This is a genomic window from Lutibacter sp. Hel_I_33_5, from assembly GCF_007827455.1.
Taxonomy (GTDB): domain Bacteria; phylum Bacteroidota; class Bacteroidia; order Flavobacteriales; family Flavobacteriaceae; genus Polaribacter.
Map to the genome: position 1 here is coordinate 2,900,344 of NZ_VISM01000001.1, position 57,671 is coordinate 2,958,014.

Sequence of the window (57,671 nt, forward strand, 5' to 3'; positions counted from 1 at the left end):
GATGCAACTAAGTTTTTCAAGGTGTCAATTATCGGTAAACCAGCACCAACATTAGTTTCAAATAGGAAAGGAGCATTGTATTTAGTAGAAATACTCTTTAAATTTTTATAATTATCTAAATTAGAAGCACAAGCGATTTTATTACAAGTTACTACAGCAATGCTTTGTAGTAAATATTTCTCATATACTTCAGAAACTTTTTGATTTGCAGTATTATCTATAAAGACAGAATTACGGAAATTCAACGATTTTGTTCTATCAAAAAAGGATTCTAACGTTGTTGGTTCGCCAGAATCTAATTGTTCTTTCCAGTTCGATAAATCGATTCCTTTTTCATTGAAAACCATTTTTCTAGAATTAGAAATTCCAATAACACGAATCTTTAATTTTAAATTTTTCTTAAGGTAAGAAGCTTGTTTTTGAACTACTTCTAAAAAACGTTCGCCAACATTTCCAACACCAGTAACAAAAAGGTTTAGTTGTTTTATTTTTTCTTCAAAAAACTGCTCATGCAAGGTGTTTAATGCTTTTTTTGCATCAGAACTATTAATTACAGCCGAAATGTTTTTTTCTGAGGCTCCTTGAGCAATCGCTCTTATATTTACGTTATTTCTACCTAAAGCGCTAAACATTTGACCACTTAAACCTTGATGATTTTTCATGTTGTCACCCACTAAAGCTATAATTGCTAAGTCACTTTCAATAGAAACTGGTTTTATCTTTTTACGCTGAATTTCATATTCAAAAACATCGTCTAATAAATCTTTTGCTTTTGTAGCATCTTGATCGTAAATACCTATACAAATAGAATGTTCTGAAGAGGCTTGAGTGATAAAAACAATGTTAATATTGTGTAAAGAAAGATTTTCGAACATTCGTTTAGAAAAACCAGGTACACCAACCATTCCGCTACCTTCCAAAGTAATTAAGCTTATGTTTTCTATATGTGAAATTCCTTTTACAGCTCTGTTATTTTTTGAATCTTTAGAGATTAATGTTCCTTCGTTTTCAGGGTCAAATGTATTTTTAATTCTGATTGGAATTTGTTTTTGTAAAACAGGTTGAATTGTTGGTGGATACAATACTTTTGCACCAAAGTGCGATAATTCCATTGCTTCTTGATATGAAATCTGAGTAATTGCAAATGCTTGTTTTACAACTCTTGGATTTGCGGTGTACATTCCACTAACATCTGTCCAAATCTGTAATTCGTTAGCGTCTAAAGCTGAAGCATAAATAGCTGCAGAGTAATCTGATCCTCCACGACCTAAAGTTGTTGTTTCGCCGTTTTTATTGCTAGAAATAAATCCGCCTAAAATGGTTACTTGTTTGTTATTTGAATTAAAAAAGTCTTCAATATTTTTATTAGTTGTATTAAAATCAACATGTGCATCTACATATACATCATTAGTAGAAATCAATTCTCTACTATCTTTATGTGTTGCATCAAGCTCATTTTTTGCAGCTTCAGCAATAATATAAGAAGATAATTGCTCACCAAAACTAGCAATAGTTCCTAATGCTTTTGGAGATAATTCTTTTAATAAATGAACACCATCATAAATAGAACTTAAACTTTCTAAAAGAGTATTAACTGTTTCTTTTACAGAGGTTTGATTTTCTTTATTGATTAAATCATCAATAACAGAAAAGTGTAATTCTTTTAATTCTGAGACTAATTTTTTAGCTTCAGAAATGTTTGTTAAAGCAGCATCAGCAGCAGCTAATAATTTATCGGTAGTTTTTCCAAAAGCAGAAACGACTACTATTGTTTTTTCTTTATTAGAAACTTGTTTTACAATTTGTAAAACTTGCTTTATGTTTATTTGATTGGCTACAGATGATCCGCCAAATTTTAAAACTTTCATTGTATTTTTATAAGAAATTAATATTGTTTTTTTGTTTAGTTATCTGTTTTTGTTCTTTCAAAAATATAACCTAACCTAGCTGATATGTATAGTTTAAACCCCTAAAGGGTAGTTGTTGTGTTTGTTGTAGATCCAAAAGAAATCGTTACAGCCGTTGTAGCTGTAGTAGAAGTAATTGTATTTCTTTTGTTAAAAATCATGCATCAAAAGTATATCTATTTTTTTTTTGATAAAATGTTTTTGTTGTTTTTTTTGTGAAAACTGGTAATTAATATCAATCTAATAATGAAAACTCTAATAAATTCGAAATTTTAATTATTTACCTCTTTTTTTTACTTTTTCTTTAATGATCTCTGCAATAGGTTTATTCTCTATCTTGCTCTCTAGCCAAGAAAGGATATCTAAATATAAAAAGGCTCTTTTCTCATAAGGATGATTTTCAAAAACCTTTAAACGAGTATGGATTTTTTTGAATTCCTTCTTTATTTCATGTGGAAAAACATCACTTAAAGATCTAATAGAAACAATAAATTCTTTTTGCACCTCTTGCAAATTTTCCATCTTAAGTAAAAACTTAAACGTATCTTTAAATTGCCTTTCTAGATGATAATCTAATCCACATTCATAATGTGCAATTAAATTTAAAACCCTAGCAAAACATTGTAAATCCTCACCAACATAGAGTTTTTTAGCATTAATTATTTTTGATAAATACTCGATACATTTTTTATTTTCTCCCATACCAAAATAGAGGCAGGCAATTTTATAGTTCAAAATAGTGGTATGATGTTTATCTAATCGATGACTGTATTCTTTTATTTTTTGATTGATTTCATCAACTAAATATTCACCTTCTGCAAAAGTTCCATTTAAAAAATGTTTATGTAACTGATTTGAATGATAATATTGAAAAATTAATAAATCTGTATTTCTGTTTTTAGGAATAAGGTCATTTTCTATTTCATATTCAAATTGTGTAAGTTCTTTATCAAACTCTTCATTTTTTTGGATAAAAAATAAAGCCTCTAATAAATAATTTTTCCCTTTTAAATAGAAAACTGGATGTACCGTTATGTTTTTAGGATTGTCTTTAAAAAGATATACCCATTTATGTGCATATTTATAACTCTGTAGAAAATCTTGCGTTAATAAACTTCTCCATAAATGCGCTTTATATAGCCAAAGTTTTTCACGAAAACCAAAGTTTTTAAATTCGTATGAAGGCAATCTTGCATCAAAATATTCATTGACTTTCGTAAACTCAACATCATTTTTCACATATCCGGTTTTTAATAAAATACCGTAGAGTTGTAATGATAAATTTGATAATTTACTAGTGATGACATTTTGCTGACTAAGTTCTTTTGCTTGTATTGTAAGCTCGTCTGCTCTTGTATCAATACTTCGTGTAATGTATTGACTTTCAATAACTTTTTCAAGCTCAACAATTTCGTATGCAATGTTTTTTTCTTCATTATCCAGCGCCATAGTTTTGGCTTTGTCTAATAATTTTAAACTTTGTTTATATAATCCTTTTTGATATAAAACCGTGGCAAAATCTAATTGTTCTCTAATCTGAATTCGTATATTTTTATGCGCCGGATTCATTCGTAAACTAATTAAAAGCTGCTTATATAAATGTGCTTTTAAGTTAGAAAGTTGCTGTTTACTAACAATTCCACTGCTAATAATGCTCTTTTCATCATAGGTTTTTTGCTTTTCTAAAAATTTAAAAAGCGAAAAGAATTTTGCATCTACATTTCCCTCTAACCGCCCTACATAAAGGTTAAATTGCCTCTTTTCAGATTTTGATAAAGATTTTATCAAAATAAAAAGAGAATCCTTTTGTTGGTTGGCTGCTGTAACGAATTTATTCATAAAAAATTGATTTACAGTTTTTTATATGGGTGATTAAAAGGTTTAATGTCGTAATACATAAGATTAAAAATACTCGTTTGGAAAGCCAATATATACATTTGTTTTAATAGAATAAAGCAAAAGTAGAATGAAGGATAACAAAGTCCAAATTTTTGATACCACACTTAGAGACGGAGAACAAGTTCCGGGGTGTAAATTAGATACAACAGAAAAACTAATTATCGCCGAACGATTAGACCTTTTAGGTGTTGATATTATAGAGGCTGGTTTTCCTGTTTCGAGTCCAGGAGATTTCAAATCTGTTGAAGAAATTGCTAAAATTGTAAAAAACGCAACAGTTTGTGGTTTAACCAGAGCCGTTAAAAAAGATATTGAAGTTGCTGCAGAAGCATTAAAACATGCTAGAATCCCTAGGATTCATACAGGTATTGGTACTAGTGATTCTCATATAAAATATAAATTCAAAACTTCTCAAGAAGAAGTTATTAGAAGAGGAAAAGAAGCGGTAGCATATGCAAAGAATTTTGTAGATGACGTAGAGTTTTACGCAGAAGACGCTGGTAGAACAGATAATGCTTTTTTAGCAAAAGTTTGTGAGGAAGTTATAAAGTCTGGTGCTACAGTTTTAAACATTCCTGATACTACAGGATATTGCTTGCCTGAAGAATATGGAGCGAAAATCAAGTATTTAAAAGATAACGTTAAAGGGATTGAGAATGTAATAATTTCTTGTCACTGTCATAATGATTTAGGATTAGCAACAGCCAATTCTATTGCAGGAGCAATTAACGGAGCACGTCAAATAGAATGTACAATAAATGGTATTGGTGAGCGTGCAGGAAATACAGCGTTAGAAGAAGTTGTAATGATCTTAAAACAACACCCATATTTAAATTTAGAAACAGACATTAATGCGAAGCTATTGTATGATACAAGTAGAATGGTAAGTGAGAAAATGGGTATGTTTGTTCAGCCAAACAAAGCTATTGTTGGTGCAAATGCGTTTGCGCATAGTTCTGGAATACATCAAGATGGAGTCATAAAAAATAGAGAAACCTATGAAATTATGGATCCAGAAGATGTAGGTGTTACAGAAAGTGCAATTGTACTTACGGCAAGAAGTGGTAGAGCTGCGCTAGCGTATAGAGCAAAAAAGATTGGGTACGAATTAACTAAAGTTCAGTTAGATTCTGCGTATCAATCATTTTTACAATATGCTGATAAACAAAAAGAAGTGATTGATAATGATCTTCATTTAATTATGAAAGAAGTCAATAAAACATCAAAAATTGCAATGGCTTAATTAATATAGTTATGAAATTTAATATTGCAGTAATCCCGGGAGATGGTATAGGACCAGAAGTAACAGCTCAAGCAAAAAAAGCGTTACAAGCTATTGGAGATCAGTATGATCATACTTTTATCTTCAAAGAAGCATTAATGGGTGCAATAGCAATTGATAAAACTGGGAATCCTTTACCTGATGAAACTATAGAGATTTGTAAAAATTCTGATGCGGTTTTATTTGGAGCAATAGGAGATCCAAAATATGATAATGATCCAGCAGCTAAAATTCGTCCAGAGCAAGGTTTACTTAAACTTCGTAAAGAATTAGGGTTATTCTGTAATGTTAGACCCGTAAAAGCGTATGAAAAGCTGTTAAAAAACTCTCCTTTAAAAGAAGAAGTGATTAAAGGAACAGATATTGTCATTTATAGAGAATTAACTGGAGGTATATACTTTGGTGAGAAAAAACTAAGTGAAGACGGTAAAAAAGCTTTTGATGGTTGTGTGTATTCAACAGAAGAAATTGAAAGAATTACTCATGTTGCATTTAAAGCTGCACAAAATAGAAAGAAAAAACTTACACTTGTAGATAAAGCTAATGTCTTAGAGACTTCTAGATTGTGGAGGAAAACAGTTACGGAAATCGCAAAAGAATATAAAGATGTAACGTTAGAATTTTTATTTGTTGATAATGCAGCAATGCAAATTATTCTAAACCCTAAACAGTTTGATGTAATTTTAACCGAGAATCTTTTTGGTGATATTATTTCTGATGAAGCAAGTGTTATAGGTGGATCTATAGGTTTATTAGCTTCAGCATCAATAGGGACAGAAAATGCTTTATTTGAACCCATTCATGGTTCTTTTCCGCAAGCAAAAGGAAAAGATATTGCAAATCCATTAGCATCAATTCTATCTGCGGCTATGTTATTAGAGCATTTAGGATTAGATGAAGAAGCTGATGCTATTGAAAGGGGAGTACAAAAATCGCTAAACCTAGGTATTACTACAGAAGATATAAAAGGAAAGAATTCTTATTCAGCTACAACATCTAAAGTTGGGCACTTTATTGCAGATTATATTCAAAATCAGGATGATAGTAATCTAAATTTCCAGAACATTCACATGGGGCAGAGTACTATTATTTAAGTAAAACTGACTTTCTTTATTGGTATTTTGAAATATTCTCAGTAAAATTGATTTTTCATTGAAAAATATTAATCATTTTGTCTTAAATCAATGAAAATAACTCAATAAAATGGTTGATTTCGATGTTTTTTTTAAATTATTTTCAATGAACTGTCATTTTTATGTCATTCGTAAATTATTCACATCATTTTATTGATATCATATTTTATTAATGTTCGTTTAAATTGATTTTATCAAATTTTAATTTTTACCCTATTTTTTTTGACACTCACTTCGTTTTCGAAATCGTTTTCGTAACGCTTAAGGCTTGCTGTTGTTTGGATTGAAAGACTTTTGTGTAGTAGTTTTGCTGCATATAAAAATTAAAAAACAAATCAATTATGTCAATTAAAAAAACACTTACATTATTACTTTTATCAACATTCAGTTTTACTGTATTAGCACAGGAAGAAAAAGAAGAAAAGGGTACTTTTTCACTTAGCGGTACTGTAGATACTTATTACAGTAGTAACTTTTCAAAAAACTCATTAGGTTCAGTTGGCGTATTAACGGATGTTCCAGCAAATGGTTTCGGATTAGGAATGGTAAATACTATTTTTTCTTATGAAAAAGGAAAAGCTGGTATTGTTGCAGATTTAGCGTACGGTCCAAGAGCAAATGCAGCAAATGCTTATACTGGTGCAATCAATCAATTATATGCGTATTATAAAGCTTCAGAAAGTGTTACAATAACTTTAGGACAATTTAATACGTTTTTAGGGTACGAAGTGATTTCCCCAACTGGAAACTTTAATTACTCAGTATCATATTTATTTAATGCTGGGCCATTTTCACATACTGGTATTAAATTAGATTATGCTTCTTCAGAAGATTTATCATTTATGTTTGCGTTTACAAATCCACATGCAATTACTGCAGGAGCAAACCCAACAGATGATTATCAATTAGGATTTCAAACAGGATATAAAGGTCAATACTTAAACTTAGTATATGGTGCAGTTGCACAGGGTGGACCAACAGATGTATTTTTTATTGATTATACTGGTGGATTTGATTTAACAGATACATTTTATTTCGGAATCAATGCTGCATACTCAAATTCTAGTAAAGCAGATGCAGGTTACCAAGGTTTAGCTTTATATTTACAGAACAAATTTTCAGAGAAATTTTCGTTAGGTTTAAGACCTGAGTTTTATACAACTACTTCTGGTGCTGGAGATGCAAATCAATCAGCTTTTACTTTAACAGGTAGTACAACATTAACAGATAGCTTGTCATTACTTACTGAGGTAAGATATGATACTTCTAATGATGTTACTTTCTTTGGGAAAAACAATGTTACTGGAGCAACGATAGCTGCGGTTTACAAATTTTAATAACATTTAAATTTTTATACCATGAAAAAAATTGAAGCAATTATTAGAAAATCAAAATTCAGTGCCGTTAAAGACGCATTGCACAAAGTAGGAGTGAATTTCTTCTCTTATTGGGATGTAACAGGTTTAGGCAATGAAAAAGAAGGGCATGTTTATAGAGGTGTTTCTTTTAGTACAAGTGATATTCAACGTAGGCATATAGCTATTGTAGTAAATGACGATTTTGAAGATATAGCTATTGATGCTATTATTAATTCGGCAGCAACTGGAGAAGTAGGAGATGGTAAAATCTTTGTTTCTGATATTAAAGATAGTTACCGTATTAGAACTGGCGAAAAAGGAGGAGATACATTAAATTAATTTAACCAAAATACAACAACACACACATGGAAATATTTACAACAAATAATGTATGGATGATGATCTGTACAGCCTTAGTTTTCTTTATGCATACAGGATTTGCATTTTTAGAAATAGGTTTAACAAGACAGAAAAACACAATAAATATTTTATTCAAAAACATATTTATTATCACCGTTGGATTGTTATTATATTACTTAATTGGATTTAATTTAATGTATCCTGGAGAATTTAATGGATTTATAGGTTCAATTGTTCCAGGAATTACACCACCAGAAAATGGTATGACACCTGAATATGCAGACGGAGGTTATACATGGTGGACAGATTTCTTATTTCAAGGGATGTTTGCAGCAACAGCAGCTACGATAGTTTCTGGAGCAGTAGCAGAACGTATGAAAATAGGTCCTTTTATGATTTTTACAGTTATTTATGTAGGTTTAATTTATCCAATTGCAGGTTCTTGGAAATGGGGTGGAGGATTCTTAGACGGGTTAGGTTTTTATGATTTTGCTGGTTCAACATTAGTACATTCAGTTGGTGGATGGGCTGCCTTAGTAGCAGTTTGGTTATTAGGTCCAAGAATTGGTAAATTTAAAGATGGAGTTTCAAAAGCTATTCCTGGACATAACATACCCTTAGCAACTGCTGGTGTTTTAATACTATGGTTAGGTTGGTTTGGATTTAATGGAGGCTCTGTACTTTCTGCTGATCCAACATTAACATCATTAACATTAGTAACAACATGTTTAGCAGCAGCAGCAGGTGGTGTTATAGCAGCATTAGTATCATTTATTAAATATAAGAACCTTGATTTAACCATGTTTTTAAATGGTATTTTAGGTGGTTTAGTTGGTATTACAGCTGGAGCAGATGTTATGACTCCAGAAAGCGCTATTATTATTGGAGGTATTGCAGGAGCAATTATTGTATTTGCAGTATCATTAATTGATAAATTAAGATTAGATGACCCAGTAGGTGCTATCGCAGTGCACTTAGTATGTGGTATTTGGGGTACTTTAGCTGTAGGTATATTTTCTACAAACCCAGAGCATACTTTTATAGCTCAATTAACTGGTGTAGCTTGTTATGCAGCTTTTTGTATAGTTACATCTTTCTTAATATTTTTTATACTTAAGAAAACTGTTGGAATTAGAGTTTCAGAAAAAGAAGAATTACAAGGTTTAGATAAGCATGAGCATGGAATGAATGCATACCCAGATTTTAGATTAAATGAGCATTAAAAGAATAGAAGAAGAATAGAATTGTTAGTTAATTGTTTTTTAAAAAAGTCTATAAAATTTATTTTATAGGCTTTTTTTTATTTACCCAGTTTATTAAATTATCATTTAAATTGGATTTAATTATCATTATTTAATTTTTTATATAGGTATTTTATTTTCATTATAAAAATCACATCATAAAAGCCAAAACACCTAATTATATTCAATAAAATAAGTAATTTAGCTGACTTAATTGAAGAATAATAATGGAGAAACAAGGACTTTATTTACCTGAATTTGAACATGAGAATTGTGGAGCTGGATTTATTTGTAATCTTAAAGGAGAGAAAACAAATCAAATTATTCATGATGCATTAGAGATTTTAGTAAAACTAGAACATAGAGGTGGTGTTAGTGCAGATGGAAAAACTGGTGATGGAGCTGGATTATTAATTGATATTCCTCATACATACTTTAAAAGAGTTTGTAATTTTGATATACCAGAGCAAAGAGATTATGCAGTAGGCTCGGTTTTCTTACCGAAAAACAAAAATCAATATAAATTCTGTAGAGATACTTTTGAAACAGAAATCAATAATCAAGGATTAAAAGTTCTTGGTTGGAGAGAAGTACCAGTTGATAACTCTAATTTAGGAGAAATTGCTTTAGCTTCAGAACCAAATATCGAACAACTCTTTATTGGAAAAACAGAAGAAATAACTGAAGCTGTTTTTAAAGCAAAACTATATGCTGCTCGTAAAATTACAGAGCATATTATTTCTGGGTCTAAAATGTCTCAGGTTTCTTATTTTTATGTGTCTAGTTTATCTACAACAACTTTAATTTATAAAGGGATTATAAGACCAGAAGATATTGGTCCTTTTTTTAAAGATCTTCAAGAAAGAGATTTAGTTACTCGTTTGGCATTAGTACATCAACGTTTTTCTACAAATACAATGCCTACTTGGGAGCTAGCGCAACCATTTAGATTTATGTGTCAGAATGGAGAAATTAACACGTTAAGAGGTAATGTTTCTAGAATGCGTGTGCGTGAAGAAATCATGAAAAGTGATGTTTTCGGACCACAAATCGATAAATTATTCCCAATTATTTTACCAGGAAAATCAGATTCAGCTTCTATGGATATGGTGGTAGAATTATTAACGCATACAGGTAGGTCGTTACCTGAAGTGATGATGATGATGATTCCTGAAGCTTGGGAAAAGCACAAAACAATGTCACCAGAACGTAAAGCTTTTTACGAATACAACGCGTGTATTATGGAGCCTTGGGATGGGCCAGCTTCTGTACCGTTTACAGATGGTGATTATATTGGTGCTTTATTAGATAGAAATGGTTTAAGACCTTCTAGATATACCGTTGCTAAAAGCGGAAAATTAATTATGTCTTCAGAAATTGGTGTGGTAGAAGTTGCGCCAGAAGACGTAGAAAGTCACGGTAGATTAGAACCAGGAAAAATGTTCTTGGTGGATATGAACGAAGGACGTATCATCAATGATGAAGAAATTAAAAGTAAGATTGTTTCAGAAAGACCATATCAAGAATGGTTAGATAAAACAAGATTGCATTTAAAAGATGTTCCTTATGAAGGAGAAACGTGTCCTATAGAAACCATCGATGTAAAAACTAGACAACGTTTATTTAACTATACGTTTGAAGATATTCAAGAAGTAATTACTCCAATGGCACAAGTTGGTAAAGAAGCTTTAGGATCTATGGGAATAGATACACCTTTAGCGGTTTTATCAGACAGACCACAGTTGATTTCAAACTACTTTAAGCAATTATTTGCACAAGTTACAAATCCACCATTGGATGGAATTCGTGAAGAAATTGTAACAGACATTAGTTTATCATTAGGAAAAGATAGAAACATTTTTAGCATTACAGAAAGACAGTGTAGAAAATTAAAAATTCAAAATCCTGTTATTTCTAATGCCGATTTAGAAAAAATTAGAAACATATCAATAGAAAGTTTTAAAGCAGAAACTATTGAAATGTTATATCCAAAAGCACAAGGTCTTAACGGATTAGAAGATGCTTTAGAAAATATTATCGTTCAGATTGAAAAAGCATTAGAGCGTAAAACAAATATTATTATTCTTTCGGATAGAGGTGTAAACAAAGAATTTGCTCCTATCCCTGCTTTATTAGCATGTTCTTTTGTAAATCATCAATTAAACCGTTTACGTAAGCGTTCTTATTTCGATATTATTATTGAATCTGCAGAACCGCGTGAACCACATCATTTCGCAACTTTATTTGGTTATGGCGCAAGTGCTATCAACCCATATATGGTGAATGAAATTATCAGAATGCAAGTTGCAGATGGTTTTATTACAGGAATGGATGAACAAAAAGCTGTTGATAATTTCAATAAAGCGATAGGAAAAGGGATTTTAAAAGTGATGAACAAAATTGGAATCTCAACGCTTCGTTCGTATAGAGGTTCTCAAATTTTTGAAATAGTTGGTTTCAACTCTCAATTTGTAGAAAAATACTTCCCATACACAGCTTCAAGAATTGAAGGTATTGGATTGTATGAAATTGAAAAAGAAATTGACCAGAGATACAAACAAGCGTATCCAGACAATCAGATTGATAAAAATTTAGGATTAAATATTGGAGGAGAATATAGATGGAGACGTAATGGTGAGCGACATATGTTTAATCCAACTACGGTTGCAAAATTACAGCAAGCTGTTCGTTTAAGTGATCAGAAAAGTTATGATGTATATGCTAAAGCGATCAATGAACAAGCTGAAAATTTAATGACCATTCGTGGTTTATTCGAGTTTGATAATTTTGACCCAATTCCTTTAGATGAAGTAGAACCTTGGACAGAAATTGTAAAACGTTTTAAAACGGGTGCCATGTCTTATGGATCTATTTCAAGAGAAGCACACGAAAATTTAGCGATTGCCATGAATAGAATTGGAGGAAAATCTAATTCTGGTGAAGGCGGAGAAGATAGAAAACGTTTTCAACCTGATGTAAATGGTGATAGTAGAAACTCTGCAATTAAGCAAGTGGCTTCAGGAAGATTTGGAGTGACTTCACATTACTTATCAAACGCAAAAGAGATTCAAATTAAAATGGCTCAAGGTGCAAAACCTGGAGAAGGCGGTCAATTACCTGGTGAAAAAGTATTACCATGGATTGCAGCTGCAAGAAATTCAACCCCTTTTGTAGGTTTGATTTCGCCACCACCACATCACGATATTTATTCCATTGAAGATTTAGCACAATTAATTTACGATTTGAAAAATGCGAATCGTGAAGCAAGAATTAATGTAAAATTAGTTTCAGAAGTTGGTGTAGGTACAATTGCCGCAGGTGTTGCAAAAGCAAAAGCAGATGTTGTATTAATTGCTGGTTATGATGGAGGAACAGGAGCATCACCTTTAACATCTTTAAAACATGCTGGTTTACCTTGGGAACTTGGTTTAGCCGAAGCACAACAAACGTTAGTATTAAATAACTTAAGAAGTAGAATTGTTGTAGAATGTGATGGCCAGTTAAAAACTGGACGTGATGTTGCAATTGCTACCTTATTAGGTGCAGAAGAATTTGGATTTGCAACAGCACCTTTAGTTGCTTCTGGTTGTATTATGATGCGTAAATGTCATTTAAATACATGTCCAGTAGGTATTGCAACTCAAGATAAAGAGTTACGTAAAAACTTTAAAGGAACACCAGAACACGTAATTAATTTCTTCTATTATATAGCCGAAGAATTAAGAGCAATTATGGCACAATTAGGATTCCGTACGATGGATGAAATGATTGGTCAGACTCATAAAATAAATGCAAATAAAGCAATCACACATTATAAAGCAAAAGGATTAGACTTATCATCAATCTTACATAGACCAGCGGTTTATAGCGAGATGGAAGTTAAGAATTCTGAAAAACAAGATCATGCTTTAGAAAATGTGATGGACTTTCAAATTTTGAAAGATTCGCATAGAGCATTATTCAGAAAAGAAAAAATGAATTTGAGTTACCCAATTAATAATACTGACAGAACTGTTGGTGCTATTGTAAGTAATGAAATTTCAAAAAAATATGGTCATTTAGGATTACCAGAAGATACTATTAATGTAAACTTCTCTGGTTCTGCAGGACAAAGTTTTGGAGCATTTGGAGCACATGGATTAACATTTACTCTAGAAGGAAATACTAATGATTATTTAGGAAAAGGTTTATCTGGAGCTAAATTAATTGTTAAGAAACCAGCTAAAGCAGACTTTATTGCCGAAAACAATATCATTGTTGGTAATGTATGTATGTTCGGAGCAGTTGATGGTCAAGCATACATCAACGGAATTGCAGGAGAGCGTTTTGCAGTAAGAAACTCTGGAGCAACAGCAGTTGTAGAAGGTGTTGGAGATCATTGCTGTGAATACATGACTGGAGGTAAAGTAGTTGTTCTTGGTAAAACAGGAAGAAATTTTGCAGCAGGTATGAGTGGCGGTATTGCGTATGTATATGATCCTGAAAATAAATTCACTAATGGTTTATGTAACACAGAGACTATTGAATTTGAAGATATTACAAAAGAGAATGCAGAAGAATTAAAAGCAATCATCAAAAAACATGTTTCTTACACCAAAAGTAATAGAGGAAAAGAAATTTTAGCAGATTGGGATAACAGCATTAATAATTTTGTTAGAGTGATGCCAACTGAATACAAACGAGCTTTAAAACGTTTAGAGACAGAAGAACAACAAGTAGAAGAATTAACAGCATAGAACGATGGGAAAAGTAACAGGTTTTAAAGAGTTCGAAAGAAAAGATGAAAAATACACGCCAGTAAAGGATCGTGTAAAAGATTATAAAGAATTTACTGTGCCTTTAAGTGATAAAGAAATCACAGAACAAGGTTCTCGTTGTATGGATTGTGGAATACCTTTTTGCCATAGTGGTTGTCCGCTTGGGAATTTAATTCCTGATTTTAACCATATGGTTCACCAAGGTGAATGGCAGAAGGCTTCGTGGGTATTACATGCTACTAATAATTTTCCTGAGTTTACAGGTCGTTTATGTCCCGCACCATGTGAACAAGCATGTGTACTAGGAATTATTGAAGATCCTGTTTCTATTGAAAATATTGAAAAAAATATAGTAGAACGTGCGTTTAAAGAAGGATGGATTAAGCCACAACCTCCAAAAGTTAGAACCGGAAAAACGATTGCTGTAGTGGGTTCTGGACCAGCAGGTTTAGCAACAGCACAGCAATTAAATAGAGCGGGGCATACCGTTACTGTTTTTGAACGTGATGATGCTATTGGTGGATTATTACGTTACGGAATTCCTAATTTCAAAATGGAAAAAGGAATCATTGACAGACGTATTGCAATTCTTGAAGCTGAAGGAATTACATTTAAAACCAATGTAAATGTTGGTGTAAATTATGATGTAAAAGATTTAAAAGCATTTGATGCGGTCGTTTTATGTGGAGGTGCTACCGAAAGAAGAAGTTTGCCAACACCTGGTATTGATGCAGATGGCGTAGTGCAAGCTATGGATTTCTTAACACAACAAACAAAAGTTGTTTTTGGTCAAAAAATTAAAGATCAAGTAATGGCAACTGATAAGGATGTGATTGTTATTGGTGGTGGAGATACTGGTTCAGATTGTATTGGAACATCGAATCGTCATGGAGCTAAATCAGTAGTAAATTTTGAGATAATGCCGAAGCCTCCTGGACATCGTTCAGCTACAACTCCTTGGCCTTTTTGGCCATTACAGTTAAAAACGTCTTCTTCACATAAAGAAGGTGTAGAGCGTAATTGGTTAATCAATACAAAAGAATTTATTAAAGATGAAGATGGAAAATTAACTGCTTTAAAAACGGTTAATGTTGAGTGGGAAATGATTCCTGGTGAAAGACCAAAATTAATAGAAATTGAAGGAACTGAAAAAACTTGGCCATGTGATTTAGCATTGTTAGCTCTAGGTTTTACAGGACCAGAAAGTACATTAGCAGATAAATTAGGATTAGAAAAAGATGGACGTTCTAATTACAAAGCGACATACGGAAAATATCAAACCAATGTTCCTAATATTTTTGCAGCAGGAGATATGCGTAGAGGACAATCGTTAATTGTTTGGGCTATTTCTGAAGGTAGAGAAGCTGCACGTCAAGTAGATATTTATTTAATGGGTAAATCTGATTTACCTTCTAAAAATGCTACTGGAGATTTGGTTGCTTTATAATTTTTATCGATGAAAGTGATTCGCATTAAAAATAAATTTTCATATTTGCACTTTATATGTATAAACAAGTATTAAATATCATTTTAGTTTCTGTCATTGTAATTCCATTACAACGATAGGAAGTCTATATTTAATATTTTATAAATATTTAAAAGCTTCCATAATTTGGAAGCTTTTTTTTATGTCTATAGATATCATATACTGAATATGTTAAAATATTGAAAATTAGGATTTTAAATGATTTTTAGGATTGGTGAAAATCATCAATAAAATAAAAAAAGAATAAAAAAATATAGAGAATAAAATACTTTCGATACTTGAAAAAGTATATAACACAACAGAATAGATAATGACTTTAAATAAACACAGTAGAAGATTAACTCAAGATGAGTCTCAGCCAGCATCACAAGCCATGTTATATGCAGTTGGTTTGACTGATGAAGATATGCAAAAAGCACAAGTTGGTATTGCAAGTACAGGGTACGATGGTAACCCTTGTAATATGCATTTAAACAATTTGGCTGGAGAAGTAAAAGTTGAGTGTAAAATTGCTGGTTTAGTTGGTTTAGGATTTAATACGATTGGTGTTTCTGATGGAATTTCTATGGGGACGTCGGGTATGAATTACTCATTAGCATCAAGAGATATTATTGCAGATTCTATAGAAACAGTTATGAATGCACAAAGTTATGATGCATTGATTTCTGTGGTTGGTTGTGATAAAAATATGCCAGGAGCTGTAATTTCTATGTTGCGTTTAAATCGTCCATCAATTATGATGTATGGTGGTACAATTGCTTCTGGAAATTATAAAGGAAGAAAATTAAATATTGTTTCTGCATTTGAAGCTTTAGGGCAAAAAGTTGCTGGAGAAATTGAAGAAGAAGAATATAGGGAAATTATAAAAAGAGCCATTCCTGGTGCTGGAGCATGTGGAGGAATGTATACCGCAAATACAATGGCGTCTGCTATTGAATGTATGGGGTTTGCTTTGCCGTATAATTCATCAATCCCAGCAGAAAATCCAAATAAATTATCGGAAGCAGAAAGAACGGCTTTGGCGATTAAAAATTTATTAGAATTAGATTTAAAGCCATTAGATATTATTTCTAAAAAATCAATTGAAAATGCGATTGCTTTGGTAAATGCATTAGGTGGATCAACCAATGCAGTATTACACTTTTTGGCGATTGCTCATGCAGCTGATATCGATTTTACTTTAGAAGATTTTCAAAAAGTAAGTGATAGAACTCCGTTAATTGCTGATTTAAAACCATCAGGAAAATACTTAATGGAAGACGTTCATGGTATTGGTGGTACGCCAGCAATTATGAAATATTTATTAGACAATGGATATTTACATGGAGAATGTTTAACGGTTACAGGGAAAACATTGGCTGAGAATTTAGCAGATGTAAAAGCGATGGAATTTGATGAGCAAGATGTTATTTATCCAAAAGATAAAGCATTAAAAACATCAGGAAACATCCAGATATTATATGGAAACTTAGCTTCGGAAGGAGCAGTTGCAAAAATCTCTGGAAACGAAGGGTTGTTATTTGAAGGGAAAGCAGTTGTATACGATGGTGAACAAGCTGCAAATACAGGTATTTCGAATGGAGAAGTCGAACGAGGAGATGTCGTCGTTATTCGTTATGTAGGTCCAAAAGGAGGTCCAGGAATGCCAGAAATGTTAAAACCAACTTCGTTAATTATGGGAGCAGGTTTAGGAAAATCGGTAGCATTAATTACCGATGGTCGTTTTTCTGGTGGAACACACGGATTTGTTGTGGGTCACATAACGCCAGAAGCACAATCGGGAGGAACAATCGGATTGTTGAAAACTGGAGATAAAATTAAAATTAGTGCTGAAGATAATTCAATTAATGTATTGCTTTCTGATGAAGAATTAGCAGAAAGAAAAGCAAATTGGGTTGAACCAGCATTAAAACACAAAAAAGGAATATTATATAAATATGCAAAAACTGTTGCATCAGCATCTAAAGGATGTGTAACAGACGCATTTTAAAATAAGAGAAAAGAACAAAGAGTTAAGAATCAAGAAAATGAGAATAAAAATATCTCTATTCTTTTTTCTCTTTTCTTTCATCTAAAAAGAAAAAAATATGGAAACACAAACCATAAAAAGTCAAAATAAAACATCAAAAACTACAGAACGTATTTCTGGTAGTGAGGCAATTGTTAGATCCTTAATTGAAGAAGGAGTAGATATTCTTTACGGATATCCTGGAGGAGCAATTATGCCAGTTTATGATGAATTATATAAGTATCAAGATAAAATTCATCACGTTTTAACACGTCATGAACAAGGAGCAACGCATTCTGCGCAAGGATATGCTAGAATTTCTAATAAAGTTGGTGTAGCAATTGCTACTTCTGGACCAGGAGCAACCAATTTAATTACGGGTATTGCAGATGCGCAAATAGATTCTACACCAATGGTGTGTATCACTGGGCAAGTACCTTCTCATTTATTAGGGAGTGATGCGTTTCAAGAAACAGATATTGTTGGAATTTCAACACCAGTAACAAAATGGAACTGTCAAGTAACAAAAGCATCTCAAATTCCAGAAGCAATTGCGAAAGCATTTTATATTGCTAAAAGTGGAAGACCAGGACCAGTTTTGGTTGATATTACCAAAGATGCTCAATTTGAAGAGTTTGATTTTTCGTATGAAAAATGTACAAAAGTTAGAAGCTATAATCCTGTTCCAAAAACTGATATTAATTCAGTTGAAGCTGCGGCAAAATTAATTAATGAAGCTAAAAAGCCATTAATTGTTTGGGGGCAAGGAGTTATTTTAAGTGAGGCAGAAGAGCAATTAAAAGCAGTTGTAGAAAAAGCAGGAATACCTGCTGCTTGGACTATTTTAGGAGCATCTGCAATTCCAACTTCACATCCATTAAATGTTGGTATGGTTGGTATGCATGGTAATTATGCGCCAAATATCTTAACCAACGAATGTGATGTGTTAATTGCGATCGGAATGCGATTTGATGATCGAGTTACTGGAAGTTTAAATACGTATGCTAAGCAAGCAAAAGTAATTCACTTTGAAATTGATCCAGCAGAAATTGATAAAAACGTAAAAACGGATGTTGCTGTTTTAGGTGATGCAAAAGTAAGTTTAGATTCTTTGTTGCCTTTATTAGATGAGAAGACTCATGCTGATTGGCATCAGAAGTTTAAAGATTTATATGCAATTGAATACGAAAAAGTAATCAAAAACGATTTATATCCTTCCAAAGAAGGCTTAACAATGGGTGAGGTTTTGAAAGAAATCAACATTCAAAGTAAAGGTGAAGCAGCAATTGTAACTGATGTAGGTCAGCACCAAATGGTAGCTTGTAGATATGCAGATTTTAATGTTACAAAAAGTAATATTACTTCTGGTGGATTAGGAACTATGGGCTTTGGTTTACCAGCTGCAATTGGCGCAAAAATGGCAGCTCCAGAACGTGAAGTTGTATCTATATCTGGTGATGGTGGTTATCAAATGACGATTCAAGAATTAGGAACAATTTTTCAGCAAAAAGCCGCTGTAAAAGTGGTAGTTTTAAATAATGATTTTTTAGGAATGGTACGTCAATGGCAGCAGTTATTTTTTGACAAGCGTTACGCATCAACAGAAATGGTAAACCCAAATTTTGTAAAAATTGCTGAAGGATATTATATAAAAGCAAGAAAAGTAACAAAACGTGAAGAATTAGCAGATGCTGTTGCAGAAATGATGCAGAGTAAAGAAGCTTATTTTTTAGAAGTTTGTGTAGAAAAAGAAGATAATGTATTTCCAATGATTCCTTCTGGTGCAAGTGTTTCAGATATAAGATTAGAATAAAATGAGTACAGAAAAACAACTATTCGCAGTATCGATTTATACTGAAAATAATATTGGATTGTTGAATCGAATTTCAGCAATTTTTCAAAGAAGACATATTAATATTGAAAGTTTAAATACATCACCATCAGAAATTGAAGGCGTATCTAAATTTATTATTGTTATCAATATGACTGAAGATAATGTTAAGAAAATTATCGGTCAGATAGAAAAGCAAATTGAAGTAATTAAAGCGTATTATCATGATATTGAGGATACAATTTATCAGATTTCAGGTTTGTTTAAAATTAAATCTGAATTATTGTTTGAAGAACGTCAGATTCAGAATATCATCAAAGAAAGTAATGCTAGAATTGTTACTGTAAATAAAGAGTTTTTTGTTCTTGAAAAATCAGGAAAAAAAGATGAAATCGTAGCATTATATAATCAATTAAACGTTTTTGGTATTATGCAATACACACGTTCTGGATTGATTGCAGTGACCAAAGAAGAAATGAAAATATCAACAATGTTAGAAACATTCAACAACTAAATAAATAAAAATGTCAAATTATTTTAATACGTTATCGTTAGGACAAAAATTAGATCAATTATCTAAATGTCGTTTTATGGACTCTTCAGAATTTGAAGATGGAGTAAATGCTTTAAAGGGAAAGAAAATTGTAATCGTTGGTTGTGGAGCTCAAGGGCTTAATCAAGGTTTAAATATGAGAGATTCTGGTTTAGATATTTCTTATACGTTAAGACAAGTTGCTATTGATCAGCAAAGAGAATCTTACAAAAATGCAACGTCAAATGGTTTTGCAGTGGGAACGTATGATGAGTTAATTCCTTCGGCAGATTTAGTTTTAAATTTAACGCCAGATAAGCAACATACAAATGTTGTAAATGCAGTAATGCCTTTAATGAAAAAAGGAGCAACATTATCGTATTCTCATGGATTTAATATTGTTGAAGAAGGGATGCAAATTCGTGAAGATTTAACAGTAATTATGGTCGCTCCAAAATCACCAGGATCAGAAGTTAGAGAAGAGTATAAAAGAGGTTTTGGTGTACCTACATTAATTGCTGTTCATGAAGAAAATAATCCAGAAGGAAAAGGTTGGGCGCAAGCAAAAGCATATGCAGTAGGAACAGGTGGAGATAGAGCAGGAGTGTTAGCTTCTTCTTTTGTTGCTGAGGTAAAATCAGATTTAATGGGTGAGCAAACAATTCTATGTGGATTGTTACAAACAGGTTCTATCTTAAGTTTTGATAAAATGGTAGAAAAAGGAATCGACCCTGGTTATGCTTCAAAATTAATTCAATATGGATGGGAAACTATCACAGAAGGATTAAAATATGGAGGTGTAACTAATATGATGGATCGTCTTTCTAATGTTGCAAAAATTAAAGCATTTGAATTATCAGAAGAATTAAAAGATATCATGAGACCGTTGTTTCAAAAACATATGGCAGATATTATGGAAGGACGTTTTTCTGAAGGAATGATGGCAGATTGGGCTAATGATGATAAAAACTTATTATCATGGAGAGCTGCAACAGGTGAAACTGCTTTTGAAAAAACGCCAGCTGGAGATGTAGAAATTTCTGAGCAAGAGTTTTACGATAATGGAGTATTAATGGTTGCAATGGTAAGAGCGGGTGTTGAATTAGCTTTTGAAGCGATGACCGAATCTGGTATTATTGATGAGTCTGCTTATTACGAATCGTTACACGAAACTCCGTTAATAGCAAATACAATTGCACGTAAAAAATTATTCGAAATGAATCGTGTAATTTCTGATACTGCAGAATATGGCTGTTATTTATTTGATCATGCTTGTAAGCCTTTATTAGCAGATTTTATGAAAACAATTGATACTGATGTTATCGGAAAACCATATGCGACTGATAACGGGCAAGGAGTAGATAATGCAAAATTAATTGAAGTAAATGCTGCGTTAAGAAATCATCCAGTAGAAAAAATTGGAACTTTCTTAAGAGCGTCTATGACTTCTATGAAAGCAATCGTTTAAGGAATACTATAGAGGAAAGAAATTTCTTATTTAGATATATAAACACCCGATACTATTTTTTAGTGTCGGTTGTTGTGTTTTTATATAGTTGTATTTACTGTTTTACTGATATTTTTGATGTAATTTTATACTATTAAAATTGAATAATTAATGAACATACCAGAAATATATAAAATCAAAGAACAAATTCAACAAGATACTTATTTAGTAAATGGAGAATTAAAAAAATGGAAAGGCGAAACTGCAGATGTTTTTTCTACAATTTCATCAACTAAAGAATACAAGCCAACATTATTAGGAACTGTTCCAAATTTGCAAAAAGAAGAAGCGTTAGAAGCATTGGATGCTGCTTATAATGCGTATGATAAAGGAAAAGGATTATGGCCAACGATGAAGGTTATAGACCGTATAGCCTGCATGGAAAAGTTTGCTGTGCAAATGAAAACCAAAAGAGACGAAGTTGTAAAATTATTGATGTGGGAAATTGGTAAAGACTTAAACTCTTCAAGAAAAGAATTTGACAGAACTATAGATTATATCTACGATACTATTGAAGAATATAAAAAGATTGATAGAGATAGTGCTAAGTTTGAAAAACATAGTGGAGTTTATGCACATATAAGACGTGGACCTTTAGGAGTAGTCTTGTGTTTAGGACCTTATAATTACCCTTTAAATGAAACTTTTGCGTTGTTGATTCCAGCTTTAATCATGGGAAATACTACAGTTTTTAAACCAGCAAAATATGGGGTCCTACTATTAAGCCCACTTTTAGAAGCATTTCAAAATAGTTTTCCAGCTGGTGTAGTAAATATTATATATGGTAGAGGTAGAGTATTGGTAACCCCAATTATGGAAACAGGTAAGATTGATGTATTAGCATTAATTGGGAATAGTAAATCTGCAAATGCAATTCAGTCAAATCATCCAAAGAAAAATAGATTACGATTGGTTTTTGGATTAGAAGCAAAAAACCCAGCAATTGTTTTACCAGATGCAGATTTAGATTTAACTATAAAAGAATGTATAGCTGGAGCTACTTCTTTTAATGGGCAACGATGTACAGCGTTAAAAATATTGTATGTTCATGAGTCGATTGTGGATGAATTTAATAAACGCTTTTCTAAAGCTGTAGATGCTTTAAAATTTGGAAATCCATGGGAAGAAAATGTGAGCTTAACACCATTACCAGAAACTGATAAACCAGATTATATTCAAGGTTTGATCGATGATGCTACAAAAAATGGAGCTAATATTATAAATGATAAAGGCGGAGAAAGAACAGATAATTATATTTTTCCAGCTGTTTTATTTCCTGTTACAAAAGAAATGCGAGTATTTCATAAAGAGCAATTTGGTCCAGTAATTCCAATTGTTTCATTTAATGATATAGATCAACCTTTGGATGATGTTTCAGAATCTAATTACGGACAACAAATAAGCCTTTTCGGAAAAGATGTAAACACACTTTCATCACTAATTGATGCTTTGGTAAATCAAGTTTGTAGAGTTAATTTGAATAGTTCATGTCAGCGCGGGCCAGATATTTATCCATTTACTGGAAGAAAAGATTCTGCGGTTGCTACCTTAAGTGTTCATGATGCATTACGTTCTTTTTCTATTAGAACTTTTGTTGCATCTAAAGACAATGAATATAATAATGCAATTTTAGAAGAATTATTAGAAAAAAAAGCATCTAATTTTATAAATACAGAATATATTTTGTAAAATATTAATAAGTACTGATATCTTATTTAAACTATTGAAAACAAAAGGGTTTGTTCTCAATTTTGATGAATACAAGAAAATATTATTACTATATTAAATGTTAAAAATTTGCGAAAAAAAAAATAATAGCTATATTGACAGATAATTTAACAATTCAAATATTCAAATAATTTACATTATGAAGACAAAAAAACATTTTAGAGTGCCCTTTTTAACCTGGATACTCTTGTTATCTGTAAGCTTTGTATTTGCGCAAAGTACAGTGACAGGATCTGTTTCTGACGATTCTGGTCCTTTACCAGGAGTAAACATAATTATAGAAGGAACTTCAACTGGTACAAGTACTGATTTTAATGGTAACTTTAAGTTAAAATCTAACGAAAGTTTTCCATGGACACTAGTATTTAGTTATACTGGGTATGAGTCTAAAAGTATCGTCGTAAATAATGCTTCTCAAACATTGAATGTGGTTTTAGAAGGAGGTTCTGTTTTAGATGAAGTTGTAGTATCAGCATCTAGAAGAAGACAAAAAGTACAAGAAGCACCAGCTTCTGTAAGTTTACTTACTTCTAAAGATTTAGAGAATTCAGCATCAGCAGTTGATCCTGTTCGTCAATTAATAAATACACCTGGAGTTCAAATACAACAACAATCAGCAAATTCTTTAAATATTGAAATGAGAGCTGGTTCAGGAGTTTTTGGTACTTCAACTTTTCCAATATTAGATTATCGTTATTTAGTAACACCTTCTGCAGGTCTCTTTTTAAGTTACCAAACAGGTATGTCTAATATCGATATTGATAAAATAGAGGTAGTTAGAGGTGCAGCTTCAGCTTTGTATGGACCAGGTGTTACATCTGGGGTAGTCCACTTCTTATCTAAAAGTGCTATTGATAAACCTGGTACAACGGTAGAATTTGTTAGTGGTACTTTAAGTACTTATGGTACAACATTAAGACATGCTACTGCTAGTAAAGATGAAAAGTTTGGTTTTAAAATCAATATGAGATATATGCAAGGTGACGATTTTGAATTAGATGCCGTAACAGATGCTGCATTTATAGCTGGTCAAAAAACAACTATATCTCAACCAGTAATTAAAGGCGGGAGAGTAGATCCTTCTCAAGCTGCTAAAACTTTACTCACTTTAGCTGATTTAGATGATAATGGTGATGGAAATCCTTTAGCAACTGAATATAGAAATTATTCTGCAAATATGCATTTTGAATTTAGACCAAACGAAAAAACAAATGCTGTAGTTTCTGCAGGTCTAGCAAATGGTAACGGATTATTCTTTAATTCACAAGGAGCAGGCTATACGCAAGGTAATGACTATTGGGCACAAGCTAGAATTCAAAGAGGTGGTTTATTTGCACAAGTATATTATAACTATAATGACGGAGGAGATGAAGAAAATCCAACTTTTTTATATGCATCAGGTTTAAGACAAATAGCTAAAAGATCTTCGATAGAAGCGCAATTACAATATAATTTTGATACACCTAATTTTTTAGACACAAACTTTACAGTGGGGGCAGATTATAGAAATTCAGCTTCAGATTCTGAAGGTACTTTATATGGTATAAATGAAGATGATGATCAATATGTGATTACTGGAATATATATGCAAGGAACTTCTAAATTGAGTGATAAGCTAGATTTAACCTATGCAGGTAGATATGATAAATATAATTTTATTAATGAAGGAGCATTTGCTCCTAGAGTTGCATTAGTATATAAAGCAGGTCCTAAAACTACTTTTAGAGCTTCTTATAATGTGGCTACTTTTGGACCATCCGCATTAGAGCAAAATATCGATTTTCCAGTATCAATTGTTGCTCCAGGTGTGTTAGATGTTTGGTTATCTGGGCAAAAAAATGCACAAACTTTTGTAGCTAACCCAACAATTGATTTATCTATTCCTGGTTTACCAGATTTACCATACGGAGCTACAAGTTTTCCTTTAGCTTACGTATATGGAGCTGTAGCTCAGCCTACTATAGCAGGGATAAATGCAGCATTAGCAGGTAACCCACTATTACCAGTTGTAAATAATTTCTTATCAACTTATGTGCCGTCTGGAAGTACTGGAACATTAGAAGGATATAACTTATTTAATGGAGAGGCTATGAATGAGCTTACACCAACATTACAATCTAGAATTGGAAAATTAAATTCTTTTGAAGTCGGCTATAAAGGTTTAATTGGCGATAAATTATCAGTAGGATTAGATGTCTATACGTATTCAAGAAAAGGTTTTACTCAATTTACTGCAGTAGCACCTACTTTTAGATTAACTGGTGCAAATTTTGCAAATGATTTATCAGCTAGAGTTGGTGCAGATTTTGCAGCAGACCCTAATGTTGTTGGAGCTATAACAGCAGGAGTATTAGCACAAGTACAAGGCGTATATGCTTCAAATGGTTGGCCTTTAGCTGGAATACCTGGAGTAGTGCCATCTGCTGCAGCTACAGCAGCTGCACAAACTCCAGGAGCTATTGCAACAGCTGCCGCTCAAGTAGGTGGAGCTTTTGCACAAGGAGGAGCTGGTTTTGCAAGTAATGTTGCACCATTGTTAAGTGTAATTGGAGCGGTTGAAACAAGTGGTGTGCCTCAAGGAGATGGCATAACGCATATTCCTGCTGGGTATAGAATTTTTGATAATGTAACTAGAAGTCATTTTGGTTCAGATTTAGCTTTAAAGTATTTTGCAAATGATAGCTGGACGCTATGGGGTAATGCTTCATGGGTGAGTCAAACAGAATGGATTCCAGGTCAATCGAATGATGATGGACTGCCTTTTTCTTCATATTTAAATTCTCCAAAATTTAAGTATAGAGTTGGAGCTCAATTTAATCAAGATAAATGGAGAGGTGGATTGGCTTTTCAACATGATGATGGTTTTAACTCTAATCAAGGATTATTTTCTGGTCCAGTACAAGAAAAGAATTTGGTAGATCTTAACGTTGGATATTCATTTAACAAAAAAATTAAATTAGATTTATCAGCAACAAATGTTTTTAATAATGAATATAGAGCTTTTCCAAATATGCCGGTTATCGGCAGAAGAGTTGTTCTAAGAACTACTGTAGATTTTTAATAAAAATATATTTGTAATAAAAAAAACCCTCAACTCTGAGGGTTTTTTTGTGTCTTAACATAAAGTACTTAACTTCATTTTTCATCGTTTCGTCGAATAATAAAAGCCTTACAACTTATAACTTTTAATTTTGTGTGACTTTTAGAAATGAATGTTTCATAAGAATAGTAGAATAATTTGACGTATTATGGGAAAAAAATACATTAAATTAAAAGCTGTAGTCCTTACAGTTTTTATTTTTTCATGTTTAAATATAAGTGCACAAACAACATCTTGTGGTATTAATACAGGGACGCCACAAGAAATTTGTGAAGGGAACTTATTTCAGTTAGCTGGTTCCGGAGATGCAAATGTAGTATCCATAGTTTGGACACAAGTGTCTGGACCATTTATTGGAATTAGTGATCCAACAAGTTATACTCCAGAAATAACGGGTGCCACAGGTAATAATACGTATGTGTTTAAATTAACAGCATTGTGTAATGATGGTAATTATACTTCACAAAATATATCTTATGATGTAAAACCAAGTCCAGTTTCAATGGCAGGTTCAGATATTTCTGGATGTCCAGGGAATTATATGTTAGCAGGAAATACTCCAACTGGAACTTTTACTGGTAAATGGACAACAGATACAAATAATAATGCAGGTGTAACATTTGCAGATTCAACATCACCAACAACAAGTATTACATTTCCAGAAGGTTCTTCTGGTGAAACTACGTTAACTTGGACAGTTAGTGGAGCTCCTGGAACGTGTCCAGGTGTCTCAAGAATAAAAGTAACTAATTTTGGTGCAGAACCTGTAAATGCTGGGCCAGATAAAACATTATCGGCATGTTTTGGTGCTACAACTACCACTTCTTTAGCCGGCTCTTATGCTGGAGATGGTACAGGTGGACAAATGGGTATGTGGGAATTAGTAAGTGGACCAAATGCTCCTACTATAGCAGATACTTCAAAAAATAATACAGGAATTAGTAATTTAATTGAAGGTTCTTATACGTTTAGATGGATAGTTTCTGGTCCTTGTAAAAATGGAAACGATACAGTAACCATTACTGTACCTCCACCAACTGGTGCGGTATCTACTGCTAGTAGTTTAGTAAGTATAAGAAATATTAGAATTTGTGACGCACCAACACCACCAGCTACTACACAATATTTATTAGAAGCTTTACCTCCATTATATGCAGGAGAAACTGTTGAGTGGACATTTGTTGGAGGAGGTTTAACTGCAGCTCAAAAACCAGTGATTGCTAACGCTACTTCACCAACTACTTTAGTTACTAATTTATCTGGAAACCCAAAAGGATTAGCTACAGCACCCGCATTTTATAATTATAAATTTAGATATACGGTAAAAACAGCTAACCCAGATTGTGATACTACTCGAGATGTAAATATTAAAGTCATAAACAGTGCAATTAGTGTTAACCTTACAGATAATGGTACAGCATCAGAATGTATTTTGGCTACTTTAAATCAAGCAACGAATAAAGTAAATGTAACATTTGGAATTGATAGAGATAATTCTGCCTCTACCATGAAATACAAAATTATTAGTGGCCCAGTTACTACTAATAGTTATTCATCAATAAAAAGTATAGCAAATAACAATTCTAATACTACAGCAACTTCGATGACGATACCTTTTACTAAAATAGGTACATATGTTGTAGGGATAACAAGAGAAGCAGGAGGGAATGCTAGTTCAGAATGTTCAAATGATTCGGATGAGATAACAGTAAAAATATCAGGAAAACCAGATCAATCTAATGCAGGAACAGATATTTTTATTTGTGATCCTACAAATGATGCAAATTTAGTTGGAAATAGTCCTGTAGATGGTATAGGAATGTGGTCTCAAATAAGTGGTCCAGCAATGGCTACAATTGCAGATGCATCTAGTGCTTCTACAACTGTAGACTTTCCTGTGGCAACAGGATCTGGTAAATACGTTTTTAGGTGGGTTATTAGTGGAGGACCACAAGCAGATCTTGATACAAAAGCTTTTGACGATGTAATCGTAAGAGTTTCTACAGGCCCGCCAACTCCGCCAGCAAATTTTGCTGGATCAGATGCAACTATTTGTGCTGGAGGGTTTCTGCTTGATGCAATAGCTTTAGGAGGTGATGAAAGTGGTTTATGGACAGTATCTTCTTTGCCTGATGATTCTGGTGTAAATATTATTGATCCAACTGATCCAAAAACTAGAGTGCTTGCTTTAAAGAAATCGACTGTATATACATTTACATATACATTAACAAATGGTTGTGCTAGTACTTCAGATTCTGTAGTAGTAACAACAACAACAGGGAGGTCACAAGTAGTTAGGGCAGGACAAGATCAATGTATTACAAGCGGAAATTCAGTAACATTAGAAGGAACAGTACCAAAAGCGGGATCAACAGGGACTTGGACTTTAGTTTCGGGTCCAGCAGGAGCAATGATTACTCCAGCAAATTCAAGTACTACAACAGTTAATAGCATGGTAGATGGAAGTTATGAGTTTATGTGGAGTATTCCAGATACTGACTGTCCAAATAATGTAAGTTCAGATAATGTTATAGTAGCTTTGTATAATACGATTCCTTCAGCTGGGCCAGATCAAGATGTTTGTGGGTTAAATTCTATCTTAATGGCTGCAACAGCACCAAACGCTCCAAATCAAGGTACTTGGGTACAAACTTTCGGTTCTGGTGGATGGACTGTAGATGATATTAATAAACCAAACGCAAGTTTTACAAATTTAAGTGATGGTGTATATGAATTTGAATGGAAAGTTTCTGATGCAGATTGTTTTACGGGTGATAAAGTTAAATTTACCATCGCAAATCAACCAACACCACCAGGGTTTGCTACAGCTACTTTAAATGTTTGTTCAACAACAGCGACATTAAATGCTAATACGGTTACAGTTGGAACAGGTAATTGGGCTTTTGTTTCAGGTCCTACTACGCCAGTAATAGATGATACATCTAAAGAAGATGCAAAGCTAACGAGCTTAAAAACTGGAACTTATATATATAGATGGACAACATCTCCAATATTTCCTAGTCCAAATACAGCACCAACTTGTAACTTAGTTAATTCAGCTGATTTAACAATAAACGTAATTACTCCGGCTGCTATAACAGGTAGTCCTGCTCAATCATTTTGTGCAGCAGAAGATGTTTTATTAGAGGCAATAGAAGGTTCTACAGGTACATTTAGTTACGTGAGTTCTACTCCATCAGGGGCTGCTATACCTGTTATTACTGTTTTAAATGCAAAAGGAAATAAAGCCTCAGCTACAATGGAAGAGGGATATGTTTATGTTTTTAGATATACATTATCGGGAGCTGCAACTTGTACAGATCCTTCGTTTAAAAAAACGGATGAAATTACAATAACGAACTCTGCAAAAATTGTATCAAATGCAGGTACAAATAAAGAAGTATGTATTGTTTCTCCAGCAACTACTGGTTCAGTAACTATGACTGCTAATGCACCATCTTCTGGTACAGGTAAATGGACAAAAATTAGTGGACCAAACGGAGAATCAATAGTTAGTCAGAATTTAAATACATCCGTTATAAACGATTTATCAGTTGGAACTTATATTTTTCAATGGGAAATTACAAATGGAAAATGTGAAAATAGAGATCAAGTTACAGTAACAGTACAAGCACCTCCTAGTGTTGCAGATGCAGGAGACGCAACAATGAATTTATGTATATTAAACCCACAATTAAGTGCTGTGGCACCAACAAGTGGACTAGGAGTATGGAGTGTTGTTAGTGAAACAGGTATGAATGTAGCATTTGATAGTGCTAATAGCCCAACAACAACTTTAACATTAACCAATGGTTCTGTTGGAGATACAGCAAAATTAAGATGGACAGTCCAGAACGGAGCATCTTGTACAGCTACAACAGATGATGTAGATGTTACAATTATTGCTGATGTAAGCGGTTCTTTATCTTTAACTGCTCCAGTAGTGACAATGGCATGTTCGGGAATGTCAAATGGAACATTTACTACCACTGCTTCGGGAGGTACATCACCTTATACATATAATTTATTAACTGCAACTAGTTTAACGGGTGCATACATAGATGCTTCACAAACCGATGGAGATTCAGATGGTAGCTATACTGGATTAACATCTGGATTTTATAAAGTTGAAGTCATTGATACTTTAGGTTGTGGTTCTAAAATTGGAACTGCTAAAGAAATAGAAGGAGCTGCAGCTACTCCAGTTCCTACAACGACCAATATAGTACATTGTGTTGGAGATTCTCAAGTGGCGTTAACAGCGACACCGTCAGCATCACCAACAGGAACTCTAAAATGGTACGATACTAATGCAACAACACTATTAGCAACAGCACCAACACCAAGTACAGCAGCTTCTGCAATTGGAACAACTACTTATTTTGTAAGTCAAACACATACGCATAGCGGAGGAGAAGTTTGTGAAAGTCCAAAAGTATCTATTAATGTTCTAGTAAATGCTTTACCTTCAAGTAGTTTAACTGTTGAAGGAGATAAGATTAATAAAGGAAGTAATGGAACTATTACTGTTAAAAATAGTGTTTCTGGTTTTTCGTATCAATTAAGATTAGATTCAGATAATTCTACTGTTGGAACTGCAAAAGCAGGTACTGGAGGAGATATTACATTTTCAGTAGCACCAACAACGAATACATTGTACAATGTATTAGTGCAAAATACAACAACAAATTGTGCAACAGAATTAACAGCAACAGCTTTAATAGATATACTACCAGTAGCAACTACAGATTCAGCTAGTTATACTCCTGGAGGAACAAATCCGATGCTTGATATTTCGAATAATGATACTACGGGAGATGCTGTTGTGCCAACTACTGTAAAATTAACGACTACAGGTTTACCAGCTACAGGAGTAGGATCAGGGACATTAAGTCCAGATGGAAAAACCTTAACAATAAACGGACAAGGAGTTTGGACAGCTAATCCAACTACAGGTGCATTAAACTTTAGTCCATGTACAGCAGCAGGAACGCCAGACTCAAGTTGTACTGGTGCTTTTACAACAACTCCAGAAGTAATTACCTATTCAGTAGAAGATGCACAAAATAACCCAGCAACCACTACAGTAACCTTAGATTCGTTACCAATCGCAACACCAGATGAAGCAAGTTATGACCCAACCAGTGCTACAAATTCAGTAGACATTTTAGGCAATGACACCACAGGAGATACAGTTGTTCCAACAACCGTACAATTAACAACAACTGGATTGCCAGCTACAGGAGTAGGATCAGGGACATTAAGTCCAGATGGAAAAACTTTAACAATAAACGGACAGGGAGTTTGGACAGTAAACCCAACTACGGGAGCATTAAACTTTAGTCCATGTACAGCAGCTGGAACACCCGATGCAAGTTGTACAGGAGCTTTTACAGGTGTACCAGAAGTAATTACTTATTCAGTAGCCGATACACAAGGTAATACAGCAACATCAACAGTAACCTTAGATTCGTTACCAATCGCAACACCAGATGAAGCAAGTTATGACCCAACAAGTGCTACAAATTCAGTAGATATTTTAGGCAATGACACCACAGGAGATACAGTTGTACCAACAACCGTACAATTAACAACAACTGGATTACCAGCTACAGGAGTAGGATCAGGGACATTAAGTCCAGATGGAAAAACTTTAACAATAAACGGACAGGGAGTTTGGACAGTAAACCCAACTACGGGAGCATTAAACTTTAGTCCATGTACAGCAGCTGGAACACCCGATGCAAGTTGTACAGGAGCTTTTACAGGTGTACCAGAAGTAATTACTTATTCAGTAGCCGATACACAAGGTAATACAGCAACATCAACAGTAACCTTAGATTCGTTACCAATCGCAACACCAGATGAAGCAAGTTATGACCCAACAAGTGCTACAAATTCAGTAGACATTTTAGGCAATGACACCACAGGAGATACAGTTGTACCAACAACCGTACAATTAACAACAACTGGATTACCAGCTACAGGAGTAGGATCAGGGACATTAAGTCCAGATGGAAAAACCTTAACAATAAACGGACAAGGAGTTTGGACAGTCAATCCAACTACAGGAGCATTAAACTTTAGTCCATGTACAGCAGCTGGAACGCCAGACGCAAGTTGTACAGCAGCTTTTACAGGTGTACCAGAAGTAATCACCTATTCAGTAGCCGATACACAAGGTAATACAGCAACATCAACAGTAACCTTAGATTCGTTACCAATCGCAACACCAGATGAAGCAAGTTATGACCCAACCAGTGCTACAAATTCAGTAGACATTTTAGGCAATGATACCACAGGAGATACAGTTGTTCCAACAACCGTACAATTAACAACAACTGGATTACCAGCTACAGGAGTTGGATCAGGGACATTAAGTCCAGATGGAAAAACCTTAACAATCAACGGACAAGGAGTTTGGACAGTCAATCCAACTACAGGTGCATTAAACTTTAGTCCATGTATAGCATCAGGAACGCCAGACGCAAGTTGTACAGGAGCTTTTACAGGTGTACCAGAAGTAATCACCTATTCAGTAGCCGATACACAAGGTAATACAGCAACATCAACAGTAACCTTAGATGCTTTACCAATCGCAACACCAGATGAAGCAAGTTATGACCCAACCAGTGCTACAAATTCAGTAGACATTTTAGGCAATGATACCACAGGAGATACAGTTGTTCCAACAACCGTACAATTAACAACAACTGGATTACCAGGAACAGGAGTAGGATCAGGGACATTAAGTCCAGATGGAAAAACTTTAACAATAAATGGACAAGGAGTTTGGACAGTAAACACAACTACAGGTGCATTAAACTTTAGTCCATGTACAGCATCAGGAACACCCGATGCAAGTTGTACAGGAGCTTTTACAGGTGTGCCAGAAGTAATTACGTATTCAGTAGCTGATGCACAAAATAATACATCAACATCAACCGTTACCTTAGATGTTTTACCAATCGCAACACCAGATGAAGCAAGTTATGACCCAACAAGTGCTACAAATTCAGTAGACATTTTAGGTAATGACAACACAGGAGATACAGTTGTACCAACAACCGTACAATTAACAACAACTGGATTACCAGGAACAGGAGTAGGATCAGGGACATTAAGTCCAGATGGAAAAACCTTAACAATAAACGGACAGGGAGTTTGGACAGTAAGCCCAACTACGGGAGCATTAAACTTTAGTCCATGTACAGCAGCTGGAACTCCAGACGCAAGTTGTACAGGAGCTTTTACAGGTGTACCAGAAGTAATTACCTATTCAGTAGCCGATACACAAGGCAATACAGCAACATCAACAGTAACCTTAGATTCGTTACCAATTGCAACAGATGATACTGTAGATTATACATCTGGAGGAGCAAATCCGACCATTGATATTTTAAGTAATGATACTACTGGTGATACAGTAATTGCTACAACTGTAACATTATTGTTAACAGATTTACCAGCTGGATCAACATGTGAGAATACTCAAGGTGGAGATTGTATTGAGGTAAAAGTACCAAATGAAGGTACATGGACAGTTAATGAAACAACTGGAGTTTTAACGTTTGTTCCTTTACCAACTTTTACAGGTGATCCATCACCTATAAAATATGAAGTAGAAGATGCTGAGAATAATACAACAACAGGAACTGTAACAATTGATAGTTTACAAATAGCGACTCCCGATTCTGCAACGTATACACCTGGAGGAACAAATCCTGTAGTTTCTATTTTAGGGAATGATACAACAGGGGACACAGTAGAACCAACTACAGTAACTTTATTATTAACAGATTTGCCAGCCGGATCAACATGTGAGAATACACAAGGAGGAGATTGTATCGAGGTAAAAGTACCAAATGAAGGAACTTGGACTGTTGATGAAACAACAGGGGCTTTAACTTTTGTTCCTTTATCAACATTTACAAGTAATCCTTCTGTAATAAAATATGAAGTAGAAGATGCTGAAAATAATATTACATCAACTACTGTAACCTTAGATGCCTTACCAGTTGCAAAAGATGACGCTTCAACATATACTCCAGGTATCGCTAAAACAATTACTATTTTAAGCAATGATAACACAGGTGATACTGTTGTTCCAACAACTGTAAAATTAACGACTACTGGTATTACTGGAGGTACTTTAAGTTTAGATGGAAAAACATTAGTTGTCAGTGGAGAAGGGGTATGGACAGTAAATCCAACTTCAGGTGAATTAAGTTTTAATCCGTGTACGGCAGCTGGAAATCCAGATGCTTCATGTACAGGAGCATTTACGGGAAGTCCTATGCCCGTTACTTATTCTGTGGAAGATGCACAAAATAATACTACAACAGCAAAAGTTACTTTAACAGCAGATCCTTTACCAGTAGCTACACCTGATGCAGCAACATATACACCAGGTGGTACTAATCCAGTTATTAATATACTTAGTAATGATACTACAGGAGATACAGTAGTACCAACTACAGTAATGTTATTATTAACAGATTTACCAGCAGGATCAACATGTGAGAATACACAAGGAGGAGATTGTATTGAAGTGAAAGTACCAAATGAAGGAACTTGGGCTGTTGATGAAACAACTGGAGTTTTAACATTTGTTCCTTTATCAACTTTTACAGGAAATCCTTCAGTAATAAAGTATGAAGTAGAAGATGCACAAAATAATACAACATCATCTACTGTAACTCTTGATGCATTACCCGTAGCAACAGATGATGAAGTTACATATACTCCTGGAACTCCAAAATCTGTTACTGTTTTAAGTAATGACACTACTGGTGATGCAGTTATACCAAGTACTGTAAAATTAACACTTGCAGGAATAACGAGTGGTACTTTAAGTACAGATGGAAAAACATTAGTTGTAAATGGAGAAGGGGTATGGTCAGTAAATTCAACTACTGGCGATATAACTTTTAACCCTTGTACAGCAGCTGGAAATCCAGATGCTACTTGTACAGGAGCATTTAATGGAAATCCAATGCCAGTTACATATTCTGTAGAGGATGCTCAAAATAATGTTACAACAGCTAAAGTTACTTTAACCGCAGATCCATTATTACCACTTACTTTATCGTTAAGTGATGATTCAATTTGTAGTGGAGCTAGCGGAGATATACTATTAACAAATAGTATTGTTGGGGTTTCTTATCAACTTAGAAAAGATGATGATGATTCAGCGATAGGAACTCCAATAGATGGAACTGGAGGTAATATTACTTTTAGTGATTCTCCTTCTAGCACAACAATATATAATGTTTTAGCAACAAACAAGACTACTTCTGGTTCTGTAGAACTTATAGATAAGGCAACTATTACAATTAAACCTACCCCAGTAATAAATTTAGGAGTTGTAGGCGCAATTGGAAGTTGTTCTGGAACCGATGGAAGTATTGAGTTAACAGGATTAACTTCAAGTACTAATTATGATTTATCATATAAGAAAGATGGCGTATTAGTAAATACTATGATAACAACGGGAGCATCAGCAACCAACACAATTATCGGAAGTTTACCAGCGGGAAGTTATTCAGACTTTCAAGTTACATTAAATGGATGTCCATCAGCAATACTTGCTGTGCCAGTAGTATTGGCAGATCCTACACCAGCGATGATAACTTTATCAGCAAGTACAAATCCAACAACATGTGGTGGAAATGACGGAACAATTGTAATCTCAAATTTAGTTGCTTCTGAGAGTTATGTAATTTCTTATAGTAAAGATGGTACAGCTTTAGCAACAGGAAGTTTAGTAGCTCCAGCATCAGGAATGTTAAGTTTAACAGGTTTATCAACAGGAAGCTATTCAAACATTAGTGTTGCTTCAAATGATTGTGCAAGTAATATTTTAAATACGGTTGTTTTATCAGATCCAATGACACCAGCTTTAAGTTTGGTTCAGGCAAACGATCCAGCAAATTGTTCTGGAAACGGAAGTATTGATTTTAGTGGATTGGCAAATAATACAACGTACACCTTTAATTATAGCTATAATGGTTCAAACTCAAGCAAATCAGTAACGAGTGATGGAACAGGAAACTTAAATGTTTCGGATTTAGCACCAGGACTATATGAAAACATGAGTGTAGTGTTAGCTGGTTGTACCTCTAATACAGTTGCAAGAGCGGTTATTAATCCACCAACAATAAGTTTAGGAACTTTAACTAATGCAAGTACATGTGGAGGAACAGGAAGTTTTGAGATTTTAGGCTTAGTAGCGCAAGAATCTTATATGGTAAGCTATACTTTTAATGGAAGTGCTACCAATGTTACACAAACTTCAACAGCAGCTGGAAGCATTGTTTTAAGCAATTTATCAGAAGGAACTTATACAGGAGTAATGGTAACGGATAGTTCAAACGGATTATGTACTTCAAATACAATAACTACTGTAACTATTAGTTCACCAACTTCACCAATGATTAGTTTAGGTACTTTAATGAATCCAACAGGATGTTCAACAAGTACAGGAAGTATTGAATTAACAGGATTAGCTAATAATAGTTCATACGAATTAAGTTATATCTATCAAGGAAGTACAACAACACAAACCTTAGGAACAGATGGTTCAGGAAACTTAACAGTTACCAACCTAAGTTCTGGAGCGTATACCAATATAAAAGTAAAAAGTACAACAACAGCTTGTGATAGTAATGTTGTAACAGCTACTTTAAATGACCCAACAAGTCCAAATCCACCATCGATAACAGATCCACAAGAGTTTTGTGGAAGTGCAACAGTAGGAAACTTAACAGGTGTAGTAGGATCAGGAGAAGAGTTGTTATGGTATGATGCTATGACAGGTGGTAATTTACTAATGAATAATGCGGTATTAGCAACAGGAATTTATTACGCTGCAAGTAAAGATTTAACAACAGGATGTATAAGTCCAAGAGTATCAACAAACATTTTAATTAAACCTACTCCAGTAATTACTTTAGGAGTTGTTGGCGCAATTGGAAGTTGTTCTGGAACTGATGGAAGTATTGAGTTAACAGGATTAACATCAAGTACTAATTATGATTTATCATATAAGAAAGATGGCGTATTAGTAAATACTATGATAACAACGGGAGCATCAGCAACCAACACAATTATCGGAAGTTTACCAGCGGGAAGTTATTCAGACTTTCAAGTTACATTAAACGGTTGTCCATCAGCAATACTTGCTGGGCCAGTAGTGTTAGCAGATCCTACACCAGCGATGATAACTTTATCAGCAAGTACAAATCCAACAACATGTGGTGGAAATGACGGAACAATTGTAATCTCAAATTTAGTTGCTTCTGAGAGTTATGTAATTTCTTATAGTAAAGATGGTACAGCTTTAGCAACAGGAAGTTTAGTAGCTCCAGCATCAGGAATGTTAAGTTTAACAGGTTTATCAACAGGAAGCTATTCAAACATTAGTGTTGCTTCAAATGATTGTGCAAGTAATATTTTAAATACGGTTGTTTTATCAGATCCAATGACACCAGCTTTAAGTTTGGTTCAGGCAAACGATCCAGCAAATTGTTCTGGAAACGGAAGTATTGATTTTAGTGGATTGGCAAATAATACAACGTACACCTTTAATTATAGCTATAATGGTTCAAACTCAAGCAAATCAGTAACGAGTGATGGAACAGGAAACTTAAATGTTTCGGATTTAGCACCAGGACTATATGAAAACATGAGTGTAGTGTTAGCTGGTTGTACCTCTAATACAGTTGCAAGAGCGGTTATTAATCCACCAACAATAAGTTTAGGAACCGTAACTAATGCAAGTACATGTGGTGGAACAGGAAGTTTTGAGATTTTAGGCTTAGTAGCGCAAGAATCTTATATGGTAAGCTATACCTTTAATGGAAACGCTACCAATGTTACACAAACTTCAACAGCAGCTGGAAGCATTGTTTTAAGCAATTTATCAGAAGGAACTTATACAGGAGTGATGGTAACGGATAGTTCAAATGGATTATGTACTTCAAATACAATAACTACTGTAACTATTAGTTCACCAACTTCACCAATGATTAGTTTAGGTACTTTAACGAACCCAACAGGATGTTCAACAAGTACAGGAAGTATCGAATTAACAGGATTAGCTAATAATAGTTCATACGAATTAAGTTATATCTATCAAGGAAGTACAACAACACAAACCTTAGGAACAGATGGTTCAGGAAACTTAACTGTTACCAACCTAAGTTCTGGAGCGTATACCAATATAAAAGTAAAAAGTACAACAACAGCTTGTGATAGTAATGTTGTAACAGCTACTTTAAATGATCCAACAAGTCCAAATCTACCATCGATAACAGATCCACAAGAATTTTGTGGAAGTGCAACAGTAGGAAATTTAACAGGTGTAGTAGGATCAGGAGAAGAATTGTTATGGTATGATGCTATGACAGATGGTAATTTATTAATGAATAATACGGTATTAGCAACAGGAATTTATTACGCTGCAAGTAAAGATTTAACAACAGGATGTATAAGTCCAAGAGTATCAACAAACATTTTAATTAAACCTACTCCAGTTATTAATTTAGGAGTTGTAGGTGCAATTGGAAGTTGTTCTGGAACGGATGGAAGTATTGAGTTAACAGGATTAAGTTCAAGCACTATCTATAGTTTATCATATAAGAAAGATGGCGTATTAGTAAATACTATGATAACAACGGGAGCATCGGCAACCAATACAATTATCGGAAGTTTACCAGCGGGAAGTTATTCAGACTTTCAAGTTACATTAAACGGTTGTCCATCAGCAATACTTGCTGGACCAGTAGTATTGGCAGATCCTACACCAACGATGATAACTTTATCAGCAAGTGCAAATCCAACAACATGTGGTGGAAATGACGGAGCAATTATAATCTCAGGATTAGTAGCTACAGAAAGTTATGTAATTTCTTATAGTAAAGATGGTACAGCATTGACAACGGGAAGTTTAGCGGCTGATGGATCAGGGTTGTTAAGTTTAACAGGCTTATCAACAGGAAGCTATTCAAACATTAGTGTTGCTTCAAATAATTGTACAAGCAATGTTTTAAACACAGTTGTTTTATCAGATCCAATGACACCAACCTTAAGTTTAGTTCAAGCAAACGACCCAGCAAATTGTTCTGGAAACGGAAGTATCGATTTTAGTGGATTGGCAAATAATACTGGTTATATGTTTAGTTATACTTATAACGGAATATTTATCAGCAAAACTGTTACGAGTGATGGAACTGGAAACTTAAATGTTTCGGATTTAGCACCAGGATTGTATGAAAATATGAGTGTAGGTATTGCTGGTTGTACCTCTAATACAGTTGCAAGAGCAGTGATTAATCCACCAACAATAAGTTTAGGAACCGTAACCAATGCAAGTACATGTGGAGGAACAGGAAGTTTTGAGATTTTAGGCTTAGTAGCGCAAGAATCATATACAGTAAGTTATACTTTTAATGGAAGTGCAACCAATATGACACAAACTTCAAGTGCTACTGGAAGCATTGTTTTAAGTAATTTATCAGAAGGAAGTTATACTAATATTCAAGTAACAGATAGTACAAATAATACGTGTACTTCTAATACACTTACTACGGTTGATATTAATTCACCTGTTTTACCAATGCTAACTTTAGGTACAGTTACCAATCCAGCAGGATGTTCAACAAGTACAGGAAGTATCGCTTTAACTGGATTGGCTAGTAATAGTTCATACGAAGTAAGTTATAGTTATCAAGGAAATACAAATACACAAACTTTAGGAACAGATGGAGCAGGAAGTTTAACCATTACAAATTTATCGGATGGAGCTTATACTAATATTAAAGTAAAAGATACAGCTACCGATTGTGAGAGTACAAGTAATTCAATTACTGCAACTTTAACAAGTCCGTCTGCACCAAAATTACCAAACATAAAAACTCCACAAGCATTTTGTGGTAGTGGAAAAGTTGGAGATATTATTGGAACAGTTGAAGCAGGAGAGGAATTACAATGGTTTGATGCTTTAACAGGAGGAAACTTATTATCTGATACAACACAATTAGTTACAGGGATGTATTATGCGCAAAGTAAAGATCTAGCTACGGGATGTGTAAGTGCAAGAGTTGTAATTGATGTTACAGTAAATCAGTGTTCTGATTTAGGATTAACAAAAACGATTAGTACTGGATCTCCTAATGTTGGTGATGTAGTAACATTTACTATCTCATTAACAAATAATGGTCCTGATGTGGCTACTGGAGTATCGGTTGAAGATATTCTGCCAATTGGATACGGTACAATTACATCGATAACTAATTCGGGAGTATTAACAGGAAACACAATTAATTGGACAGGGTTAACAGTTCCATTAACAGGAATTAAATTAACGTATAATGCAGTTATAAAAGCACCAACTGGAGCAGCTGATGAATATAAAAACATTGCACAGATTACAGCTAGTGACAATGTAGATTTAACAAGTAATCCAAATAATGATAGTGGAAATCAAAGTGAAGATGATGAGGATAGTGTTATTGCTACGCCACAAGTTGCAGATTTAAGCATCGCAAAAGTAGTTGATAATACCAATCCTAATGTTGGAGATATAATCACATTTACTGTAAGTGTTTTAAATGATGGACCAAATGTAGCTACCAATGTTTCTATAGAAGATTTATTACCAGTTGGGTATACGTATATAGATAATAGTGTAAGTGGAAATGGAATGTATGATAGTCCTTCAAGAAAATTAACATGGTCAGGAATTACAATTCAAGTATCTGAAACTGTTAATTATCAATATAGAGTTCGTGTAAATGCACCAACTGCTGTGCCAATTCCAGATGGGGAATATAATAACGTTGCTCAAATTACTGCGAGTGATCAATTTGACTTAGACAGTAGAATTGCAAACTTTGGAGGTGTGGTTGTAGAAGATGATGAAGCGAATGTTTCAATAACTCCGCAAGTATCAGATTTAAGTATTAATAAAACGATTAATGTTACTCAGGCAAATGTTGGAGATATTGTAATATTTACAATTTCTGTTACAAATGATGGATCGCATGATGCAACAAATGTTTCGGTTGTTGATAGTTTACCAATTGGATATGAATATGTGACTCATAGAAACGGGACTTATGATGCGATTACTGGAATATGGAATGTAGGTACTGTACTTGATCAGGCAACAGTTAGTTTAGAAATTGATGTTAGAGTTTTAGTACCAACAGGTGTTGCTGGAGAATATACTAATGTTGCAGAAATTTCTGAAGCAGATCAATATGATCCAGATAGTAATGCTGGTAATGGTACAACTAATGGAGAAGATGATGATAGTCAAGCAGGTTTAAACTTACCAAATATAGATTTAGCGTTGGCAAAAACTGTTGATGATGATAAACCAGTTGTAAATAAAGAAGTAACATTTACAATTACATTAACTAATAACGGATCAGTTACAGCAACAAATGTTAGTATTTCTGAAAACATTCCTTCTGGATATGAATATATTTCACATACAACAAGTACCGGAACCTATGATGAAGTTTCTGGTGAATGGGAAGTTGCTAGTATTGCAGGTGGAGCTTCAGAAACATTACAGATTATTGTAAAAGTAAATGAAAGCGGAGATTACTTAAACACAGTACATGTATCTTCTGTAGATCAAGTAGATTCAGATACTACAAATGATACTAGTAGCGCATCAACTACGCCAATTTGTTTAACTATTTATAATGAATTCTCTCCAAATGGAGACGGAGCAAACGATACATTCACAATAGATTGTATCAATAATTATCCTAATAATATTTTCGAAGTATTTAACCGTTGGGGAAATACAGTTTATAAGAAAGTAAATTATAACAACACTTGGGATGGTACTTCAAATGGTAGAGCAAATATAAATGTTGATAAAAAATTACCAGTTGGAACCTATTATTATGTCCTTGATTTAAGAGACGGAAGTAAACCTAAAACAGGTTGGTTGTATTTAAATAGATAAACTGAAAAGAAAAAAGATATACAAAAATCATAATTAAATGAAATTGTCATACAAAATAGTACTGTTCTTTCTACTGCTTTTAAGCATAGATTCAGTGGTTGGTCAACAAGATCCACAGTACACACAATATATGTATAATACTATGGCTATTAATCCTGGTTATACAGGTTCTAAAGGTCATTTAAGTGTTACAGCATTAGCAAGAACTCAATGGGTAGGTTTAAATGGTGCGCCAGATACGCAAACATTTAGTTTTCATACACCTATAGGTTATAGTAGAGTTGGTATTGGTTTGAATGTTATTAATGATAAATTAGGGCCTTCTCATGAGACGTATTTTGATGGAAATGTTTCCTATACAATTAGAACAAGTGATGAAGGTAAGTTAGCATTCGGACTTCGTTTAGGAGGAAGAACTTTAAATTTAGACTGGTCTAGAGGAATTTACAAAGATCCAGATGCGGTTTTTAGTCAGAATGTAAGTAACCGATTTTTACCAAGTATTGGTGCAGGATTGTATTTTTATAAGCCAAATTGGTATTTAGGATTGTCTGTTCCAAACTTTTTAAGAACAGATCATTATGATGATTTTATTGAATCCGTAGCAAAAGAACGTATGCATTATTTTTTAATTGCTGGTGTTGTTTTTGATCTTAATGATGATTTAAAATTAAAGCCAGCTGCTATTGCAAAAATAGTTTCTGGAGCTCCTTTATCATTAGATATTTCAGCAAATTTATTATTTAAGGAACGTTTAAGTGTTGGATTGGCTTGGAGATGGGATGATTCAATCAGTACACTTTTTGGAATACAAATTACGGACACGTTAAATATTGGATATGCTTATGATTTAACTACTTCTAATTATCAGAATTATAATAGCGGTACTCATGAAGTTATGTTACGATTTGATGTAAATAAACCCAAACTTAAATCTCCAAGATTCTTTTAATCATACAGTTATGAAAAAATATACAACCTTATTTTTATTGTTTTTTATAGCAACTTCTTTTGGTCAAGAGTATGCTGCAGATAGAGCATTTAAAGATTTTTCTTATATAAAATCGGCAAAACTCTATAAAAGAGTGTATCAAAAAGGAGATAGCTCTAAGTTGGTTTTAAGTAGACTGGCAGATTCATATTATTTTAATAATGAAACTGAAGAAGCAGAGAAGTGGTATAGCAAATTATTTAATCTTTATGAACAAGATTCTTTAACAACAGAAAACTATTTTAAATATGCGCAAACGTTAAAAACAAACGGTAATTATAAAGAATCAGATAAATGGTTAACAAAACTTAAAGAGTTTAATACAAAAGATTCTAGAAGTAAGAAGTTAGCAGATAAAACTGATTATCTATCTGAGTTTTCTAAAAACAAAGAAAAGTTTCAACACATACATAATTTATCAATTAACACTCCATATTCAGATTATGGGACATTTATAACAGATAGTTTGGTTTATTTTGCTTCAGCAAGACCAAAGAATTTTAAATCTGGAGATAGAATATATAAGTGGAATGGACAGCCTTTTTTAAATGTATATCAATCAACGGAAAAGGTGATTTCTAATGTTAACGATAGTATTCATAAAAGTGATTTAGTAAATCCTACAAGAGTTATAGATATAAATACTAAATATCATGAAGCTTCAGCAATAGTTACAAAAGATGGGGCTACTATGTATTTTACCAGAGATAATTTTGATGGGAGACGTTTAAGAAATGATAGAAATAATGTTGCACATCTTAAAATTTATAAGGCTACTAAAATTGATGGTGAATGGGATAAAATAGTAGAATTACCATTTAATAGTAATAAGTTTTCTAATGGTCATCCAGCATTAAGTCCTGATGAAAAAACATTGTATTTTGTTTCAGATATGCCAAATGGTTATGGAAAAACAGATTTATACAGGGTTAGAATTTTAGAAAATAATGAGTACGGAACTCCAATAAATTTAGGTGCAGATATTAATACAGAAGGAAGAGAAATGTTTCCTTTTATAAGTAAAGATAATTTTCTGTATTTTTCTTCTGATGGTCATATAGGTTTAGGTTCTTTAGATATTTTTGAATCTAAAATAGATACTGTAGGTTTAGCATTTTCATCAGTAAATAATTTAGCAAAACCAATTAATAGTAAAAAAGATGATTTTTCTTTTTCATTAAATAGCACAAGTAAACGTGGTTATTTTTCATCAAACAGAGCAGGAGGAAAAGGAGATGATGATATTTATTCTTTCTTCGTTTATCCACCTAAAAAGAAAGTAATTCCGGTTTGTAAGCAAGAAATTATTGGTGTGGTAAAAGACGAAATCACTAAAAAATTAATGCCAGGAGCAACCATTATTTTGTTAGATGAAAACAAAAAGGAAGTTGAAAAGTTAGTAGTTGGAAATGATGCAAGTTTTAAATTCATATTGCCATGTGATAAAGAATATACAATAAAAGCTTCTAAGCAATACTATAATGATGATTTACTAAACTTTGTTAGCACACCAGTTAAAGGAGAACTAACTCCAAAAGAATTGTTTTTAAATTTAAATAATGATTTTGTGTATTCAGATAATTTAGAAAAGATTATTAGAATCGATCCAATTTATTTTGATGTAAATAAATCAAAGATTAGACCAGATGCAGCGATAGTTTTAGATAGAGTGGTAGCGATAATGAAAAAATATCCTGAATTAATAGTTAGATCTAGTTCGCATACAGATTCTAGAGGTAGAGATTCGTATAACGAAGCTTTATCTACACGAAGAGCAAACTCTTCAGTACAATATATTGTTTCTAAAGGAATAACTCAAAATAGAATAACTGGAGTTGGATATGGAGAAACACAATTAGTTAACCATTGTGGTAACCGAGTTAGGTGTTCTAAAGATGAACATCAATTAAATAGAAGAACTGAGTTTGTTGTGGTGAATTTTGATAGTAAAAACTAAAAACAGAATATAAACATTAATGTTATTTGCCTTCAATTAATGATGAAATAGCTTTGTCTGATTCTGTTAATGGTAAATTACAAACTTTATTTACACAGATATAAATATAGGTTTCATCCTCAACAAAACGGTTTACCAACAATGGTAAATCGTTTTCTTTTGTACTACCACAGTATAATTTATTAGGAATGTAAACTGAATTAATTTCCTTTAACTTTTCTAATGAATCTTCTCCACTGATGGCAACTTCATAAAATTTTTCGGCATAGTTTAAATATAAATCTAACCAATTTGCATAAGCTGAAGGATATTTGCTAATGTAAGAAGTAACATTGTGTAGCATCTTTTTACTAATTGAGGCATAATTTTCATTGTCGTAAAAATGACCCATTAAAAATAAATTTTTTGCCATTATAGAATTTGAAGAAGCAATTACATTATCCTCAATGTCAGTTTTTCTTGCAATTAAAGCAGGATCTTCATCAGAAGTGAAATAAAATAATTGAGATTTTTCATCAAAAAAGTGAGTAAGCGTATAATCTGTTAATTCTTTTGCTAACGATAGCCATTCACCATTAAAAGTTGATTGATACAATGTAATATAGGCATTAATTAATGTAGCATAATCTTCTAGATATCCATTAATTGAAGCGTCTCCATTTTTATAATTTCTATATAAACTTCCGTCTTTTTTTAATACGTTATTTTTTAGGAAACTAGCATTTTTTATAGCCATTTCTAAAAAGTGTAGATCATTAAATACTCGGTAAGCATCTACGTATCCTTTTAATAGCAGTGCATTCCAAGAAGTTAAGATTTTATCATCTAATCTTGGTCTTTCTTTTTTAGCTCTCTCTTTAATAAGAATCTTTCTCCAATTTGTAACTTTAGTTTTTAAAGTTTCAATTGTTAGACTGTGTTTTTTAGCAAACTCAATATCACTAATTTTTCTAATGAAATGAAATTTTTCTTCTTCCCAAAAACCATGTTCATTTATGCTGAAATAATCACTGAATACATCGAAATCTGTTATGATTATTTTAGATAACTCTTCTTTTTTCCAAACATAAAAAGCACCTTCTTCCAATTCTTTTTCCTCCGTTAAACTATCAGCATCTAATGAGGAATAAAATCCACCATTATTATTGTAAAGTTCATGCTCTACAAAAGCTAAGGTTTGATAAACAGTTTCTTTATAAAGCGAATTTTTGGTTGCTAAATAGGCATCTGCATATAAACTAACTAATTGCCCGTTATCATAAAGCATTTTTTCAAAATGAGGAATGTGCCATTTTTTATCAGTAGAATAACGAGAAAATCCACCACCAACTTGATCATTTAAACCGCCCAAAGCCATTTTTTCTAACGTTGTATTTATATAGGTAGTTAACTCTTTGTCTTTTGTTTGATGTGCATATCTCAATAAAAATTGATAATTATTAGGCATAGGAAACTTAGGCGCTACGTCCATACCACCTAATGCAGTATCAAAGTTTGTTTGCCACTTATTCACATATGTTTTTAAAGAGTCAATGTTGTAATTTTGTTTGCTTGTATTCTCTTTTATTAAAGAACTTTCGTGAATCCCATTCGTTAATTTTTCAGCAAAGTCAGTTAGTTTACGAGGTTCTTTTTTGTAGATGTCAGAAATTTGATTGATGGAAGATGTCCAATCTTCTTTAGAAAAATAAGTACCTCCCCAAACGGGTTTTCCGTTAGGTAGCGCAATACAGTTTAAAGGCCAACCACCGCTTCCAGTCATTAATTGTACAGCAGTCATATATATTTGATCAACATCTGGTCTTTCTTCTCTATCAATTTTGATATTGATAAAGTTCTCATTCATAATTTTAGCAACCTCTTTGTCTTCAAAAGATTCGTGCTCCATTACATGACACCAATGACAAGCTGCATAACCAATAGAAATAAGAATCAGTTTATTTTCTTTTTTTGCTAATTCTAACGTTTCATTATTCCAAGGATACCAGTTTACTGGGTTGTGTGCATGTTGTAATAAATATGGGCTGGTTTCATTGATTAATGCATTCGTAAATTCATGTTTTTCAGTTTCTTTACAAGAAATAAAAAGTAAAAGTACAGCTAGAATTATATAATGAGTTTTAAATGCCATTCATGTATTTTTTTCAAATATAGGAATATTGCTTCTTTTAAGAATTCAATTTCTTTTAGAAGAATCTCTAATAATTAATTCGGCATTTAAGATTTGTTTATTTAGTGTCTGTGAAATAGATTCACTTTTAATATGCTTTAAAAAGGTTTGAGCAGCCAATCTTCCAATCTCTTCACTGTGCTGTTTCATGCTACTAATTCTTGGCGTAACCATATTTGTAAAAGGTTCATTTCCAAAACCAACTAAAGCGATATCTTCAGGGATGTTAATGTTTTCTTCATTTAAAACCTGTAAAGCTCCCAAAGCAGCATAATCTCCTGCTACATAAACAGCATCAGGTGTTTTTTCAAGTGATAATAAATACTTCATTTTAGCTCTACCATCCTCAGTTGTAAGACTACTTTCTATTAAAAGTTCATCATCTAAAGGTAGATTGTGATTTTTTATTGCATCAACATATCCTCTAATTCTATTATTATAAATCCGAGTACGTTTATAACCTCCAATATGAGCAATTCTTTTACAGCCTTGATTTACTAGGTGATCTATAATTACATGACTACTATCATAATCATCAATTCCAATATAATCAACATTTAAATCGTTTTCCCCACGATCAAATAGAATTAAAGGAATTCCTTTTGTTTTAATTTTCTCGTAATACTCTAAGTTAGTTGTTTCATTTGCCATAGAAGCAATAATTCCATCAACTTGAGTAAACAATAAAGTATCTATATTATTACATTCTTTTTGATACGACTCATTAGATTGGGTAATAATTATATTATAGCCTTCTTTATTTAAAACATCTTCAATATTTTCAATAACAGAAGAAAAGAAATTACTATTCGTTCTTGGAACAATTACGCCGACTAAATTACTTTTTCCACTTCGAAGAGCACTGGCTAAATGATTAGGTTGATAATTTAGATTTTTCGCAACTTGCTTTACTGCTTTTTTTGTTTTATCACTTATTCTAGAATCATTATGTAACGCTTTTGAAACAGCAGCAGCAGAAATGTTTAAAACATTTGCGATATCTTTTATAGTACTTTTCTTTTTTTTTGTCAATTTTTATATATATTTGCTTAAACGTTTAAGCAAATATAGTTCGTTTAACTTTTATAATCAAAACAAATAGATATTTATAGGTTTTGATTTTATTTTTAGAATCTGCTTAAACGTTTAACTAAAAAATAAAAAACAATTAAATACTAATTAAAATGGGTAAAGTAGTAACGTTTGGAGAAATCATGTTAAGATTAGCTCCTCAAGGATTTTTAAGATTTTCACAAGCAAATAGTTTTGATGTTGTTTACGGTGGTGGAGAATCTAATGTAGCAGTTTCATTAGCAAATTATGGTGTTGATGTAGATTTTGTAACACGTTTACCAAAAAATGATATTGGTGCATGTGCAATGATGGAAATGCGTAAAAGAGGCGTTGGAGTTGATAAAATTGTTTATGGTGGAGACAGATTAGGAATTTATTTCTTAGAAACTGGAGCTGTAAGTAGAGGTTCTAAAGTTGTTTATGATAGAGCGCATTCTGCAATTGCAGAAATAGAATCAGGAATGATTGATTGGGATGCTGTTTTTGATGGTGTTGAGTGGTTTCACTGGACAGGTATTACACCAGCAATTTCTCAAGGAGCAGCAGATGTTTGTTTAGAAGCGGTTAAAGCGGCGAGTGCAAAAGGAATTACTATTTCTACTGATTTAAATTATAGAGCTAAACTTTGGAATTTTTGTGATGAAGCACATAGAGAAAAAATAATGACTGAAATAACATCGTATTGTGATATCATTTTAGGAAACGAAGAAGATGCAGAGAAGCATTTCGGAATTCATCCTGAAGGATTAGATGTTCATAAGCACGGACATGATGTAAAAGCAGAAGCTTTTTTATCAGTATGTAAGCAAATGATGGAAAAATTTCCAAGAGCTAAAAAAGTAATTACAACGTTAAGAGGATCAATTTCTGCATCTCATAATACATGGGCTGGAGTTTTATATGATGGTACAAAAATGTACGAAACTCGTCAATACCAAATTACAGATATCGTAGATAGAGTAGGTGGTGGAGATTCATTTATGGGAGGATTAATCTACGGATTATTAAAATACCCAGAAGATGACCAAAATGCATTAGATTTTGCTGTTGCAGCTTCTTGTTTAAAACACACAATTAAAGGTGATGCTAATTTATCTACAGTTGCAGAAGTAGAAAAATTAATGGGTGGTGATGCTTCTGGTAGAGTAGCGAGATAATATTAAGCTAATTGTAAATGTTAAATTGTTTAATCAGTAAGATTAGAAAGAACATTTACACAGTTAAACATTTACACAATTAAATATTAAAGAAAATGGCACAATATACAAGAATAGAAGTCGCTAATGTTATGAAAGAAACAGGGTTAGTTCCGTTGTTTTTTAATAGCGATGTTGAATTAGGAAAACAAGTTTTAAAAGCTTGTTACGATGGTGGCGCAAGATTATTAGAATTTACAGCTCGTGGAGATTTTGCTCACGAAGTTTTTGGTGAATTAACCAAATATGCAATAGCAGAATTACCTGGAATGATTATGGGGGTTGGTTCTGTAACAGATGCAGGAGCTGCTTCATTATACATGCAATTAGGAGCAAATTTTATTGTAACTCCAGTATTAAGAGAAGATATTGCAATAGTTTGTAATAGAAGAAAAGTTCTATGGTCTCCTGGCTGTGGATCTTTAACTGAAATTACAAGAGCTGAAGAATTGGGGTGTGAAATCGTGAAATTATTCCCTGGTGGAATTTACGGACCTAATTTTGTAAAAGGAATTAAAGGACCACAACAATGGACATCAATTATGCCAACTGGTGGAGTTTCTCCAACAGAAGAAAATTTAAAAGGTTGGTTTGATGCAGGTGTTACTTGTGTTGGTATGGGATCTAAATTAATTTCTAAAGAAATTTTAGCAAATAAAGATTTTAAAACGCTGGAGCAAACTGTAAAGAACGCTTTAGATATTATTAAATCTGTAAGAAAGTAGTACAATTATTTGAATATATTTAACCCTTCAATATATTTTTATTGAAGGGTTTCTTTTTTTATATGGAAAAAAATAAAGCAATTTTATACATGATTTTTAGCGTGATCGCTTTTGGAATCATGAACGCAGTTGTAAAATACTTAACGGTATTTAATGTCTATCAAATAGTTTTTTTTAGATCTATTGGAACGTTGTTATTTACTATTCCGTTGATTATAAAATATAAAATTCCAATATTAGGAAACAATAAAAAGCTATTGTTTCTAAGAGCGTTTTTGGGAGTTATTTCCATAACATGTTTTTTTCAGTCTTTAAATTATCTAGATGTTGGTACTGCAGTCTCTTTACGGTATACGTCACCTATTTTTGCAGCAATTTTTGCATTAATTTTCTTAAAAGAAAAAATAAAAAACATCCAATGGTTTTTGTTTGTACTCGCTTTTTGTGGTGTTTTATTGATAAAAGGTTTTGGTGAAAACGTAAACTCTATTGGGTTACTTTTAATCTTTTTATCTGCTATATTTCTAGGATTAATTTTTGTTGTAATACGTAAAATAGGAACCTCTGAAAATCCGCTGGTTATTATTAATTATTTTATGGTTATGGCTTTTGTTTTCGGTGGGTTAATGTCAATTAATCATTGGATAACACCAAGTTCAACTGAATGGATACTTTTAATAAGTCTTGGTTTTTTTGGCTATGTTGGTCAGTTATTTATGACCAAAGCGTTTCAATCTCAAGAAACAAATATTGTTGCTCCTTTAAAATACTTAGAAGTTATTTTTACCATCATAATTGGCGCTTCTTGGTTTGGAGAAGTTTATAATTTATGGACACTTTTAGGAGTGCTATTAATCCTGTCTGGATTAGTTTATAATATTTATTTGAAAAGTGGTAAAGTTAAAAATGGGTAGTTGTCATTATTTAGCATATTTTTAAATAAACCTGTAATGATATTTTTCAAAGAATTACAAATAAGGGAAAGAGCAAGAAATTAGCCTTAATATCAGTTTCAAATAAGTTACTAAAACAATGTTTTGCAATCGCAAAATCAGGATATCCTTATGATCCTAGTTTTGCTTCAGTATTTGTGGTTAAATAGTACGTGAAATTTAAAAATAATGAACAAAAAAAAGCTTACTTATAAAATTAAGCCTAGAATATTATTGTACAAAATTAATGAAGAAAAGAGTTGTTTTTTAGCTCAGTTCTTTGTTGCAAACGTAAATTATTTTCTATAGTTTTTTAATTATTCTATTTTTTGATAAACCTATTTATAACATTGTTGTTAAATTGAATTAAGTAAATACCAGAACTTAAATCTGATATATTAATCTCTTTGATATCATAGTTTGAAACTTTTTTTATAACCTGTCCAGTTATACTAAAAATAGTTATTTTATTAATTTTCGTTTTACTATTAAAATTAATTGTTGCATTTGACGGATTTGGGTAAACTGAAAATAAGTTTTGTTTATTTTGACTTACCTCATCTATATTTAAAGTCACATCTTGTGATTCATAACATCCCATATCAATTAAATTTTCGAAAACTCTTTGGTTACCAGATAAATCTAATGAAGATGTCTCGCTTGTTGGACTAACTTGATTTATGCAAGGAGATTGAGGCGAAGAATTTAAAGTCCAATCTGACATCACACTATCAAAGTTTGATCCGACTCCAGAAGAAGGATTCTTAAAAAGAGGATCGGAATTTATATTGTTCAAATACTCTCCTAAATAAAATGTGTTTGGTTCAGATTGAATTCCTGACATACCATTTTCAATATCAGTGAAGTATATGTTAGGGTCGCTACCTTCATCTTCTATATATATTTGATTTCCTGAGTTAGATGCTAAATTACCCCATATAATTGAATTATTTATCTCAGGATTAGATGAATCCTTGCAAAAAATCCCACCTCCATTACGAGAATTATTGTTAACAATTGTATTATTAATCATAGTTGGACTTGATCTAGAAAAATAAATTCCACCACCATTTTCCTTACTAGTATTATTTGCTATCAAATTATTAGCTATAATATCACCTATTCCATCAGAAGTACAAAAAATTCCACCACCTCCATATTCATTTATTTCATTAGTAGATTTGTTATTAACAATTATATTATGAGAAATTATATTACCAGTTCCTCCGCTACCAACTTTACCAATATAAATTCCACCACCGCCAATAGTTCCACTGGTTTCGTTGTACGCTATAATGTTATTAGTTATTATTGCTGATTTAGATAAGACACGCATCCCACCAGCTTCGGCACCAGAAGCAGCAACGTTATATGTTATTTCATTATTATTTATTGTTGGACTTCCTGGGCCACCAAAATCATATTGATATATGCCTGCACCAGCGATTTGGTTAACCGTGTTTAACGTTATTAAATTACTTTCAATTATTGGGCTACAAGAATCACCTGCATATATTCCACCACCACGCTGATTAGCAGTATTACTTTTTATCGTATTATTGCTAATTGTTGGAGAGCTACCATTATCACAGAATATAGCACCACCATTTGCTTCTGCGTAACAGTTTTCTATTAAAGAGTTGGATATATTAACCTTGGAATAACCATCAAGAAAGAATGCTCCTCCACTATCGAGAGGTGAAGCAGAATTTGCTCTGCCATATTCAAATTTACAGTAAGAAAAATCTGAATCATCGTTAGTAGCAGAAGTGTTTTCAAACCTTATACCAAGCCAACCAATAGATGAGTTATTTGAAGTGAAAGTAATAGAATCGTTTACAATTCCAATTGCATTTATCTGTCCTTGTATAGAGAATTTATAGCTTCCTTGAAATTCGACTTTAACCCCAGGTTCAATATTCAAAATTTTTGAATCAGGTACTAAAATAGCCCCTTGTATAATATAAGGAGAATTCAATTTAGTCCAAGTTCCCTCTACAACACCTCCTGGAATATTTGTTTGAGAATATGTCTGCTGTAAAATCATTATCAAAACAGTAAGAAATAGTAATTTTTTTTTCATTTTTTAGAATTTTTTTGTTTTCAAAATATGCAAATTATTAGAGAAGTATTTTAAGGATAATATTTTTTAACTCTTAACTAACTTGTAAAATTATTCAAATCAAATTTTTGTTTTTCATCGTTACGTTTTGACATTCTGTTTGCCAACTTGTTTGTGTATGAATAGTTTGCGGTTTTTGTGTGCGAGGAATTTCCGAAGGAAATTCAGACGTAACAAAAATGCAACTATCTTTGTTTAAGCACAAATTAAGCAATTTTTTATACACGTCTTAAGTTTGTCTTTTAATAAATTTGATACATAATCAGAAAGAATAAAAGAGAGAATTATGGTTAATAATACACGGTGAAGCTTTTAGACTTCGACAACATTGGTAATCCTCTCTCTTTTCTACTAAAAATCACGTTCAGTTCTGTGAGACCTTAGATCTCGATTTCAAGTTGTTGTGATTCTAGTAGCTTATTCTTTCATAAATCATTTCTTATGAATAAATATAATGAAACTTTTGGAATTGACATTAGTAAAGATGTTTTTGATTGTTATGGCAGTGTTCAAGGTCATTTACAATTTAACAATACAGAGTCAGGTTTTAAAAAGTTTCAAGAAGTACTATCAAAAAATAGTTTAGTAGTCATTGAAGCTACGGGTTATTATCATTATAGATTTGCACAGTTTTTATATAGAAAAAACGTTTTGGTTTCAGTAGTAAATCCATTATCAGTCAAGCGTTTTATTCAGATGAAATTAGCAAAAATAAAAACAGATAAAAGTGATGCAAAAGCGATTTGTGATTATGGATTAACTCAGGAAGTCCCTTTGTATACAGCCCTTACAGATAGGTAAAGTGAATGTTTACAATTGTTTCGATTAATGGACAATTTACTAAAGACAAGAACAGCTACCAAGAACAAGATTCATGGAGAACAGGTTTTAGGAATCCCGTCCAAATGGGTTTATCGTAGTTTAAATAGAAACAAAAAACATTTAGATAAAGAACTAAAAGGAATTGAAGAAAAATTGTTATCACTAGTAAAGCAAGATCAACAGGAACAGTTAACATTATTACAGAGTATTCCAGGAATAGGACTAAAGACAGCCTTATTTTTAATTGTAGTTACAGATGGATTTAAGAAATTTGAAACAGCTTCACAATTATGCAGTTATGTTGGTATTACACCCACAATAAGAGAATCAGGGAGTAGTGTGAGAGGAAAAGCAAGAATAAGTAAGGTTGGGAATAGAAAATTAAGAAACCTACTTTTCATGTGTTCCTTTACAGCTCATATTCACAACAAGGGATGTAGAGATATTTTTCAAAGAATAACAAATAAGGGAAAGAGCAAGAAATTAGCCTTAATAGCAGTTTCAAATAAGTTACTAAAACAATGTTTTGCAATCGCAAAATCAGGACATCCTTATGATCCTAGTTTTGCTTCAGTATTTGTGGTTAAATAGTAAGTGAAATTTAAAAATAATGAACAAAAAAAAGCTTAATAATAAAATTAAGCCTAGAATATTATTGTATAAAATTAATGAAGAAAAGAGTTGTTTTTTAGCTCAGTTCTTCTTAAGTTAGCATTTTAATAATTTTAATAAATCTTCTGGATTATTAAATTCAAAATCAATTAATTCCTTTTTTTTATTAAAAACAATTTTGGTTGGCCACCACCTAATGTTATATTTCTTATGTAATTCTAAATTTTTTCCTGCATATAAATTTGTCCAAAATATAGAATCTTCTTCGGATGCTCTTTTCCAATCCTTTCTTTGTATATCTACACTTATGTGAATAATTTCAATACCGTTGTCATTTAATATTTTATTTTTAGAGTTCAATTTTTCATTGAACGATCTACAAGGGCCACAAGCTGCAGTCCAAAAGTATAAAACTGTAAATTTATTATTTTCAATTAATTTGGATAATCTTTGCTTTTGATTATTTATGTCTTCTAAAATAAATTCAGAAAATTCAATTTTGTCTCTATCGATTTTGCTTATTTCATTAAATTTTTCTTGAAGTTTATAGAAACTATTATTGTCCGGACTTATTTTTATTTGATTAAAAAAAAGATTTATTTTTGTTTTTTCTTCTTCAGTTATATCTCCATTTGATTCAAAAGCCCAACCATTGAGCATATTACTTAAGATTTCAATTTGCAGCATCTCATTCTGTGATTCTTTAATTTTTTCTTCATAAAGATTTAATAATTTCCTTTTTATTTCAGGAAAAACATATTGGTTTAAACTGTCTTTTTTTGAATTTGAATAAATAATTCCTTTTAAAAAACTCTGTTTTTTGTCTGAATAATTTACGTATTCTTTGTTAATACCATTGTTTTTATATTCAACATTTCTAAAACTATAAATAGGTGCAAAAACTGCGGAGTCTATTTCAGTTGAATCTTTGGTTATGGTAAAATTTAAATTCATAGTGTTGTTTTCAGGTAAAAGCTTCACAAATCTTCTTTGATTATTATGTTTATCTAAATTATATGAGCTTTCAATGTATCCCACCTCCGTAGTATGCTTAAAGGATTTAAAAATTACTTTTCCATTTTTTATTTTTTGAATTTGCCTGTTTTCAAAATCTTCCCCGTTAATAGAAAATACAAGTTCTAATCCTTCTTGGTTTTCAACATTGCATATTATTTCGTTAAAATTTTTCTCCTTTTGACAAGAAAAAAATGAAATTGTTAAAACTAAAACGATTATTTTTTTCATAATTATAGGTAACGGTTTTGTGTATGGTTAGTTGCGTGTTTAAGCAACTAAATTAGTAAACTAAAACGAACCAGAGGGAATTTCGCAGGAATTTCCAAGTAGGCTAGAACTAGCAATGAATTATACACGTCTTAAGTTAGCATTTTAATAAAAAGGTTAAATTAAGCAATATAAATTAGAAAGCACAAAAGAGAGGATTAAGGTTATTATATACGGAGAGACTATTGATCTCGTCAATATTGAAAATCCCCTCTCTTTTCTACACAGATTTCGTACAGTTTTATGAGGCTTCAGACCTCGATTTTAAGTCGTTGAAACTCGCGTAGGTTGTCCTTTCGTTAAAACATTTTCTTATGAATAAAGATATTAAATATTTTGGAATAGACATTAGTCATTTAGTATTTGATGTTACAGATTCTTCTGGTAATTATTATCAGTTTAAAAACAATGTAAATGGATTTAAAAAATTTGTAAAACATCTAGATTACAATAGTCATTGTGTAATGGAAGCTACAGGTTATTACCATTACATGTTGGCTTATTTTTTACAGGAAAACAGTATAAAAGTTTCAGTAGAAAACCCTCTGTCGGTGAAACGCTTTATCCAGATGAAGTTATCAAAAATAAAGACAGATAAAAGCGATTCAAGATTGATTTGTGAGTATGCAAAACAAGTTGAATTAAAGTTGTGGCAAGGTAATTCAAAACATCAGTTAGAATGCTTACAAATGACAAGACTTCTTTCTGTATATACAAAACAGAGTACTATGTTAAAAAACAAAATACATGGAGAAGAAGTTTTGGGCAATCCAAGTAAAGTAGTTACGAGCTCATTAAAAAGTAGTTTGAGACAGGTAACAAAACAAATAGAAAAGGTAGAGGTAGCATTATTAATTTTAGTAAGAAAGCTACATCAAGATGTTTTAACACGCCTAAAAACAATACCCGGAATTGGAAATAAAACAGCGCTAATGTTAGTTGTTTTAACAGATGGATTTGATCGTTTTAAAAGCGGAAGTGAATTGTGTAGTTATGCTGGATTAACTCCTGTAATTAGACAAAGTGGAAGTAGTATAAATGGACGAGCCAGAATAAGTAAAATAGGCAACCAGAAGCTTCGAAATTTATTATTTATGTGCAGTTTTAATGCTTGTAAATACAACAAGGCTTGTAGAGAAATTTATGAACGAATAGTTGCCAAAGGAAAGAGTAAAAAATTAGCATTAATAGCGGTGTGTAATAAACTATTAAAACAAGCATTTGCCATTGCTAAATCAGGATTAATATATGATGATACTTATAGAAGTACTTTAGTGAATATTTAATGAGTTTTTACTTGTTTTTTACCACAGTACTTTGTTAGCAAATGTTTTACCAATTTTCTCTCCAATCAATATTTTCTTTAATTATCTTAGCTGGATTTCCTGTAATTATATTTTTTGATGAATGAATTGATTTAGTCAAAACACTACCAAGTCCGATTAGATTTATACTGTCTATTTTTACTCCAGGTGAGATAGATGAGTTTGAACCGATATAAATATCATTCCCTATTTTTATTGATAAATCTTTATTTCCTGTCTTTGTGTGAATTGAACCATGTGTCCATAGTTGACTTCTTTTTCCTGCTAACCAAGTATTATTCCCAATCTCAACATTATTCCATAAATCAATAAAATGGTCATTTATTATTCTTGAATTTTCTCCAATT

At 32.6% G+C, this 57,671-nt stretch carries 27 protein-coding genes and 2 pseudogenes (2 of these 29 only partly in view); 22 read left to right on the plus strand and 7 right to left on the minus strand.

Annotated features, from left to right (window positions below):
• Positions 1 to 1,868, minus strand: the 5' portion of a protein-coding gene (thrA, locus tag OD91_RS12745) for a bifunctional aspartate kinase/homoserine dehydrogenase I (protein ID WP_144896761.1). 574 nt of this gene lie to the left of the window's left edge; the window shows 1,868 of its 2,442 coding nt (coding positions 1-1,868); its start codon is at positions 1,866 to 1,868; its stop codon lies off the left edge, out of view.
• 315 nt (positions 1,869 to 2,183) lie between these two features.
• Positions 2,184 to 3,746: a hypothetical protein gene (locus tag OD91_RS12750; RefSeq protein WP_144896762.1), complete on the minus strand. Its 1,563-nt coding sequence runs from the start codon at positions 3,744 to 3,746 to the stop codon at positions 2,184 to 2,186.
• A gap of 127 nt (positions 3,747 to 3,873) precedes the next feature.
• Between OD91_RS12750 and OD91_RS12755 the strand changes: the two genes are divergently transcribed.
• The 16 genes from OD91_RS12755 (at position 3,874) to OD91_RS12830 (ending at position 45,062) form a co-directional block, all read left to right on the plus strand.
• The gene (locus OD91_RS12755) at positions 3,874 to 5,049 is read left to right on the plus strand and encodes a 2-isopropylmalate synthase (protein ID WP_144896763.1); all 1,176 of its coding nucleotides are present in this window, start codon (positions 3,874 to 3,876) and stop codon (positions 5,047 to 5,049) included.
• Positions 5,050 to 5,060: 11 nt separating this feature from the next.
• Positions 5,061 to 6,182: a 3-isopropylmalate dehydrogenase gene (gene leuB, locus OD91_RS12760; protein WP_144896764.1), complete on the plus strand. Its 1,122-nt coding sequence runs from the start codon at positions 5,061 to 5,063 to the stop codon at positions 6,180 to 6,182.
• 380 nt (positions 6,183 to 6,562) lie between these two features.
• Positions 6,563 to 7,558, plus strand: a complete 996-nt coding sequence (locus tag OD91_RS12765) for an outer membrane beta-barrel protein (protein ID WP_255513260.1) — start codon at positions 6,563 to 6,565, stop codon at positions 7,556 to 7,558.
• A gap of 21 nt (positions 7,559 to 7,579) precedes the next feature.
• Positions 7,580 to 7,918 (plus strand): P-II family nitrogen regulator, encoded by a 339-nt coding sequence (locus OD91_RS12770; protein WP_144896765.1) that lies wholly within the window; start codon positions 7,580 to 7,582, stop codon positions 7,916 to 7,918.
• 26 nt (positions 7,919 to 7,944) lie between these two features.
• On the plus strand, positions 7,945 to 9,162 hold the full coding sequence (locus OD91_RS12775; RefSeq protein WP_144896766.1) for an ammonium transporter: 1,218 nt from the start codon (positions 7,945 to 7,947) through the stop codon (positions 9,160 to 9,162).
• Positions 9,163 to 9,407: 245 nt separating this feature from the next.
• On the plus strand, positions 9,408 to 13,916 hold the full coding sequence (gltB, locus tag OD91_RS12780; protein ID WP_144896767.1) for a glutamate synthase large subunit: 4,509 nt from the start codon (positions 9,408 to 9,410) through the stop codon (positions 13,914 to 13,916).
• A 4-nt stretch (positions 13,917 to 13,920) separates the two neighbouring features.
• Positions 13,921 to 15,384, plus strand: coding sequence for a glutamate synthase subunit beta (locus OD91_RS12785; protein WP_144896768.1), 1,464 nt, complete (start codon positions 13,921 to 13,923; stop codon positions 15,382 to 15,384).
• A 349-nt stretch (positions 15,385 to 15,733) separates the two neighbouring features.
• A complete protein-coding gene (gene ilvD, locus OD91_RS12790) occupies positions 15,734 to 17,413 on the plus strand; it encodes a dihydroxy-acid dehydratase (RefSeq protein WP_144896769.1) in 1,680 nt (559 codons plus the stop codon).
• A gap of 97 nt (positions 17,414 to 17,510) precedes the next feature.
• A complete protein-coding gene (ilvB, locus tag OD91_RS12795; protein WP_144896770.1) occupies positions 17,511 to 19,244 on the plus strand; it encodes a biosynthetic-type acetolactate synthase large subunit in 1,734 nt (577 codons plus the stop codon).
• 1 nt (position 19,245) lies between these two features.
• Positions 19,246 to 19,776 carry an acetolactate synthase small subunit gene (gene ilvN / locus OD91_RS12800; RefSeq protein ID WP_144896771.1) on the plus strand — a complete coding sequence of 177 codons (531 nt, stop codon included), beginning with the start codon at positions 19,246 to 19,248 and terminating at the stop codon, positions 19,774 to 19,776.
• Positions 19,777 to 19,786: 10 nt separating this feature from the next.
• Positions 19,787 to 21,262, plus strand: a complete 1,476-nt coding sequence (gene ilvC / locus OD91_RS12805; RefSeq protein WP_144896772.1) for a ketol-acid reductoisomerase — start codon at positions 19,787 to 19,789, stop codon at positions 21,260 to 21,262.
• A 150-nt stretch (positions 21,263 to 21,412) separates the two neighbouring features.
• Positions 21,413 to 22,990: an NADP-dependent glyceraldehyde-3-phosphate dehydrogenase gene (locus OD91_RS12810; protein ID WP_144896773.1), complete on the plus strand. Its 1,578-nt coding sequence runs from the start codon at positions 21,413 to 21,415 to the stop codon at positions 22,988 to 22,990.
• A 178-nt stretch (positions 22,991 to 23,168) separates the two neighbouring features.
• Positions 23,169 to 26,090 (plus strand): TonB-dependent receptor domain-containing protein, encoded by a 2,922-nt coding sequence (locus tag OD91_RS12815; protein WP_144896774.1) that lies wholly within the window; start codon positions 23,169 to 23,171, stop codon positions 26,088 to 26,090.
• A 187-nt stretch (positions 26,091 to 26,277) separates the two neighbouring features.
• A complete protein-coding gene (locus OD91_RS12820; protein WP_144896775.1) occupies positions 26,278 to 42,114 on the plus strand; it encodes a gliding motility-associated C-terminal domain-containing protein in 15,837 nt (5,278 codons plus the stop codon).
• Between the two features lie 37 nt (positions 42,115 to 42,151).
• The gene (locus OD91_RS12825; protein WP_144896776.1) at positions 42,152 to 43,066 is read left to right on the plus strand and encodes a type IX secretion system membrane protein PorP/SprF; all 915 of its coding nucleotides are present in this window, start codon (positions 42,152 to 42,154) and stop codon (positions 43,064 to 43,066) included.
• A 10-nt stretch (positions 43,067 to 43,076) separates the two neighbouring features.
• The gene (locus OD91_RS12830; protein ID WP_144896777.1) at positions 43,077 to 45,062 is read left to right on the plus strand and encodes an OmpA family protein; all 1,986 of its coding nucleotides are present in this window, start codon (positions 43,077 to 43,079) and stop codon (positions 45,060 to 45,062) included.
• A 22-nt stretch (positions 45,063 to 45,084) separates the two neighbouring features.
• Here OD91_RS12830 and OD91_RS12835 read toward each other — a convergent pair whose 3' ends face one another.
• Together OD91_RS12835 and OD91_RS12840 are read right to left on the minus strand one after the other, a co-directional pair.
• Entirely contained in the window at positions 45,085 to 47,193 is a 2,109-nt protein-coding gene (locus tag OD91_RS12835) for a thioredoxin domain-containing protein (protein WP_144896778.1), read from the minus strand.
• Between the two features lie 45 nt (positions 47,194 to 47,238).
• Positions 47,239 to 48,264: a LacI family DNA-binding transcriptional regulator gene (locus OD91_RS12840; RefSeq protein ID WP_144896779.1), complete on the minus strand. Its 1,026-nt coding sequence runs from the start codon at positions 48,262 to 48,264 to the stop codon at positions 47,239 to 47,241.
• A 152-nt stretch (positions 48,265 to 48,416) separates the two neighbouring features.
• Here OD91_RS12840 and OD91_RS12845 point away from each other — a divergent pair, with 152 nt between their 5' ends.
• The 4 genes and pseudogenes from OD91_RS12845 to OD91_RS13685 all read left to right on the plus strand — a co-directional run.
• Positions 48,417 to 49,463 (plus strand): sugar kinase, encoded by a 1,047-nt coding sequence (locus tag OD91_RS12845; protein ID WP_144896780.1) that lies wholly within the window; start codon positions 48,417 to 48,419, stop codon positions 49,461 to 49,463.
• Between the two features lie 95 nt (positions 49,464 to 49,558).
• On the plus strand, positions 49,559 to 50,227 hold the full coding sequence (locus OD91_RS12850; protein WP_144896781.1) for a bifunctional 4-hydroxy-2-oxoglutarate aldolase/2-dehydro-3-deoxy-phosphogluconate aldolase: 669 nt from the start codon (positions 49,559 to 49,561) through the stop codon (positions 50,225 to 50,227).
• A gap of 62 nt (positions 50,228 to 50,289) precedes the next feature.
• A complete protein-coding gene (locus OD91_RS12855; protein WP_255513261.1) occupies positions 50,290 to 51,141 on the plus strand; it encodes a DMT family transporter in 852 nt (283 codons plus the stop codon).
• 32 nt (positions 51,142 to 51,173) lie between these two features.
• Positions 51,174 to 51,329: pseudogene (locus OD91_RS13685) on the plus strand (IS110 family transposase); the annotation flags it as partial.
• A gap of 152 nt (positions 51,330 to 51,481) precedes the next feature.
• Here the strand turns inward: OD91_RS13685 and OD91_RS12865 are convergent.
• Positions 51,482 to 53,242 (minus strand): T9SS type A sorting domain-containing protein, encoded by a 1,761-nt coding sequence (locus tag OD91_RS12865; protein ID WP_144896783.1) that lies wholly within the window; start codon positions 53,240 to 53,242, stop codon positions 51,482 to 51,484.
• Between the two features lie 480 nt (positions 53,243 to 53,722).
• Here OD91_RS12865 and OD91_RS12870 point away from each other — a divergent pair.
• Positions 53,723 to 54,694 (plus strand): annotated as a pseudogene (locus OD91_RS12870) (IS110 family transposase).
• A gap of 117 nt (positions 54,695 to 54,811) precedes the next feature.
• Here the strand turns inward: OD91_RS12870 and OD91_RS12875 are convergent.
• Positions 54,812 to 55,960 (minus strand): TlpA disulfide reductase family protein, encoded by a 1,149-nt coding sequence (locus tag OD91_RS12875; RefSeq protein ID WP_144896784.1) that lies wholly within the window; start codon positions 55,958 to 55,960, stop codon positions 54,812 to 54,814.
• Between the two features lie 353 nt (positions 55,961 to 56,313).
• Here OD91_RS12875 and OD91_RS12880 point away from each other — a divergent pair, with 353 nt between their 5' ends.
• Positions 56,314 to 57,285, plus strand: a complete 972-nt coding sequence (locus tag OD91_RS12880) for an IS110 family transposase (RefSeq protein ID WP_144896785.1) — start codon at positions 56,314 to 56,316, stop codon at positions 57,283 to 57,285.
• 46 nt (positions 57,286 to 57,331) lie between these two features.
• Here the strand turns inward: OD91_RS12880 and OD91_RS12885 are convergent, their stop codons facing one another.
• Positions 57,332 to 57,671 carry the 3' portion of a hypothetical protein gene (locus OD91_RS12885; RefSeq protein WP_144896786.1) on the minus strand. The gene runs 272 nt beyond the window's last position, so 340 of the gene's 612 nt are visible here — the last part of the coding sequence; its start codon lies off the right edge, out of view; its stop codon occupies positions 57,332 to 57,334.

Bases quoted from the DNA above. Each gene is read 5' to 3' on its own strand.
- OD91_RS12750 (WP_144896762.1), bottom strand. From the start codon at position 3,746: ATGAATAAATTCGTTACAGCAGCCAACCAACAAAAGGATTCTCTTTTT.
- OD91_RS12755 (WP_144896763.1), top strand. From the start codon at position 3,874: ATGAAGGATAACAAAGTCCAAATTTTTGATACCACACTTAGAGACGGA.
- leuB (WP_144896764.1), top strand. From the start codon at position 5,061: ATGAAATTTAATATTGCAGTAATCCCGGGAGATGGTATAGGACCAGAA.
- OD91_RS12765 (WP_255513260.1), top strand. From the start codon at position 6,563: ATGTCAATTAAAAAAACACTTACATTATTACTTTTATCAACATTCAGT.
- OD91_RS12770 (WP_144896765.1), top strand. From the start codon at position 7,580: ATGAAAAAAATTGAAGCAATTATTAGAAAATCAAAATTCAGTGCCGTT.
- OD91_RS12775 (WP_144896766.1), top strand. From the start codon at position 7,945: ATGGAAATATTTACAACAAATAATGTATGGATGATGATCTGTACAGCC.
- gltB (WP_144896767.1), top strand. From the start codon at position 9,408: ATGGAGAAACAAGGACTTTATTTACCTGAATTTGAACATGAGAATTGT.
- OD91_RS12785 (WP_144896768.1), top strand. From the start codon at position 13,921: ATGGGAAAAGTAACAGGTTTTAAAGAGTTCGAAAGAAAAGATGAAAAA.
- ilvD (WP_144896769.1), top strand. From the start codon at position 15,734: ATGACTTTAAATAAACACAGTAGAAGATTAACTCAAGATGAGTCTCAG.
- ilvB (WP_144896770.1), top strand. From the start codon at position 17,511: ATGGAAACACAAACCATAAAAAGTCAAAATAAAACATCAAAAACTACA.
- ilvN (WP_144896771.1), top strand. From the start codon at position 19,246: ATGAGTACAGAAAAACAACTATTCGCAGTATCGATTTATACTGAAAAT.
- ilvC (WP_144896772.1), top strand. From the start codon at position 19,787: ATGTCAAATTATTTTAATACGTTATCGTTAGGACAAAAATTAGATCAA.
- OD91_RS12810 (WP_144896773.1), top strand. From the start codon at position 21,413: ATGAACATACCAGAAATATATAAAATCAAAGAACAAATTCAACAAGAT.
- OD91_RS12815 (WP_144896774.1), top strand. From the start codon at position 23,169: ATGAAGACAAAAAAACATTTTAGAGTGCCCTTTTTAACCTGGATACTC.
- OD91_RS12820 (WP_144896775.1), top strand. From the start codon at position 26,278: ATGGGAAAAAAATACATTAAATTAAAAGCTGTAGTCCTTACAGTTTTT.
- OD91_RS12825 (WP_144896776.1), top strand. From the start codon at position 42,152: ATGAAATTGTCATACAAAATAGTACTGTTCTTTCTACTGCTTTTAAGC.
- OD91_RS12830 (WP_144896777.1), top strand. From the start codon at position 43,077: ATGAAAAAATATACAACCTTATTTTTATTGTTTTTTATAGCAACTTCT.
- OD91_RS12835 (WP_144896778.1), bottom strand. From the start codon at position 47,193: ATGGCATTTAAAACTCATTATATAATTCTAGCTGTACTTTTACTTTTT.
- OD91_RS12845 (WP_144896780.1), top strand. From the start codon at position 48,417: ATGGGTAAAGTAGTAACGTTTGGAGAAATCATGTTAAGATTAGCTCCT.
- OD91_RS12850 (WP_144896781.1), top strand. From the start codon at position 49,559: ATGGCACAATATACAAGAATAGAAGTCGCTAATGTTATGAAAGAAACA.
- OD91_RS12855 (WP_255513261.1), top strand. From the start codon at position 50,290: ATGGAAAAAAATAAAGCAATTTTATACATGATTTTTAGCGTGATCGCT.
- OD91_RS12865 (WP_144896783.1), bottom strand. From the start codon at position 53,242: ATGAAAAAAAAATTACTATTTCTTACTGTTTTGATAATGATTTTACAG.
- OD91_RS12875 (WP_144896784.1), bottom strand. From the start codon at position 55,960: ATGAAAAAAATAATCGTTTTAGTTTTAACAATTTCATTTTTTTCTTGT.
- OD91_RS12880 (WP_144896785.1), top strand. From the start codon at position 56,314: ATGAATAAAGATATTAAATATTTTGGAATAGACATTAGTCATTTAGTA.